The following is a 55,212-nucleotide window of genomic DNA, read 5'->3' as shown; positions in this document are numbered from 1 at the left end:
CGTCACCGCGCCGGCCCACGGCCTGCACTTCGTCGACTGCCTCTTCGACGAGAGCTGGGGGCTGCCCGCCGAGCCGCTGGGGCCGAACCTGCTGGCCTTCCTCGGCGAGTGGAGCGGCGAGCGGGCGGTGCCCGATTCGCCCATGGCGGCGTATCGGCGCGACCGCTCCCGGGCGGCCAACGCGGCGGCGCTGGCAGCGGAGGAAGGCGACGATGCTTGAGCATGGCGCGGCCCTCGGCCGCACCCGGGTCAAGTTCTGCGGCCTGACCCGTCCCGAGGACGTCGATGCCGCGGTGGCGGCCGGGGCCGATGCCCTGGGCTTCGTGCTGTGGCCCGGCAGCAAGCGGGCGGTGGATCTCGCGCGGCTGGCCGCGCTGGCCGCCCGGGTACCGGCCTTCGTCACCCGGGTCGGGCTGTTCGTCGACCCCGACGAGGCGCTGCTGACCCGGGCCGCCGAGCACCTTGACCTGCTTCAGTTCCATGGCGACGAGACGCCTGCGTTCTGCGAGGCCGCGCCCCGGCCCTGGATCAAGGCGCTGCGCATGCGCGACGGCCTCGACCTCGAGGCGGCGGCCCGCGAGTACGCCGGTGCCCGGGCGCTGCTGCTCGACGCCTACCGGCCCGGCGTGCCGGGTGGTACCGGCGAGACCTTCGACTGGTCGCGCATCCCCGCACGCCTGGCCAAACCTGTTATTCTCGCCGGAGGCCTGACGCCGGCCAACGTGGCCGAGGCCATCGCTTCGGTGCGCCCCCTGGCGGTGGATGTCTCCGGCGGTATCGAGACCGCCCCGGGTATCAAGGACGGCGCGGCCATGGCCGAGTTTCTCCGCGCGGTGCGCCGCGCCGATGCCTGAGCCCGCGGTCGACGCATTCCCGACCATTCCCTACTGGCGAATCTGTGAGGTGTCCCCGTGAGCAAGTTCAGCGATCTGACCCGACTGCCGGATGCCCGCGGCCACTTCGGCCCCTATGGCGGCCGGTTCGTCTCCGAGACCCTGAGCTTCGCCCTGGAGGAGCTGGAGAAGACCTACGCGCAGCTGCGCGACGATCCGGCGTTCCAGGCGGAATTCGACCATGACCTGGCCCACTATGTCGGTCGGCCGTCGCCGCTCTATCACGCCGAGCGCTGGTCCCAGCGGCTGGGTGGCGCCCAGATCTGGCTCAAGCGCGAGGACCTGAACCACACCGGCGCCCACAAGGTGAACAACACCATCGGTCAGGCGCTGCTGGCCAAGAAGAGCGGCAAGCCGCGGGTGATCGCCGAGACCGGCGCCGGTCAGCACGGCGTGGCCACCGCCACCGTGGCGGCGCGCCTGGGCCTCGAGTGCGAGGTCTACATGGGCGCCGAGGACGTCGAGCGCCAGAAGCTCAACGTCTATCGCATGCGCCTGCTGGGAGCCAGGGTGATTCCGGTGGAGTCCGGTACCCGCACCCTGAAGGACGCCATGAACGAGGCGTTGCGCGACTGGGTGACCAACGTCGACGACACCTTCTACATCATTGGCACCGTGGCCGGGCCGCATCCCTATCCGATGCTGGTGCGCGACTTCAACGCCGTGGTCGGCCGCGAGGCGCGCCGCCAGTCGCTGGAGGAGTTCGGTCGCCTGCCCGACGCGCTGATCGCCTGCGTGGGCGGCGGCTCCAACGCCATGGGACTGTTCTATCCCTTCGTCGAGGATGACGAGGTTGCCATGATCGGCGTCGAGGCCGGCGGCGACGGCGTGGCCACCGGTCGCCACGCCGCGCCCCTGGCCTCCGGCGCGCCGCGCGGCGTGCTGCATGGCAACCGCACCTACCTGATGTCAGACGAGGGCGGCCAGGTCAGCGACACCCACTCGATCTCCGCCGGGCTCGACTACCCGGGGGTGGGCCCGGAACACGCGCTGTGGAAGGACGTGGGCCGGGTCGAGTACGTGGCGGCGGACGATGACGCCGTGCTCGAGGCCTTCCGCGAGCTGACCCACGTCGAGGGCATCATGCCGGCGCTGGAGTCGGCCCATGCCCTGGCTCACGCCAGGGTGCTGGCGCCGACCATGCGCCCCGACCAGCACATCGTGGTCAACCTCTCCGGACGCGGCGACAAGGACATCCTGACGGTCGCCAAGCTCGACGGCATCGAACTCTAGGGGACACCGATGAATCGAATCGACCAACGCTTCGCCGCGCTCCGGGAGCAGGGCCGCCGCGCACTGATTCCCTACATCACCGCCGGCGATCCCGCGCCCGAGCACACCGTGGGCTATATGCACGCCCTGGTGCGCGCCGGCGCCGACGTGATCGAGCTGGGCGTGCCGTTCTCCGACCCGATGGCCGACGGTCCGGTGATCCAGAAGGCCTGCGAGCGGGCCCTCCGGCATGGCGTGCGGCTGAGTGATCTGATCGAGATGGTGCGCGAATTTCGCCGCGACGACGCCGAGACGCCGGTGGTGCTGATGGGCTATCTCAATCCCGTCGAGCGCATGGGCCTCGAGGCCTTCGCCGATGCGGCGCGCGATGCCGGCATCGACGGTGTGCTGCTCGTCGACATGCCGCCGGAGGAGGCCGACCTGATGGGTCCGGTGCTCAAGGAGCGCGGTCTGGCCTCGATCTTCCTGGTGGCCCCTACCACTTCCCGTGCCCGGGCCGCTACAATATGCGCCCATGGCGAGGGTTATCTGTACTACGTCTCGCTCAAGGGCGTCACGGGAGGCGCCGGCGTCGATGCCGCGGACGTCGCCCAGCATCTGGCACCGCTGCGCGAGATGACCGAGCTGCCGCTGTGCGTGGGCTTCGGCATCCGCGACGGGGCCTCGGCCGCCGAGGTCGGCCGCGTGGCCGACGGCGTGATCGTCGGCAGTGCGCTGGTCTCGCGCATCGCCGAGAATGCCGAGCACCCCGAGGCGGTGCCCGGCGAGCTGGAAGCCGTACTGGGCGAGATGCGCCAGGCCCTGGACGCCTGACGGACCCCGAATACCGATTCGACAGTCGCCCCGCTGGTTGGGGCGACCGCAAAAATGGAAGCGTTTCTGACATGAGCTGGCTAGACAAGATCGTGCCCTCGGTGGGCCGCATTCAGCGCAAGGACCGCCGTTCGAGCGTACCGGACGGCCTGTGGCGCAAGTGCCCCAAGTGCGACGGGGTGCTGTACCTGCCGGAACTCGAGAAGCACCACAACGTCTGTCCCAAGTGCGAGCATCACCTGCGTCTCACGGCACGCAAGCGCCTCGACTGGTTCCTCGACAAGGACGGCCGCGAGGAAATCGCCGCCGACCTCGAGCCGGTCGACCGCCTCAAGTTCCGTGATTCCAAGAAGTACAAGGACCGCCTGACCGCGGCCCAGAAGTCCACCGGCGAGAAGGACGCCCTGGTCGCCATGCGCGGCAGCCTGGACGGCCTGCCGGTGGTGGCGGTGGCCTTCGAGTTCACCTTCATGGGCGGCTCGATGGGCGCCGTGGTGGGCGAGAAGTTCGTGCGCGCCGCCGAGCAGGCCCTGGAGCAGGGCGTGCCGCTGGTGTGCTTCGGCGCCTCGGGCGGTGCGCGCATGCAGGAGGCGCTGTTCTCGCTGATGCAGATGGCCAAGACCTCCGCCGCCCTCGAGAAGCTCAAGCAGGCAGGCGTGCCCTACATCTCGGTGCTGACCGACCCGGTGTTCGGCGGCGTGTCCGCGTCGCTGGCGATGCTGGGCGATCTCAACGTCGCCGAGCCCAACGCTCTGATCGGCTTCGCCGGCCCGCGGGTCATCGAGCAGACCGTGCGCGAGAAACTGCCGGAAGGCTTCCAGCGCAGCGAGTTCCTGCTCGAGCACGGCACCGTGGACATGATCGTGCATCGCCACGAGATGCGTGAACGTCTCGGCGGCGTGCTGCGCAAGCTGACGCACCAGCCGGTCAACGGCCCGGCCGACGCGGCCGAGCCCGACCTGGTCGACGCCGCCCAGCAGCCCGAGGACGCCTCGGTCGAACCGGCCGGCGAGGCCGACGAGCCGCGCGCCGACGGTGAGCGCTGACGCCGTCATGGGCGACGCTCCGACGTCTACTCTCGAGGGCTGGCTGGCGCGGCTGGAAGCGGCGCATCCGGTGAGCATCGACCTCGGCCTCGAGCGGGTGGCCGAAGTCGCGCGGCGCATGGGCCTGCTCGACGGGCCCATCGCCAGGCGCGTGATCACCGTGGCCGGTACCAACGGCAAGGGCTCCACCGTGGCCATGCTCGAGGCCCTGGGGCGCGCGCATGGCATGACCACGGCGGCCTACACCTCTCCCCACCTGCTGCGCTACAACGAGCGTCTGCGTCTCGACGGCGCGGAGGCCGGCGATGCCGAGCTGATCGCCGGCTTCGAGGCCGTCGAGGCGGCACGTCTCGACGGCGAGCCGATCAGCCTGACCTACTTCGAGGCCGGCACCCTGGGCGCGCTGCACGCCATTCGCGAGCGTGCGCCCGAGCTCGCCGTCCTCGAGGTCGGTCTCGGCGGCCGGCTGGATGCGGTCAACGTGCTCGACGCCGACGTGGCGGTGGTGACCACCATCGCCCGCGATCATGCCGCCTTCCTGGGCGACGATCTCGAGGTCATCGGCCGCGAGAAGGCCGGCATCATGCGTGCCGGCCGCCCCGCGGTGCTGGGCAGCGAGCGGCTTCCGCAAAGCGTCGCCGCCACCGCCCAGGCGCTGGGCGCCGAGTGCCACGCCCTGGGTGTGACCTTCCAGCGCGAGACCGGCGAGGGCGGTTGGGCCTGGCAGGGGCTCGATGCCGAGGGCGCCGACGCGCGCCTCGAGGCGCTGCCCGATCCGGGCCTGCCGCTGGACAACGCCGCCACCGCGCTGCAGGCGTTCGCGCTGGCCGGCCGGACGCCGGAGGTCGAGGCCTGCCGCCGGGCGCTGGCCGGCGTCGAGCTGCCCGGGCGCATGCAGTGGCGCGGCCAGTGGTGCCTGGACGTGGGGCATAATCCCCACGCCGCGGCCTATCTGGCCGAGCGCCTGGCCGCGCGGCCCTGCCAGGGGCGCACCGTCGCCCTGCTGGGCATGCTCGCCGACAAGGACGCCGAGGGCGTGATCGGCGCCCTGGCGCCGGTCGTCGACGCCTGGCTGCCGGTGAGCCTGGAGGGCGATCGGGCGCGCAGCGCCGCGGCGCTGGCCGAGACCCTCGAGACGCTCGGCCAGCCGGTGTGGCACCGGGCGGACTCCCCGGCGGCGGGCGTGGCCTGGCTGACCGAGCGCCTGGCCCCGCAGGACCGGGTCCTGGTGTGTGGCTCCTTCTTTACCGTGGCCGACGTGCTGGCGGCCTGGGCCGAATCGGCGCAGGCGGCGGCAGAGGCCGGCAGCGAGGGAACGTGATGAAGTATGGATGGCGAGAGCGGATCAGCGGCGCGCTGATCCTGTTGGCCCTGGCGGTGATCTTCCTGCCGCTGCTGTTCGACGATCCGGCGCCTCGCGAGGAGCGGCCGCAGCCGACCATGAGCATCGAACAGCCGATCGAGGTGCCGCACCGCGAGCCCGAGGCGCCCGCCCCCCCTGAAGAGCTGGCCCCGAGCGATGCCGCCGCGGTAGACGACGGTACGGCGTCGAACGAAGACGTCGTCTCGGTCGAGACGGGGCAGGCCGCGATCGAGGCCTCGTCTTCCGACAGCGACGAGGCTCTGGCTGACCAGAACATGTCGGAAGAGCGTGCGACAGCGGCCGAATCGGCTTCTGGCGACGGTGCGGCAACGTCCGAGCCCGAGGCGGCGGCCGAGGATCCCATCGCCGATCTGGCACGCGCCGCCGACGAGCGCATGGCTGCGGCGGCCAAGCCAACCCACGAGGCGGTCTCCGGCGGCGAATGGGCGGTGCAGGTGGGCAGTTTCGGCGAGCCCGACAATGCCCAGCGCCTCGAGGCGCGCCTGGAAGAGAAGGGCTTTCCCGCTTACCGCCGCCCGCGCAATAACGACCTGACCACGGTCTACGTCGGGCCCTATGCCAGCAGTGAGGTGGCCGAGCAGGCGATGAGCGAGCTCAAGGCCGGCTTCAACCTCCAGGGCCTGCTGGTGGAGGCCGAGTGACGCTGACCTGGCTGGACTGGCTGTTCGTGGCGGTGCTCGCCGTCACCGGCATCGCCGGGCTGGTACGCGGCCTGGTACGCGAGGCCCTGGGCCTGGCGGCCTGGGTGGTGGCACTGCTGGCGGCGCGCTGGCTCGCCGAGCCTCTGGCCGCCCAGCTCGCCGGGCTGATCGATAGCGCCGACGGCCGGCTGGTGCTGGCCTTCGTGTTGGTGGTGTTGGGCGTGATCCTGGCCTGCGGTGTGATCATTCGCCTGATTCAGGCGGCGGTGGAGTGGGTCGGCATGGGCCTGCTCAACCGCGTTGCCGGTGCCGCCTTCGGCCTGGCCAAGGGCAGCGCCATCCTGGTGGTCGCCACCCTGCTGATCGGCTTGACCCCCTTGCAACAACTCGAGGCCTGGCAGCAGGCCAGCCTGCGGCCGCCCTTCCTGCAGCTGAAGGACTGGGCCGTCGGCCGCCTGGCTGCCTGGGAAGGGCAGCTGCCGGTGTCTCCCGAATCCTTCGGCGATCCCGCCTCGTTGATGCCGTCGCGGACGGCGGACGACGGGATCGCCACCCCCTGACATGATCGAAGCGGCGGCCGTGGCGCCGCCCACTCAAGGCAAGCGAGGTAAGGTGTAATGTGCGGTATCGTGGGCCTGATGGCCAAGCAGGCGGTGAACCAGGGGATCTACGATGCCCTGACGGTGTTGCAGCACCGCGGCCAGGATGCCGCAGGCATGATGACCTGGAACGACGGTCGCTTCCTGCTGCGCAAGAGCAACGGGCTGGTGCGCGACGTCTTCCATACCCGCCACATGGCGCGCCTTCAGGGCAACCTGGGCATCGGCCACGTGCGTTATCCCACCGCCGGCTCCTCCAGCGAGGCGGAATCCCAGCCGTTCTATGTCAACTCGCCGTACGGCATCTCGCTGGCGCATAACGGCAACCTGACCAACGCCGACCAGCTCAAGCAGGAGCTGTTCTCCTCCGACCTGCGCCACATCAACACCAGCTCCGACTCCGAGGTGCTGCTCAACGTCTTCGCCCACGAGCTGGGCAAGCAGGGGCCGCACCTGGCGCCGGGCGACATCTTCGACGCCGTGCGCCGCGTGCATCGCCGCTGCCTGGGCGGCTATGCCGCGGTGGCGATCATCAACGGCGTGGGCATGGTGGCCTTCCGTGATCCGCACGGCATTCGTCCGGTGGTGTTCGGCAGCCGCGACGAGGGCCAGGGCCAGGAGGTGATGATCGCCTCCGAATCGGTAGCGCTGGACGTGGGCGGCTTCGAGCTGCATCGCGACCTTGCCCCGGGCGAGGCGATCTTCGTCAGCATGGACGGCGAGATCCACACCCAGCAGTGTGCCGATGCGCCGCGCCTGGCCCCCTGCATCTTCGAGCACGTCTACCTGGCGCGCCCGGATACCCTGCTCGACGGCGCCTACGTCTACGGCACCCGCATGGCCATGGGCCGCAAGCTCGCCGATCGCATCAAGAACGAGTGGCCGGACCACGACATCGACGTGGTGATCCCGATCCCGGATACCTCGCGGACCTCGGCTCTGGAGCTGGCCCAGCACCTGGGCGTGACCTACCGCGAGGGCTTCATGAAGAACCGCTACATCGGGCGGACCTTCATCATGCCGGGGCAGACCCAGCGCAAGAAGTCGGTGCGCCAGAAGCTCAACGCCATCGATATCGAGTTCGAGGGCAAGAACGTGCTGCTGGTCGACGACTCCATCGTGCGCGGCACCACCTGCAACCAGATCATCCAGATGGCCCGCGAGGCCGGCGCCAGGAACGTCTACTTCGCTTCCGCGGCGCCGCCCGTGCGCTACCCCAACGTCTACGGCATCGACATGCCGGCGGCCAGCGAGCTGATCGCCCACGGCCGCAGCGAGGAAGAGGTGGGCGAGCTGATCGGCGCCGATCGCATGATCTACCAGGACCTCGAGGATCTGAAGGCGGCCTGCCGCGAGATCAATCCGGCCCTGGACGAGTTCGACTGTTCGGTGTTCGATGGCCGCTACATTACCGGCGACATCGACGACGCCTACCTGGCCGCCCTGGAGGCCAGCCGTAACGACGATGCCAAGTCGGAGCAGAGCGCCGGTGACCACGCGCTGGTGGGCATGCACAATCAGGAAGACGACACCGACTGACAGGGAGGCGCCATGCACGACGATATCAATCCGGAGGAATGCTGGGGGCTCGATACCCTGGCGATCCGTACCGGGCACCATCGCACCGCCGAACAGGAGCACGGCGAGCCGATCTTTCCGACCTCGAGCTTCGTCTACGGCAGCGCCGCCGAGGCGGCGCGCAAGTTCGGCGGCCAGGAGCCGGGCAACGTCTACTCGCGCTTCACCAATCCCTCGGTGCAGACCTTCGAGCGCCGCCTCGCCGCCCTGGAGGGCGGCGAGCGCTGCGTGGCGACCAGCTCCGGCATGTCGGCGATCCTCTCCACGGCGCTGGCGCTGCTGCAGGCCGGCGACGAGATCGTCGCCTCACGCTCGCTGTTCGGCTCCACGGTCAGCCTGTTCGACAAGTACCTGGGCAAGTTCGGCATCACCACCCGCTACGTCGAGCTTTCCGACCTGGCGGCCTGGGAGGCGGCGATCACGCCGGCGACCAAGCTGCTGTTCGCCGAGACGCCGTCCAATCCGCTGTCCGAGGTGGGCGACATCCCGGCGCTGGCCGAGATCGCCCATCGCCACGGCGCCTGGCTGGCGATCGACAACTGCTTCCTGACGCCGGCGCTGCAGACGCCCATCGCGCTGGGGGCGGATCTGGTGATCCACTCCGCCACCAAGTATCTGGACGGCCAGGGCCGCGCCATCGGCGGCGCGGTGGTCGGCCCCGACAAGCTGCTGGAAGAGGTCTTCGGCGTGGTGCGCACCTGCGGGCCTTGCATGAGCCCGTTCAACGCCTGGATCTTCACCAAGGGCCTGGAGACCCTGGGGCTGCGGATGAAGGCCCACTGCGCCAACGCGCTGCAGCTGGCCGAGTGGCTCGAGGCGCATCCGGCGGTGGAGCGCGTTCACTACAGCGGGCTGGCCAGCCACCCGCAGCGTGAGCTGGCCGCGCGTCAGCAGAAGGCATTCGGCGCTGTGCTGGGCGTCGAGGTCAAGGGCGGCCGCGAAGGTGCCTGGTCGGTGATCGACGCCACCCGGATGCTGTCGATTACCGGCAACCTGGGCGACGTCAAGACCACCATCACCCATCCCGGCACCACCACCCACGGCCGTCTCTCCGACGACCAGAAGGCCGCCGCCGGCATCCGCGAGGGCCTGATCCGCATTGCGGTCGGTCTCGAGGACATCGCCGACATCCAGGCCGACCTGGCCCGCGGCCTCGACGCCCTCGTCTAGGCCGACGCCAAGGCGTTCGCATGCCGTCCAAACGGGCGGCATGCGGAATTTCCGAACGAAGCATTCATCTTTTTTCAGCGGATTCCCCCGTCGCGCTCGGGTAGTCTGGCGCCTGTGAACCGTGTTCGGGAGCGCTCATGTGGCATAACACCTCTTCAGGCTGGGGACTGACCAGCATCCTGCTGCACTGGCTGAGTGCGCTGGCCTTCGTCGGGCTCTTCGTGCTGGGCTGGTGGATGACCGGCCTCGGCTATTACGACGACTGGTATCATCTGGCGCCCTGGTGGCATCGTTCGGTCGGCGTGCTGGTCTTCGCCGTGACCCTGGGGCGCCTGGTGTGGCGCGCGCTGCAGCCGACCCCGGCGCTGCCCGGTTCGCGCCTCGAGCGCCTGGCCGCTCACCTCGGCCACGTTGGGCTCTACGCGCTGATGCTGCTGGTGCTGGTCAGCGGCTATCTGATCTCCACCGCCGAGGGCGCCGGCATCGACGTCTTCGGCCTGTTCGAGGTGCCGGCGCTGGTCAGCGGGCTGCCCAACCAGGCCAGCGTCGCCGGCAGCGTTCACTGGTATGCGGCGCTGGCGCTGATGGTGCTGGCCGGCGGCCACGGCCTGGCCGCGCTCAAGCATCACTGGGTGGATCGTCACGACACCCTGGTGCGCATGCTCTCGCCCCGTTACACCCGGGCTCGCCGCCGTGGCGGGCCGGAATCCGACCCTCTGAGTCACGCAAGGAGTTAGCGATGTACAAGAAGACCGCACTGACCGCCGCCCTGGCCGCCGCGTCCCTGGTGCCGCTGGCCCAGGCCCAGGCCGCCGACTACGCCATCGATACCGAAGGCCAGCACGCCTTCATCCAGTTCAAGATCAGCCATCTGGGCTTCTCCTACATCCTGGGCAGCTTCGAGGACTTCGACGGCGGGTTCAGCTACGATCCCGAGAACCCGGCGGCGTCCACGGCCCACGTGGAGGTGCAGGTCGACAGCCTGACCTCCAACCACGCCGAGCGTGACAAGCATATCCTGAGCGACGACTTCCTCGACGCGGCCGAGTATCCGACCGCGAGCTTCGCCTCTACGGGCTTCGAGCCCACCGGGGAGGGCGAGGGCGTGTTGACCGGCGAGCTGACCCTGCACGGCGAGACTCGGACCATCGAGATGCCGGTGACCCTGCTGGGCGAGGGCGATGACCCCTGGGGCGGCTACCGCGCCGGCTTCGAGGGGACCACCACACTGACGCTGGCCGACTACGGCATCGACATGTCGCAGTTCCCCGAGCCGATGCGCGAGCTCGAGCTCTACGTGACCTTCGAAGGCCTTCGCCAGTAACGCCTGCTCTCTGGTCACATAAGGAAACAGCGCCCCCGGCCAGTGGCCGGGGGCGCTGCGTTTCGGGCGGGCGGGGAGCCAAGAGCCGCGTCATCCATGGTGCCCTCCTGGCTCCCCACTCCTTCCTGCTGACTCCTCTCTAATTCACGCTTCCCCCATTTCCCATAGCTTCGCCTGCGGGAAGTGGCGCCTCAGGATGCGGTTCTGGAAGGCGTCCACGAAGCGTGTGTTGATGATGATGATGAAGCGCTCGAACGGCTGGGCCGGGTCGCGCTGGCCGAGCGTATCGACGCCGTGGAACAGCCGGTCGTCGCGCAGGTGCAGGATCTCGCCGGGCCTCAGGGTGGCCGTCACCAGCTCGCGGGTGCCGGCCTTGTCGGCATAGAGGTGGCTGTCGGCGCCCAGCACGTTGTCCCGGCTCAGCACCAGGATGCTCAGCGCCTGGCAGCCGTCGGCGTGAATGCCCTGGCCCTGGAGCGGATCGATGTGGCCTTCACCTCGCACTCCGGTGATCTGCATCAGGATAGGCTCGTCGGGCTGGATGTCCCACAGCCGGGCCCAGGCGCGCACGAAGGCCTTGACGTCGGCGCGCGCCAGGAACTCGGGCGTCAGGGCATCGTAGTAGCGAAGCCGGTCGGCCATGCTGTCGGCGTCGTTGAAGGCGCCGCCCTGGGCCATGGGGCAGTGGCCCAGGTCCTGTACCTGGCCGGCGTCGTCGAGGGCCAGCCAAGACATGCGCTTCCAGCGCCGGTTGACGTAGGGGTCCCGCGGCAGGTCGGCGGTGAAGTCCTGCCAGGCCGCCAGATCGAGTCGCGAGTGCAGCTCGGTCAAGGCCCAGTCCTGGCGGGCCAGGTCTTCCTGCACGCCGGGCAGCCAGTAATCGGCGATGGGATCCGCTGGCATGGTGGTGGGATCGAAACCATATTTGAGGGTATCGAGTTTCATGGGACTTTCTCCTGATTGAACATCTGAGTGGGTGGGGCTTTCATTGACGAGAAAAATCGTCAACAGTAAGCAAATGAGTCGGAATGTTTCAGAATGTCAAAGCGGGAGCGGTCGCCATGCGGGGAGGCCGCCTCATCGGGACGCGTGGAGGTGCACTTGAGTGACCGCAGGCGTCGGTTCCTGCGCTGGCTGTTGAGGTGGCGTGGAGGGTCGGTCGCGCGTGATTCTGAGGAGGCGCCGGTCGATATCGCGCTCGTTCAACGTCGCTATCAGGAGAGCGAGCAGCGATTTCGTGCCCTGCTGGAGAGCCTGCCCCGGGTGGCGGTGCAGGGCTATGACCGTCAGCGCCGGGTCATCTACTGGAACGAGGCCAGCGTGCGGCTGTACGGCTATTCGGCCGAGGAGGCCATGGGGCGCCTGCTGGAGGATCTGATCATTCCCGGCCCCATGCGACAGCCGGTGATCGAGGCCCACCGGGCCTGGGTCGAGCAGGGCCGCGAGATTCCCGCCGACGAGCTCGAGCTTCGCCACCGCAGCGGAGAGCCGGTGCCGGTGTTCTCTCACCATGTGATGCTCGGCGAGCACACCGACAATCCGCTGATGTTCTGCGTCGACGTCGATCTGTCCGACCAGAAGCGGGCCCATCGTGATCTGGCTTTCGCCACCCACTTCGATCAGCTGACGCATCTGCCCAATCGCCAGTCGTTCGAAGCCGACCTGGACGAGCTGCTCGAGCGCTGCCGGCGTCGCGATGAGCCGCTGACCGTGCTCTATCTCGACATCGACCGCTTCGTCGAGATCAATGATGCCCTGGGCTATGCCCAGGGCGACCAGATCCTGATCGAGCTGACCCGCCGGCTGCGTCATCGTCAGCGGGCCGGCGACCTGATGTCACGGGTGTCCAGTGACGAGTTCGTGATGGCCTTTCCCGGCGTAAGCGAGGCCGAGGCGCGGCAATCGGTGGTCGAGCGGGTCCGCGGCGCCTTCGATCGCCCCTTCGTGGTGGACGGCATCGAACGTCCTCTGACCGCCAGCCTCGGGCTCAGCGCGTTTCCTGAGCACGGCATGGTGGCCTGGGAGCTGATCCGCAACGCCGACGTGGCCAAGAACCGGGCCAAGCTGGACGGGCAGGGCACCCTGCAGGGCTTCCAGCAGCACTTCCATGACGAGCTGGTGCGCCAGCATCGGCTCGCCGAGCGCCTGGAGCACGCCATCGCCAAGCATGAACTCAGTCTCCACTACCAGCCGCAGGTGTCGGCGGTGAGCGGGCGGATCGAGAACCTCGAGGCGCTGCTGCGCTGGCAGCCGACCGATGGCGAGGCGGTCTCGCCCGCCGAGTTCATCCCGCTGGCCGAGCGCTCGGGGCTGATCGAGCGGCTCGGCGACTGGGTGATGGAGGAAGCCTGTCGGCAGCAGGCCGCCTGGCGTGCGGCTGGCGTCGAGGCCTTGCGCATCGATATCAACCTGTCGGGGCGTCAGGTGCGCGCGCCCGAGACGCTGGAACGCCTGGAGTCCTGCGTGGCGCGGCATGGCCTGCGGCCCCAGGATATCGGCATCGAACTGACCGAGAACGTGCTGATCGAGGCCGAAGAGGGCGTGCTGGCGCGGCTGCGCCGCCTCTACCATCGCGGGGTGCGCATCGCCATCGACGACTTCGGCACCGGCTATTCGTCGCTCAGCTATCTGAAGCACTTTCCGGTCACCGCGCTCAAGATCGACCGTAGCTTCATCCGCGATGCGCCTCAGCAGCCGGAGGATCGCGCCATCATGGAAGCCGCGGTGTTCATCGGCCATCGCCTGGGGCTGGAGGTCGTGGCCGAGGGCGTCGAGACCGTCGAGCAGCTGGCGCTGGTGCGCGAGATGCGCTGCGATCTGGTGCAGGGCTACTATTTCCATCCGCCGCTGCCGGCCGCGGACGCGCAGCGGCTGCTGTTCGCCCAGCTCGCGCATGCCCCCTGAGTCGCGGCGCGACTTCGCGTAGAATGGGCCGCCCCCGAGAATCGCCGCGGAGTCCCTGTGTTGCGTAACGACGCTCCTTCTTCCTCGCTGGGTGTGACGCTGTGGCGTCAGACCTGGCCCATGGCCATCGGCGTGCTGTCCCTGCTGGGCTTCCAGCTGATCGACAGCGCCTTCGTCGCCCGGCTGGGTACCGCGCCGCTGGCCGCTCAGTCCTTCACCTTTCCGCTGTCCTTCCTGATCATCGGCGTTCAGGTCGGCATGGGCATCGCCATCGCCGCGCTGATCTCGCGCGCCCTCGGCGCCGGCGAGACCGACCGCGCCCGCCGTCTGGGCAGCCTGGTGCTGATCGTGGGAGCGCTGGTCATCGCCCTGCTGGCAGTGGGACTGTGGCTGGCCCAGGCGCCGATCTTCCGGCGGCTGGGCGCCGAACCGGAGTCGTTGACGCTGATTCGTGCCTACTGGGGGCCGCAGCTGTTCTCCGCCTGGGTCGGGGCGCTGCTCTACTTCGGCTACAGCCTGTTCCGCGCCCACGGCAACACGAGACTGCCCGGCTCGCTGATGGTCGTCACCAGCCTGGCCAACCTGGCCCTCGATCCGCTGCTGATCTTCGGGATCGGCGACTGGGCGGGCCTGGGGCTGCCCGGCGCGGCCTGGGCCACGGCGCTGGCCATGCTGATCGGCCTCGCCGTGATGGGCATGCGCCTGGCGGCCAGCGACTGGCTGGCCACCCGCGGCCTGTACGCGGAGGCCGGCCAGTCGCTACGCCCCTTCCTCGGCATCGCCGGGCCGGCCATGATCAGCCAGCTGATGCCGCCGCTGGCCGCCATGCTGGCGATCTCGGTAGTGGCGCGGCTCGGCGAGTCCCAGGTGGCGGCCTGGGGCCTGGCCAGCCGCCTCGAGACTCTGTCGCTGATGGCGGTGCTGGCGATGACCATGTCGCTGCCGCCCTGGCTCGGGCGCTGCTACGGCGCCGGCGACTGGCCGCAGGTGCATCGCCTGATGCGCCTGGCACTGAAGGTGGCCGTGATCTGGCAGCTGGCGCTGGGCCTGGCACTGGCACTGGCCGCGCCCTGGGTGGCCACGGCCCTGGCCGGCACCGCCGAGGTGGGCGCAGACCTGGCGGTGCTGCTGCGCTGCCTGCCGCCGAGCTATGCCGCGCTCGGCGTGTGCATGCTGGTGGTGTCCGCCGGCAATGCGCTGGGCTGGCCGTTGCGGGCGATGATGATGTCCGCCGCGCGACTGTTCGCCTTCTACCTGCCATGCCTGGGGCTGGGCGCCTGGCTGGGTGGCCTGCCGGGTCTGGCACTGGGGGCGGCGCTGGGCAATCTGCTGGCGGGGCTGGCGGCCTGGGCGCTGCTGCGGCGTACCCTCGCCAGCCCGCGGCGCCAGGCGGTCGGATAGGTGCAGAGGTATCTACTTTTTTATGTTCTTTTTTCATGTTTTTTATTCGACAACAGTCTTTAATTTGAATTTATGGTGGTATTTTTGACGTCATAATAGAATAATCCACTGAAATCCATCTCCTATACTCGTGTCATCGCATCGCCCGGGCCTGGCCCGGGTGATCTCGTTCCCGCACGCGGCACGGCGATCCAACAACACGATCAGGGGAGAGGAAAGCATGAAGGTATTGGTTCTCGGCAGTGGCGTGGTCGGCGTCACCAGCGCCTACTACCTGGCGCAACAGGGCTTCGAGGTCACCGTGGTGGATCGCCAGCCGGCGCCGGCCATGGAGACCAGCTACGGCAACGCCGGCCAGGTGTCCTTCGGCTTCTCCTCACCCTGGGCCGCGCCGGGCATTCCGCAGAAGGCGGTGAAGTGGATGTTCCAGGAGCATGCGCCGCTGAAGATCCAGCCGCGCATGGATCCGACCATGGCCCGCTTCATGATGAAGATGTTCGGCAACTGCAATCCCGAGCGCTACGCGGTGAACAAGGAGCGCATGGTGCGCATCGCCGAGCACAGCCGCGCCTGCATTGACGCCCTGCGCGCTGACACCGGCATCCGCTACGAGGATCGCCAGCGCGGGCTGCTGCAGCTGTTCCGCTATGACAGCCAGGTCGAGGCCGTGGCCAAGGACATGAAGGTGCTCGAGCAGTGCGGCGTGCGCCACCGGCTGCTCGGCGCCGACGAGATCGCCGCGGTCGAGCCGGCCCTGGCGCGGGTGCCGGGCAAGTTCGTCGGCGGTCTGCACCTGCCGGACGACCAGACCGGCGACTGTCACCTGTTCACCAATCGCCTGGCCGACTACTGCCGCGAGCAGCTGGGCGTCAGCTTCCGCTTCGGCGTCGACATTCAGCGCATTCGCCGCGGCAATGCCGGTATCGAGGGCGTGATCACCAGCGCCGGCGAATTGACCGCCGATGCCTACGTGGTCTGCCTGGGCAGCTACTCGCCGATGCTGGTCAAGGATCTGGACATTCGTCTGCCGATCTATCCGGTCAAGGGCTACAGCCTGACCGTGCCGGTGGTGGACGACGGCGGGGCGCCCCAGTCCACGGTCATGGACGAGACCTACAAGGTGGCGATATCGCGCTTCGATGACCGCATCCGCGTCGGTGGCACCGCCGAGCTGGCCGGGCACGACCTGAGCCTGCCGGAAAAGCGCCGGGCGACCATCGACATGGTGGTGCGCGACGTCTTCCCCGAGGGTGGCGATGTCGATCGCGCCGAGTTCTGGAGCGGCTTGCGTCCGATGACGCCGGATTCCACGCCGATCATCGGTGCCACCCGCTACGACAACCTGTGGCTCAACACCGGTCACGGCACCCTGGGCTGGACCATGAGCTGCGGCAGCGCCCAGCTGCTGGCGGACCTGATGACGGCCCGTGACCCGCGCATCGACCCGCAGGGGCTCGACGTATCCCGCTACGCCGCCTGAGGCGGCCCCTGGTCGGAAACCCCGGACGGCCCGCGCCATGGCGCGGGCCGTCTTCGTATGGCGACGAGCTAATGTGCTGTTTTAACGGGTGAAACCGGCAGCAGCGCTGGAGTGTCGGCGAGTGGCGACGGATCGCGGGGGCAGGGCGCGCATCCGGGGCCTGACGATCGCCACGCGGGTTGTTCAACTTGCTGATATAACAGGCATCCAGGCGTGGGTGGCATGTCGTTCGCTGTCGCTCAGAGTGGGGCGGGTCTCGACGGCTTGCCGCCGACATGTTCACCGGGCGTGGCGCGCTGCCACCGTGCCGCCACGACGCCGGTCTCGCCAAGGAGGCAATATGACGTTCAAGACACTCGCCATCGGCATGACCCTGGCCTGCACGACTCTGAGCGCCGGCGCTCTGCTGGCCGATGCCACCGCCCAGGCCAACGGTGCCGCCGAGCTGTCCGCCGCGGGCCAGGACGTTCACGTGGGCGCCGGCGCCGACAGCGGCACTGAGCTCGGCATCGGCCAGGCCTCGGCCACCGTGCATGACGCCACGGATCGGGCGGAACGCCAGCTGGAGCAGCGCCGCGGTCAGGCCGCGAGCACCGTGGAAGGCGCCACCGACCGTGCCGGTCAGGCTCTCGATGATGCGGCCGGGGCCGCCGGTCGTGGGAGTGGCGGCGGGGGCGTTTCCGGCTCGGCATCGGGTGGGGTGGGCGTTGCCGGCGAGGCAGGTCGACGCTGAACCGCTGCGCGCGTATCGCACCCCGGAATGCACGACGCCCGGGTCGTGAGGCCCGGGCGTCGCGTGTCCGAACGGCCTAGGCCGATCAGTCGTTGACCGCGGCGATCGCCTTGGCCAGGTAGGGCAGGTTCTCGTGGGAGAAGCCGGCCACGTTGGCGCGGCCGGAGCGCACCATGTAGATGCTGAACTCGTCGCGCAGGCGGTCCACCTGTTCCGGCGTCAGGCCGGTGTAGGAGAACATGCCGCGCTGCTCGGCCACGTGGGCGTACTTCTCGTCCAGGCCGTAGGGCTTGAGAGCCTCGACGAAGTCGCGACGCAGGGTGTTGATGCGGTCGCGCATCTCGGTGAGCTCCTCGCGCCAGACGGCGGTCAGCTCGTCGGAGTGCAGGATCTCGGAGACGATGGCGCCGCCGTGAGCCGGCGGGTTGGAGTAGTTCTCGCGGGCGACGATAGCCACCTGGGAGCGCACGTTTTCCTTCTGCTCGGCGTCCTTGGCAACCATGATCAGGCAGCCGGTCCGCTCGCAGTAGATGCCGAAGTTCTTGGAGCAGGAGCTGGTGATGATCACCTCGTCGAGGTTTTCGGCCAGCAGGCGCGGCGCGAAGGCATCCTCGTCCAGGCCTTCACCGAAGCCCTGGTAGGCGAAGTCGACCAGCGGCAGCAGCTTGCGCTCCTTGAGCACCTCCAGTACCTGCTTCCACTGATCCTGGGACAGGTCGAAGCCGGTCGGGTTGTGGCAGCAGGCGTGCAGCAGCACCACGTCGCCCTCGGGGATCTGCTTCAGGGCACCGAGCATGCCGTCGAAGTCGAGGCGGTTGTCGGCGTCGACGTAGGGGTACTTGTGCAGGGTGAGCCCGGCCGCCGGGAAGATGCCGAGGTGGTTCGGCCAGGTCGGGTCGCTGACCCAGATGTCCTTGCCGGGCAGCTGGGTGGCGATGAAGTCCGCCGCCAGGCGCAGCGCGCCGGTGCCGCCGGGGGACTGGGTGGCGCTGGCGCGGCCTGCCTCGAGCACCGGGGAGCCCTGGCCGAACACCATCGGCAGCACCACGTCGCCGTAGGCCGGGGCACCGTGAGAACCGATGTAGGTCTTGGTGGTCTCGTTGTTGAGCAGCAGGGCCTCGGCCTTCTTGACCGCGCGCATCACCGGGGTGTTGCCCTGGGCGTCGCGATAGACGCCGACACCGAGATCGACCTTCTGGGGATTGGGGTCCTTCTTGAAGGCCTCGATGAGCCCGAGGATGGCATCCCCGGGAACCCGCTCAATCTGTTCGAACATTTACTTCGCTACCTCGTCGGTTCTGGCGGCTAGGATGAAATCGTTCCGATGCAGACCCTTCATCTCGTGGGACCACCAGGTCACGGTGACCTTGCCCCATTCGGTCAGCAGGGCGGGGTGGTGACCGGCTTCCTCGGCGATCTCGCCGACCCGGTTGGTGAACGCCAGGGCCTGCCGGAAGTTGCGGAACGTGAAGACCCGCTCCAGCTGCATGATGCCATCGCGCTCGACGATCTGCCACTCGGGGATATCGCGGCGATACTGCTCGATCTCGCTCTCGGTGACGTGGGGGGCGTCCCAGCTGCAGGCTTCGCACTGCTGTTCGGAAAGCTCGCTCATGATGACTCCTCGTTGGCTAGATGCAGGGGTGTTGGAATTGTCGTGGTGACGATCGGCCGCCGATGCAAGGGGCTTATGCCAAAGGACATGGGCAAGGGGGCCGATTCAGGACGCTGTCTTCAGGCGCTGGCCGCTTCGGCCGGCGCGGGCTTGGGTTTGGGTGGAAAGCGCGGCTCGAACAGCCCGAGTTCCATGGCCTCGTGGACCATGGCCATGATGTCGCGGCCGGCCAGCTCGTGCAGCGTCTCCAGGCTATCCAGTACATAGTAGAGCGGCTGCAGGATGTCGATCCGGTAGGGCGTGCGCAGCGCATCCAGCGGATCGAAGGGCGCGTGCACGGGCGCATCGGACAGGGCGTGCAGCGTCTCCTTCGGCGAGGAGATGATGCCGCCGCCGTAGAGGCGCCGGCCCTCGGTGGTGTCGACCAGGCCGAATTCCACGGTCATCCAGTACAGCCGGGCCAGGTAGACGCGCTCCTTGGGCGTGGCCTCGAGGCCCAGGCGGCCGTAGGTGGCGGTGAATTCGGCGAACGCCGGATTGGTCAGCATCGGGCAGTGGCCGAAGATCTCGTGGAAGATGTCCGGCTCTTGCAGGTAGTCCAGCTCCTCCGGCGTGCGGATGAAGGTGGCCACCGGGAAACGGCGATTGGCCAGCAGCTCGAAGAAGGTGTCGAACGGAATCAGCGCCGGCACCTGGGCGGTTTCCCAGCCGGTGGCCTCGCGCAGCACGGCGTCGACCTCGGCCAGCTGGGGAATGCGATCCACCGGCAGCGCCAGGCGCTCCATGCCGTCAAGGTATTCCTGACAGACGCGGCCCGGCAGCAGCTCGACCTGGCGCTCCATCAGCGTGCGCCAGATGGCGTTTTCCTGCTCGCTCCAGGCGATGTGGCCGCTGGCGTCCGGCTTCCTGGCCTGGTAGGCGGTCTTCTTGGGGGCGCTTTGAGCCTTCATGGTTGCTCCCGTCACGGTATTGGAATTGTCGTGGCCTCAAGGGGATGGCTGCAGTCTAGGCGCGGCGTCGGGGCAGGTGGGGCCTTCAGGATGCGCGTGTGGGCGTCGGAAGGCGCTCGGTCGTAAAGAATACGTTACGGTTCGCCGTTTTCGTGGGGCCGATGCGCCCAAAGGCGCATGGTATCGGCGTCGCGGCGCCCTTATCGTCACGTTATCTTTACAGATGAGTCACGCCGGGCTGACGCTCTTGTGGCGGTCCGGTCCATTTTTTCGACCTGCGAGCCTTTCATGCGCCTGAGATTCCACTGCCAGAACCGCATCGGCATCCTGCGCGATATCGTGGCCCACTTCGCCGATTACGGGCTCAACGTGGCCCACGGCGAGGTCGGCGGCGAGCACGGCAACGCCATCTACCTGCACGTGCCCAACCTCTTGAATGCCCAGCTGGCCACGCTCAAGCCCGAGCTCGAGCAGGTACCGGGGGTGTTCGGCGTGCGTCGGGTCAGCCTGATGCCCAGCGAGCGCCGCCACCTCGAGCTCGACGCGCTGCTGTCGTCGCTCTCCGACCCGGTGATGTCGATCGACATGGAGGGCCATCTGGTGGCCGCCAATCGCGCCGCCGGCCAGCTCCTGGGCGTACGGGTCGACGAGGTGCCGGGGCTGTCGCTGGATCGCTACCTGCCCGACCTGGACCTGCCGGAGCTGATCCGCCGCAACAACGCCCGGGTCAACGGCCTGCGGGTCAAGCTGCGCGACACCGTGTTCCTGGCCGACATCTCGCCGCTGCACCGCGAGCAGCAGTCGGACGTGGCCTCGCTGGCCGGAGCGGTGGTCACCCTGCACCGCGCCGACCGCATCGGCGAGCGCATCTATCAGGTGCAGCGCCAGGAGCTGCGCGGCTTCGAGTCGCTGTTCCAGGCCAGCCCGCGGTTGGAGGCGCTGATCGGCGAGGCCCGGCGCATGGCGCCGCTGGACGCCCCGCTGCTGATCCAGGGCGAGACCGGCACCGGCAAGGAGCTGCTGGCCCGGGCCTGTCACCTGGCGAGCCCGCGGGGCCAGGCGCCGTTCATGGCGCTCAACTGTGCGGGACTGCCGGAATCCATGGCCGAGACCGAGCTGTTCGGCTATGCGCCGGGGGCCTTCGAGGGCGCGCGCCCCGAGGGCAAGCTGGGGCTTTTGGAGCTGACCGCCGGCGGCACCATCTTCCTCGACGAGGTGGGCGAGACCAGTCCGCGGATGCAGGTCAAGCTGCTGCGCTTCCTGCAGGACGGCGGCTTCCGCCGGGTGGGCAGCGACGACGAGACCTACCTGGACGTGCGGGTGATCTGCGCTACCCAGCAGGACCTGCCGAGCCTGTGCGCCGAGGGGCGCTTTCGCCAGGATCTCTATCACCGCCTCAACGTGCTGACCCTGGAGGTGCCGCCGCTGCGCGACTGTCTGGACGGCATCGAGGCGCTGGCGGCGCATTTCATCGATCGCGCCGCCACCCAGATCGGCTGCCCGATGCCGCGTCTGTCGCCGGCCGCGGTGGCGCGGCTGTCGGCCTACCACTGGCCGGGCAACGTGCGCCAGCTGGAGAACGTGCTGTTCCAGGCGGTGTCGCTGTGCGAGGGCGGCATCGTCGAGCCGGCGCATCTGCGCCTGCCCGAGGTGGGCCGTGCGCCGGGGCTCGCCGGCATCGACCTCGACGGCTCGCTGGCTGACATTCTCGGCGAGGTGGAGCGCCGGGTGCTGTCGAGCCTCTATCCGCAGCACCCGTCCAGCCGCCAGCTGGCCAGGCGGCTGGGTGTCTCGCACACCACCATCGCCAACAAGCTCAAGCGCCACGGCATCGGGGCGGAAGACGAATGAAGGCGGCGCTTCAGGCGGCGCGGGCCAGCCAGTCGCGCACCTCGCCGAAGGGGTAGGTCTCCAGCGCGGCGAAGCCGTCGAGCTGGCGCGCCTTGTGGCGGGTCAGCCGCGGCGAGGTCAGCCCGCACAGGAAGCGGGCCAGCAGCGTCGGCGTGGCGGCCTCGCCTTCGCCGGCGGCAGCGAGTCGTTCGCGCAGCGGCGCGGTCAGGGCGCCGGCGTCCTTCGCCGCGAGCGGCGCCGGGGGCGGCGGAGACGGCAGCGACGAGATCTGGCCGCGGCAGCCCGAACAGTGCCCGCAGCGCTCGGGGGCGGCGGCATCGCCGAACCAGTCCGCCAGCCGCCGGGTCAGGCAGCCGTCGCCCTCGAACAGGGCCAGCATGGCGTGCAGCCGGTCGATCTCGGCCTGCTCCTTGTCGACGAAGGCCTGGTGCAGTCGCGTGATCAGGGGCTCGTCGACGGCCCGCAGGACCTCGTAGACCTCGGTCATCTGCTTGCTTTCCAGCGTGATCAGGTCCTTGTCGGCGAAGTAGTCCAGGGCGGTGATCACCCGTTGGCGCGAGGCGTCGAGGCCGCGCTCGGCGCCGAGCCGGGCCAGGGCCTCGAGGTCCAGCCGGTACCAGGTGCGCGCCTTCGACGACGCCTCGAGGATCGCCTCGACGAAGGCTCGGCGCTCGCCCTGGAAGCGGGCCACCAGCGACTCCGCGGGCTCCTCCAGGCGGAAGCGGTATTCGGCGAAGTAGCTGAAGCGCGGCCGGATCACGCCTTCGAGCTCGAGATGCACCAGCAGCGTCTTGAGCGGCAGCGGGCGGATGTCGCTGTCCCGCGAGAGGGTGTTGAGGGTGAAGGCCCAGTCGTCGCCGGGGGCAGGCAGCGTCGCCGTCACCCGGGCGATGGCGTCGCGTTCCGGGGTGTCGCCGTAGGTGAAGTTCTCCAGCACGCTGAGATGATCGCGGCCGGCCAGCATCAGGCACTCGGCCGGGGCGCCGTCGCGCCCGGCGCGGCCGATCTCCTGGCTGTAGTTCTCCACCGACTTGGGCAGGTCGAAGTGCACCACGGCGCGGATGTCGCTCTTGTCGATGCCCATGCCGAAGGCGATGGTGGCAACGATCACCGGCGTGCGACCGGCCATGAAGTCGTCCTGGCGGCGGGCGCGTGTCTCGGCGTCGAGGCCGGCATGATAGGCCGCGGCGGGCAGGCCGGCGGTGCCGAGATAGGCGGCCATGCGTTCGGCGGTCTGCTGCAGGGTGACGTAGACCACGGTGGCGCCGGAGATCTGCCCCTCGACGCGCGGGCGCAGCCACTCGACCAGCCGCCGGGGCCGTTCGTCGGCCGCTACCGGGGCTACCTGCAGGTCCAGGTTGGGGCGATAGAAGCCGGTGGCGGTGACGTCCCCGGCCTCGATGGCGAAGTGACGGCGCATGTCCTCGATCACCTTCGGGGTGGCGGTGGCCGTCAGCAGCAGCGCCTGGGGAATGCCGAGCTCGTGGCGCGTCGTGGGCAGGGTCAGGTAGTCCGGGCGGAAGTTGTGGCCCCACTCGGAGATACAGTGCGCCTCGTCGACCACCAGCAGCGAGATCGGCACGCGACGGATGAAGGCGCGGAAGCGCTCGTTCTTGAGCCGCTCCACCGAGACCATCAGGATGCGGATCTGGCCGCGGGCCACGCCGTCCATTACCGCCCGGGCTTCGTCCTTGCTCTGGGAGGAATCGAGGCTGGCGGCGGCGATGCCGTGGCGCTGCAGGAAGGCCAGCTGATCCTGCATCAGCGCCAGCAGCGGCGAGACCACCAGCGTCAGGTCGGGCAGGTGCAGGGCGGAGAGCTGATAGCACAGCGACTTGCCCGAGCCGGTGGGAAAGATGGCGGCCGCCGAGCGGCCGGCGACCACGGCCTCGATGACCGGGCGCTGGCCGGGGCGGAAGTCGGGGTAGCCGAAGACGCGGGCGAGGGTCTGGTCGATGGCGGTCATGGCGGCTCCGAGCGGCGTCGATAAAGCGACAAGGATACACGCCATGGACGGCGATCTCGCCCAGTAAGCCTGCGTCAGTCGTCGGCCACGACGCGATTGCGGCCTCGGTGCTTGGCCCGATAGAGGCTGGCGTCGGCGCGCTGCAGCAGGTTGTCGCGGGCGTCGCCGACCCGGTGCTCGGTGATGCCGAGGCTGACGGTGATCCGGCCGCTGCCGACCCCTTCGAAATGGTGGTCGGCGATGACCCGGCGCAGGCGTTCGGCCAGCTGGGCAGCGTTGCCCTGGGAGGTCAGCGGTAACAGCAGGGCGAATTCCTCGCCGCCGAGTCGGGCCAGCAGGTCCTCCTCGCGCAGCAGCATGCGGCAGCAGTCGGCCAGCTCTCGCAGCACGGCATCGCCCTGCAGATGCCCCCAGGTATCGTTGATCGCCTTGAAGTGGTCGAGGTCGATCATCACCAGCGACAGCGGCGTGGCGTGACGGTTGCTCAGCGAGATCTCTTCATCCAGCCGCGCGAGCAGCTTGCGGCGATTGGCGAGCCCGGTGAGGGCATCGCTGTCCGACAGTTGCCGCAGGCGCTCCTCTTCGGCGACCTGCTCGCTGATGTCGAGCATCATGCCGTGCCAGAGCACGCCGGTCTCGGTGCGTTGGGGCTGGGCGCGCACGGCGATCCAGCGGCATCGACTCGCCTTGAGATGGAAGCGGAACTTGAGGATGATCGGCGTGCACTCACGCTCGGAACGCTCGATGGCCGCCATCAGGGCGGGGTAGTCGTCCTCGTGGATCTGCTCCAGGGCCGGCTTGGCGTTCTCCGCCAGGCGTTCCGGTTCCAGGTCCAGCAGCTGGATACCGCTGCCCATCAGCAAGGGGAAATGGAGATGGCCGTCAGCGCTGCGATGCAGCTGAAAGATCAGTCCGGGCAGCTGATCGGCCAACTCCAGGACCCTCACCGGCTCGAGCCGTTCCCTGCACGGCATGACGTCGATGGGAGACATGGGTGTTCTCTGATGAGTTCCTGCTGCGTACAGGAGTGTCGTTGAGTTCGCGCGGTCTGCGGAGCGCGTCGCGCGATCTTTATTTTTTATTAAGTAAATTATAATACATGCGTGGCCAGGAGCCGGTATTGACCATCGGGCGTAGGTGATTAGCGTCATCGATTGTAGGAAATTGACGACAGAATGTCTCAGGCCGGCCAAATAAGTCGCTCATTGTTGGCCGTTCGAGGCAGTCACGCAAGTAGGGCGGCAGCGAATCGGGCGCCGTCGACGGCGCCCGAAGAGAACGGGGCGGGAGGTTCAGCGCGGGGCGTCGTAGCGTCCTTCGCGTCCCTTCGAGAACACCACCTGCCACAGCTGCAGGTTACGAGCCCGGAAGGCGCCGGCGCAGATGCCCAGGTAGTACCGGAACATCCGCCGTGTACGCTCGTTGTAGCGGTCGGCGATCTCGTCCCAGTGGGCGTCGAAGTTCTCGAGCCAGGCCATCAGGGTGCGATCGTAGTCGGCGCCGAAGTTCTGCCAGTCTTCCATCAGCAGGTGCTGCTCGCTGCTCCTGGCGATGTGCTTGACGGAGGGCAGCACGCCGTTGGGGAAAATGTAGCGATTGATCCAGGGGTCGGCGCTGATCTCCGAGGTGTTGGAACCGATGGTATGCAGCACGAACAGACCGTCCGCGGGCAGCAGGCGTTTCACGGTCTCGAAGTAGGTGTCGTAGTTGCGGTGACCGACGTGCTCGAACATGCCGATGGACACCACGCGGTCGAACTGGCCGTCGAGCTCGCGGTAGTCCTCGAGCAGGATCTCGACCGGCAGCCCCTCGCAGCGCTGGCGGGCCAGCTCTGCCTGCTCCCTGGAAATGGTGATGCCGGTGACCTCGACGCCGTGATGCCGCGCGGCGTGCTCGGCGAAGCTGCCCCAGCCGCAGCCGATGTCGAGCACCCGCATGCCGGGCTCGAGTCGCAGCTTGCGGCAGGCGAGTTCGAGCTTGGCGCGCTGGGCCTCGAGCAGGCTGTCGGCGTCCTTCCAGTAGCCGCAGGAGTAGCACATGGTGTCATCGAGCATGCGCTCGAAGAGGTCGTTGCCGAAGTCGTAGTGGGCCTCGCCGACGATGTGCGCGCGCGCCCGGCTCTGCAGGTTGAAGAAGCCGGACTGTAGGCGATACATCAGCCGCTCGGACTTGGACTGGGCATGTTCGCCCAGGCCATGGCGCAGCAGCCGGTGGGCCAGTTCGTCGATGTGCTCGCATTCCCACCAGCCGTCCATGTAGGCCTCGCCGAGCCCCAGGGTGCCCTGGTGCAGAACGCGGGAGAAGAAGTCGGGATGGTAGACGCGGATGTCCGCGGGGGCCGAGCCGTTGAGGGTGATGCCGGAGCCGTCGAGCAGTTTCTCGAAGACGCGTCGGGCTCTGGTGTCGGGCAGGGCGATGGGGCCGAGACGTGGGTCGCTGGTCATGGTTCCTCCTGGTCCTTCAGAGTCGGGGCAGCCGGTGTGTGAAAGCGGGAGGTGGCGTGATTCCGATTGTTCTATTACAAGGCGTTAGCATAGATCAGGCGTGGGCGTTTCTGACAACTCACGTTACTTTTTTATAACAAGCTAATATTTAAGAGGGCAATATCATGCACGTCATCGTGGATCTGTGTGTCGTGCCGATGGGTGTCGGCGTGTCGGTCTCGCCCCAGGTCGCGGCCTGCCAGCGGGTGATCGAGGCCTCCGGGCTGGATTATCGGATGCATGCCTACGGCACCAACATCGAAGGGGACTGGGACGCGGTCATGGCGGTGGTCAAGCGCTGCCACGAGACGGTGCACGAGATGGGGGCGCCACGTATCACCTCGACCCTCAAGCTGGGCACGCGGACCGACCGCGAGCAGCATATGGATGACAAGGTCGAGAGCGTTGAGCGCCTGCTGGCCGATCCGGAGGTCGGCAAGGTGTAAAGCCAAGTTGACGCCGTGTCAGCGAGACTTGCCGCCTCGGCCGGGCGAACGCGGGCATGATCGGTGCTGTCATGAAAACTTTACACCGCGAGGCGAAAAACGCCGCCCGGCGGCGTCATGCCGGGCCCCGCAGCGGATTCCGGCCTGCCGCGGGGCGCACTACTCTGGGGGCACTTCGAGGGCCAAGGCCCGGAGACCACAATCACAAGCACCCCGGAGGTTCTGCATGAACGCCCCCGTCCAAGGCACTCCCGCTCAGGCGACCCAGGCCGACACCACCAATCCGCTCGGCACCGACGGCTTTGCCTTCGTCGAGTACAGCGCGCCCACCGCCGAGGGCATTGAGGCGCTGCGTCGCCTGTTCCTGCAGCTCGGCTTCACCGAGACGCGCAAGCACCGTTCCAAGAACGTCTTCCTGTTCCAGCAGGCGCAGATCAACTTCGTGCTCAACGCCGAGCCGGGCAGCCACGCCGCCGAGTTCGCTCGCGTTCATGGCCCCTCCGCCTGTGCCATGGCCTGGAAGGTGGACGACGCCCGCCAGGCCTTCGAGCGCGCCGTTGCGTGCGGTGCCAAGCCGGTAGAGGTGCCGGTGGGCGAGGGTGAGGTCGGCATTCCGGCGGTCGAAGGCATCGGCGGCTCGCTGCTGTATTTCGTCGACGACCGGCTCGACGCCGACGGCCGCAGCATCTATGACATCGACTTCGCGCCGATCGAGGGCCGCGCGGCCGGTGACAACAGCGTCGGCCTGCAGGTGCTCGATCATCTGACGCACAACGTCGACCGCGGCCAGATGGACGTCTGGGCCGGCTTCTACACGCGCCTGGCCAACTTCCGCGAGCTGCGCTACTTCGACATCGCCGGCAAGAAGACCGGGCTCTTCTCCCGCGCCATGACCGCGCCCTGCGGCAAGATGCACATCCCGATCAACGAGTCCGCCGACGACAACTCCCAGATCGCCGAATTCCTGCGCGAGTACAACGGCGAGGGCATCCAGCACCTGGCCATGGCCACCGATGACATCTACGCCACGGTGCGGGCGCTGAAGGCCAACGGCATCCAGTTCCTGACCACCCCGGACACCTACTACGAAAAGGTCGACCAGCGCGTGCCCAACCACGAGGAGAACCTCGAGGAGCTGCGCGAGCTGAACCTGCTGGTGGACGGCGCGCCGGAGCAGGGCGTGCTGCTGCAGATCTTCACCGAGACCGTGATCGGCCCGATCTTCTTCGAGATCATTCAGCGCAAGGGCAATGACGGCTTCGGTGAAGGCAACTTCAAGGCCCTGTTCGAATCCATCGAGGAGGACCAGATCCGTCGGGGCGTGCTCAAGGACGACTGATAGCGTCCAGATACGGCCGGAGAACCGGTCAGGGCGGGAGGCGGAAACCAGAACAATCCGCCGTCTCCCTGCCCAACCACGATAAAATCCGTCACAATGGCCGCCCTGCGGTGGCCCCATGCTGCGTGGCGGCGACAACAACAGTTCCGTGATCCCTGGTGTGACATGACTAACGACTCACAACCCCGTACTCAGTGGCTGGGCCGCTGGGGCTTCGTCCTGGCGGCGACCGGCTCCGCGGTCGGCCTGGGCAACGTCTGGAAGTTCCCCTACATGACCGGCGAATACGGCGGCGGGGCCTTCGTGCTGGTCTATCTGGCCTGCATCCTGGCCATCGGCGTGCCGGTGATGATGACCGAGATCGCCCTGGGCCGCCGCGGCCGCGGCAGCCCCATCGACGCCATCCGCCGGGTGAGTGCCGAATCGAAGGGCGCCTCGGCCTGGTCGCTGCTCGGCTGGATGGCCATGCTGTGCGGCTTCATGATCCTGTGCTTCTACGTGGTGGTGGCCGGCTGGTCCTTCTCCTACCTGTGGAAGATGCTGACCGGCGGCCTGGCCGGCTCCAGCGTGGACGACATGGCGGCCATCTTCGGCGCCAACAACGCCAATCCGCTCAATCTGGGCTTCTGGAGCACCCTGGTCACGCTCGCCACCATGGTGATCGTCGGCAAGGGCGTGCAGGCCGGCATCGAGAAGAGCGTCGGCTGGATGATGCCGGGCATGGTCGTGATGCTGGTGATCATGATCGTCTATGGCGCCTTTTCCGGCGGCTTCGGCGAGGCGGTCCACTTCCTGTTCGCCTTCAACGCCGGCAGCCTCTCCAGCGAAGGCATGCTGGCGGCCATGGGTCATGCCTTCTTCACCCTGTCGCTGGCCTCCGGCGCGATCCTGACCTACGGCAGCTACCTGCCGCGCAATGCCTCCATCGGCCGTACCACCCTGAGCGTGGCGGCAGCCGACACCCTGGTGGCACTGATGGCCGGCCTGGCGATCTTCCCGGTGATCTTCGCCAACGGCATGGAGCCGGGCAGCGGCCCGGGGCTGATCTTCATGAGCCTGCCGCTGGCCTTCCAGGCCATGCCGCTGGGCACCCTGTTCGGCGCGCTGTTCTTCGTCATGCTGTCCATGGCCGCGCTGACCTCGTCGATCTCCATGGTCGAGGCCACCGTGTCCTGGCTGACCGACAACAAGGGCATCTCGCGTCGCACGGCGGCCTGGGGTGTCGGCATCGTGCTGTGGATCATCAGCACCCTGGCCATGCTGTCGTTCAACGTCGGCGCCGAGTGGACCCTGGGCGGCAAGAACTTCTTCGGCTGGCTGGACTACCTGACCTCGCGCTGGATGATGCCGCTCGGCGGCCTGGGCGTGGCCCTGCTGGCGGGCTTCGTGCTCAACGGCGAGGCCATGCGCGAGGAGCTCGGTCTGCCGCCGGCGGTGCATGCCCTGTGGCTGTTCATGGTGCGTTACGTTAGCCCCCTGGGCATCGTGGTGGTGTTCCTCGACGCCCTGGGCATCGCCACCCTGGAGTTCGGCGTGCAGTGGCCCTGGCTGCTGCTGGCGCTGGCGGTGATCACGCTGATCGGCGAGTTCGCCAGCCCCCGGCTGAAGCAGACGCTGTCTGCCTGACATCGCCGTCGCCTGATGCGTTCGCGGCCCCCGCTTCGGCGGGGGCCGCGTCGTTTCGGGTATCGGTCGGGTGGCGATATCGGACGCCAGGGGCGAGGCGGGAGTGGCATTTTGTCGGCAAATTAATTACTTTATCGCATATAAAATATTTTCTACCCGAGATATTGGAATATGTGTGCCGCGACTTCCCCGTCCGCCTCGCCGGAACTCCGACTTCCCCCCGCGGCATCCGAGCTGGCCCCCGGGCGCGTTAGCCTGATCGGGGCCGGCCCGGGCGACCCGGAGCTGCTGACCATCAAGGCGCTGCGGCGCCTGCAGGCCGCCGACGTCATCCTCCACGACCGGCTGGTCAGCGACGAGATCCTGGCCCTGGCCAATCCCGAGGCGCAGCGGCTCTACGTCGGCAAGGCGCGCTCCGATCACAGCGTGCCCCAGGAGGGCATCAACCAGGCGCTGGTCGACTGGGCGCTGGCCGGAAAGCGCGTGGTACGGCTGAAGGGCGGCGACCCCTTCATCTTCGGCCGCGGTGGCGAGGAGCTGGAAACCCTGGTCGCCGCCGGCGTCGAGGTCGAGGTGGTGCCGGGTATCACCGCGGCTTCGGGCTGCGCCGCCTACGCCGGCATTCCGCTGACCCATCGCGACCACGCCCAGTCGGTGCGCTTCATCACCGGTCACCTGCGCAACGGCAGCTGCGATCTGGACTGGCCGGCGCTGGCCAGCCCCGGCCAGACCCTGGTGTTCTACATGGGCCTGGGCAGTCTGACGATCATCAGCGAGCAGCTTCGCGCGCATGGCCTGGCGGGTGACACGCCGCTGGCGCTGATCGAGCAGGGCACCACGGCGCGCCAGCGGGTCCATGTGGCGAGCCTGGCGAAGTTGCCGTCGGCCGATGAGTTGGCTACCATCCGACCTCCGACACTCATCATCGTCGGCACGGTGGTGACATTGCACGACGCGCTGGCCTGGTTCGATAGCGAACGAGCCGCCAGTCACGGTTGGCTGCAGGGAAAGCACCCGACACCGACCGATACGTCTGACGGCGCCTGATCGCGGGAGGTCGATTGGTGCCCACGTCATTTCGAGGTGACACATGGGAATTTCCGGCAGGGCGGGCAGCGCCCGCTCCGACTGGCGTCGACGCGCGCTGAGCGCGGCGCTCCTGGCCATGACCCTGGGGGCGCTGATCGGCACCGGCCCGGCTCTGGCCCACGAGGACGACGCCGAAGCGCCGATTCAGAAGGGCGTCGCGTCCTACTACAGCGACCGCTTCCAGGGCCGCACCACGGCCAGCGGCGAAGCCTTCGACCAGCGCCAGCTCACCGCCGCCCACCGCACCCTGCCGCTCGGCACCAAGGTGCTGGTGACCCGGCCCGACAACGGCCGCCAGGTCGAGGTGCTGATCAACGACCGCGGCCCCTATATCGCCGGCCGCGTGATCGATCTCTCCAAGAGTGCCGCCCGCGCGCTCGGCATGCTCCATCGGGGCACCGCACCGGTCCAGCTCAGCCTGGCCAACTGATTCGCGTCATCTCCGACACCGGAGGCCGCGTCGCCCTTCAGGGTGACGCGGCCTCCGCGCGCGTGAACTCCCTCTTCCAGCGCGTCAGCAGCGCCTGGCGCTTGAGATCGTCCAGCGTCGCCAGCAGCCCGGGCCCCAGCGACACCGGCCTCAGCGCCTCGCCGTGGGTCTCGCGCAGGGCCGCGGCCGTGCCAGGGCCCGCCAGAGTCGGATGCACGGCGCCCAGCGGTGTGTCCTCGGCGATCACCCGCTGGCCCGCCTCGCCGAGCAGGAAGTCCATGAAGCGCCGGGCGTTCTCCGGGTGTGGTGCCTGGCGCGGCATCAAGGCGAGGCGCTGGGTCACCAGGGCGTAGTCGTCGGGCACCACGATCTCTAGCGCCGGATTGGCGTCGGCGACCGCCCTGGCGTAGCTGCCTAGCAGGTTGTAGCCCAGCCAGTAGCGGCCGCTGTCGAGGCCGTCCAGCATCTCGCCGGTGGTGGTGGCCAGCGCCGTGTCCGTGTCACCGAAGGCGGTGACCAGGTCCCAGTATCGCGGCGTCAGGCGTGATTCCTGAATGGCGTAGCCGTAGCCTGCGCCGCTCGCCTCCGGGTCGTAGGTCACGACCCGGCCGCGCAGCGCCTCGGGATGCTGCTCGAGCAGCGTGAGCAGCTCGGCGTGACTGTCGGGGCGGCCGAAGCGCTCGATCAGCTCGCGGCGCACCACCATCACGATCGGCTCGAAGGTGAAGGCGAACAGCTCGTGGCGCCAGCGCGCCCAGGCCGGCCAGGCCATGGCCTGGGGCGAGGTCAGTGGGCGGGCGTGGCCGTCGTTGGCCAGTCGGTATTGCCAGGGCATGGCCGAGGACATCAGCACGTCGACCTCGTCGGGATGGGCGAGAAAGCGGCGATGCAGGGTGAGGGTGTCGAGATTGCGATAGGTCAGCGCGATGCCCGGATGGCGGGCATGGAAGGCCTCGAACAGCGGGCGGGCGTAGACCAGGTCCAGGGCGCCGTGGACGACCAGCTCGCCCGATGCCTCGTCGTCTGCCGGCTCGGCCGGGTAGCGCAGCCGCTCGTCGGCGCCGGCGAGCGGGGCCAGGCACAGCCATGACCCTATGCATAGCCACAGCCACGTCAGTATCAGCCAGCGATGGTGTCTCATGCGGATTCCTCCGGAAAGTGCAGGCCGACCCTGAGCCCGTGGCCGTCCCGGCCGGCGTCGAGACGCAGCCGGGCGCCGTGGCTGCGGGCGATGCCGTCGACGATGGCGAGCCCCAGTCCCGAGCCGTCCGGGTCGTCGCTGCCGCGATGGAAGGGGCGCAGCATCAGCAGGCGCTGGTCTTCGGCGATGCCGGGTCCGTCGTCCTCGACCTCGAGGGCGGGCGGATGCGCGATGACCCGCACGGTGATGCGTGAGGCGCCGTAGCGCCGCGCGTTGTCGATCAGATTGGCCAGCGCCTCCTCGAGCTGCCAGTCGAGCCCGGCCACGATCACCGGCGCGTCCGGCGCCTCCAGCCCCAGGTCGATGCCGGCACGATGGCAGGCGCTCCAGTGGCGGCGAACGGCGCCTCGGGCCAGGTCGTCGAGGGCCAGCGCCGTGAGTTCGGGGCGGTATTCGGGGTTGTCGAGCCGTGTCAGCGACAGCAGCTGAACGGCCAGGTGCGAGGCTCGGGTGCTGGTGGTCTGCATCGCCTCCAGGGCCTCCCGCCAGCGCTGCGGGTCGTCCTGGCGCAGGGCCAGCTCGGCGCGGGTCGAGAGCCCGGCCAGCGGCGTGCGCAGCTGATGGGAGGCATCGCCGATGAAGCGCTCCTGGTTGGCCTTGACCCGGCGCATCCGCGCCAGCAGTTCGTTGAGCGTCTCGCGCAGCTCGGCCAGTTCCCGTGGCAGCGGCAGCTCCAGCGGGGCCAGGGTGCGAGGGTCGCGGGCACGGATGGCGTGGCGCAGGCGGCTCAACGGGGTCAGGGCGCCGCGGATGGCCAACACCACGACGGCGGCGGCGAGCCCGGCCATGCCCAGGATGTAGGCCAGGTTGGCGCGCAGCAGCTCGCCGGTGAGGCGCTCGCGCCCTTCGCGGGTATGGGCGACGCGTACCTCGAAGCGTTCGCGCGAGCGCCAGTCCTCGAGGCTGGCGCGGCGGATGCCCTGGCGCAGTTCGAGGCCGTGCCACACCAGGTCGCGGAAGTGCAGCTGGCCGCCGGTCGCATCGTCATCGCGAGGCAGGCCGGGCAGATCGGCGTTGCCGGTGACGAAACGCCCGCGAGCGTCGTAGAGCGCATAGAAAACACGCTCCTCGGCATCGGTGGCGAGCATTTCCAGGGCGGCGGGTGGCAGGTCGAGCCACAGGCGGTCGTCCTGCCACTGCACCTGCTCGGCGATGGCCAGGGTGGCAGCCTCTAGCAGGCGGTCGAAGGCCCGGTCGGCGGTGTGGCGCGCCTCGATCCAGGCCTGGAGCACCATCAGTGCGCCCAGCGCCATCAGCGGCAGCAGCAGCCAGGTCAGCAGCCGGCGATACAGGCTGTCGCGCCGGGTCACGTGGCCTCCAGCAGATACCCCAGGCCGCGTACGGTGCGCAGGGCGACGGCGCTGCCGGCCAGGCGCTTGCGCAGGCGGTGGACGTAGACCTCGATGGCGTTGTCGCCCATGGCTTCGCCCTGGAAGGCTTCCTCGGCGAGCCGTGCCTTGTCGACTGGCTCGCCGCCGTGGCGCATCAGGCAGGCCAGCAGACGCTGTTCCCGCGGCGGCAGGGCCAGGGCCTCGCCGTCGAGGGTGAAGCGCTGGGCCGGGGCGTCGAAGGCCAGCGGGCCGACCTGCAGCGCCTGGCCGCGCTCGCGGCGGCGCAGCAGGGCACGCACCCGGGCCTCGAGCTCGTCCAGGGCGAAGGGCTTGGCCAGGTAGTCGTCGGCGCCGAGATCGAGTCCGCGCACGCGGTCCTCCACCGCGCCGCGGGCGGTGAGGATCAGCACCGGGGTGTCGGCGTCGTGGCGGCGCAGGGTCTCGAGCACCTCGAGCCCGCCGCAGCCGGGCAGGTTGAGGTCGAGCAGCACCAGCGTCAGGCCGTGGTCGGGGTCGTCGAGCCGCGCCCGGGCGGCCTCGCCGTCGGCCAGGTGCTCGACGCCGTGCCCCTCCAGCGACAGGGCGTCCACCAGCGTCTCCGCCAGCAGCCGATCGTCTTCCACCAGCAGCATCATCGTGGCTCCTCCTTCTCGCCGGCGAGCGCCGCGGTCAGGGCGTCGCGCGCCCGGATCAGGGCCTCATGTGCGGCCTCCGGGGCCAGGCGGCCGGCGGGGCCGGACAGCGACAGCCACAGCGGCGCCCCTTCGGCGGCGGGCAGGGCCAGGCAGGTCATGGCGCCGCCGGGCAGGCCCGGGCGCGGGTCCGCGTCGCGTTCGGCCGGCCAGCGGCTGCCGGGGTGCAGATCGTGGCGCAGCGGCGTCGCGGGCAGGGCGGCCAGCCGGCACTCCACCTCGCCGGGATGCATCGCCAGCAGGGCGGCGGTCTCGCCGGTCTCGGCGGCCAGGCGGTCGAGCCAGGGCTGGACGTGATCGGCCAGCTGCCGCGTCGGGGCGTGGCGCCGCGCCAGCCGCGCGGGGCTGCCGCCGAGCCGCCAGCGGCCGTCGTCGCCGCGCTGCACGTAGTCGTAGCGCGCCAGCGAGCCCAGCAGCCGCAGCAGGGTGCTCTTGTAGAAGCCGGTCGCCGCGGCCAGCTCGGCCAGGGCGAACGCTTCCTGGGAAGAATCGAAGACCTCGAGCACGGTCAGCGCGCGCTCCACGGCCTCGACGCGGTCCTGCGCCATCGTGGCTCCTTTCGTTGTGCATGTCGGGTGCTCATGCTCGAGTGGGCGGTCGCCCGGCGCCTTGCAACTTTGGTCGCAATTCGCTCGAACGGCATTGACCCCCATGGCACGGGCGGCCTAATTTTCCGCTCAAGGGAACGTTGTTCTGCCTTACAGAATTGTAAGGGAGTCGTCAGCGTCCGACAAGCCCGACCCGATCTGCCAATGAAAACATCAGAGGGGACCACAACAATGTCCATCAAAACGCCGCTCAAGCTCGTCGCCGTTGCCGCCTTCACCGTCAGCGCCGGTTCCGTCATGGCCTTCGAGCCGGAAGGCAAGGTCGAATGCATCGCGCCCGCCGACCCGGGCGGCGGCTGGGACTTCACCTGCCGCAGCGTGGGCAATGTGATGGAAGAGCTGGGCCTCGTGCCGGCCAGCGTTCAGACCATCAACATGGCCGGTGCCGGCGGCGGCGTGGCCTATGCCCACACCGTCAGCAAGCGCGCCGGCGACGACCAGCTGCTGGTCGCGGCCTCCACCGCCACCACCACCCGCCTGGCCCAGGGCCAGTTCCCGGGCATGAACGCCGACATGGTCAACTGGGTGGGCGCACTGGGCGCCGACTACGGCGTGATCGCCGTGGCCGACGACTCCGAGTACGACGATCTGCCCGAGCTGATGGACGCGCTCAAGGATGACCCGCGCAGCGTCAAGTTCGCCGGCGGCAGCGCCAAGGGCGGCTGGGACCATCTCAAGGTGCTGATCGCCGCCAAGGCGGCTGGCGTCGACAACCTGCCGCGCATTCCCTATCTGTCGTACAACAACGGTGGCGAGGCCATGACCCAGGTGGTCGGCGGCCACGTCGACGCCTTCACCGGTGACATCACCGAGGCTCAGGGCTTCCTGGAATCCGGCGACCTGCGGGTGCTGGCGGTGCTCTCCGACGAGCGCCTGCCGGGCGAGTTCAGCGACATCCCCACCGCCAAGGAGCAGGGCATCGACGCGGTCGGCCCGAACTGGCGCGGCTTCTACATGCCGGCCGACGTCTCCGACGATGCCAAGCAGTACTGGATGGACGCCATGGACACCATCTACGAGAGCCAGGAGTGGAAGGACGTCATGGCCAGCAACGGCCTGATGCCGTTCCACATGAGCGCCGATGAGTTCCACCAGTTCGTCACCGACCAGATCGCCGACATCAACCAACTCTCCAAAGATATCGGGCTGATCCAGTAATGACCTTCAACGACCGCATCTTCGGGGTCCTGTTGATCGCCCTGGCCGTCGCGTACGGCTGGGGCGCCACCCAGTTTCCCGAGCCGTTCGGCGGGGCCGAGGGCGTCGGCCCCGAGACTTTCCCCTATCTGCTGGCCGCGGTGCTGGCGCTGTCCAGCCTCTACCTGATCGTGCGCCCGGACCCGGATAACGCCTGGCCGTGGAGCCGCACCGGCGTCGAGCTGGTGATCGCGGTGGCGGTGCTGATCGCCTACACCGCGCTGCTGCAGCCACTGGGCTTCATCCTCAGCACCCTGCTGGCGGTGGGCACGCTGTGCTGGCGCATGGGCGCCACCCCGCTCAGGGCCTACGTGGTCGGCGGCATCGCCGGGGTGGTGGTGTTCCTGATCTTCAACTTCGCCCTCGATCTGGCGCTGCCGCTGGGGCCGCTGTCCTTCCTGGAGGTGAGCTGATGGAAACCCTGGGTTACCTGATCGACGGCTTCGGCGTCGCCCTGGCGCCGCACAACCTGATGTTCGCCCTGCTGGGCGCCTTTCTCGGCACCCTGATCGGTGCGCTGCCGGGTCTGGGGCCGGCCAACGGCGTGGCGATCCTGATCCCGCTGGCCTTCTCGCTGGGCCTGCCGCCGGAGACCGCGCTGATCATGCTGACCTCGGTCTATGCCGGGGCCATGTACGGCGGGCGCATCTCCTCGATCCTGCTCAACATCCCCGGCGACGAGCCGGCGATGATGACCTGCCTCGACGGCTATCCCATGGCCAGGAAGGGCAAGGCCGCCGAGGCCCTGGCGATCTCCGCCGTGGCCTCGTTCATCGGCAGCCTGATCGCCACCGTGGGCCTGATCCTGCTGGCGCCGGTGCTGGCCGACTTCGCGCTGACCTTCGGCCCGGCCGAGTATTTCGCACTGTTCCTGCTGGCCTTCGCCACGCTCGGCGGCATCACCGGCAAGAACCCGATGAAGACCGTGGTGGCGGCCTGTCTGGGCCTGATGATCTCGACCATGGGCATCGACAACACCGGCGTGCAGCGCTACACCTTCGGCGTGCTGGAGCTCTATGAGGGCGTCGATTTCATCATCGCCATCGTCGGCCTGTTTGCCATTTCCGAGCTGCTGTTCTTCATCGAGGACCGCGCCGGCGGCGGCAAGGAGACGATGACGGTCAACAAGCTGTCGCTGAAGTGGGCCGATATCCGCGGCATCCTGCCATCGAGCATCCGTGGCGGCGTGCTGGGCTTCATCGCCGGCGTGCTGCCGGGGGCCGGCGCCTCGCTGGGCAGCTTCATCGGCTACACCCTCGAGAAGAAGGTGGTCGGCAGCAAGGGCCACTTCGGCGAGGGCGACCCGCGCGGCGTGGCCGCGCCCGAGGCCGGCAACAACGGCGCCTCCAGCGGTGCCCTGGTGCCGATGCTGACCCTCGGCGTACCGGGCAGCGGCACCACCGCGGTGCTGCTCGCGCTGCTGATCTCGCTGAACATCACCCCGGGGCCGCTGATGTTCACCCAGAACGCCGACATTGTCTGGGGCGTCATCGCCGCGCTCTTGATCGGCAACTTCCTGCTGCTGCTGCTGAACATTCCGCTGGTGGGGATCTTCGTCAAGCTGCTGTTGGTGCCGCCCAAGTACCTGCTGCCGATCGTCACCATGGTGGCCTTCGTCGGCATCTACTCGATCAGCAACTCCGCCTTCGATCTCTACTTCATGGTCGCCTTCGGCGTGGCCGGCTATGTCTTCCGCAAGCTGGAGATCCCGCTGGTGCCGATCATCCTCGGCCTGCTGCTGGGGCCGGAGATGGAGAAGAACCTGCGCCATGCCCTGGATATCGCCGACGGCGACTGGACCATCCTGTGGGACAGCGGCCTGGCCATCGGCCTGTGGGTGTTCGCCGGTCTGGGGCTGATCCTGCCCTATATCGTCGGCCCGCTGCTGCGCCGCCGCATGAGGGTGGCCGGAGGGCCGGAAGGCGACTGATGGTCTGAGCCAGTTCGTTCGCCACCTGACGGGGGCGTCGGCATCGTGCCGGCGCCCCCGTTGCGTTGTCGCTCCTCGGGCAGGTGCGGTATGCAAGGCACCATCTTGGTACAAGAGCGAGCGTCAGCTTGCACCAGAAGGGCACTTTCGATACCCGCGGGGATACGGAGGTAGCTTCCAACTCATTGAAAGAAAAGGCAGCAGTGGAATGATCCAGAATGTGGCGCGCCTCTTGCTTTAGAGAACGGGACGAGGTGCATCGTCGTGCATCATCGCTACCGATAACAACGTCACAACAACTTCATAAAAAAACGTCCGGATCGACAAGGAGATCACCATGAGTTCCCATTCGCCCGCCGTGCCCAAGCGCCTGTTCGCCGCCTCGCTGCTGAGCCTGGCCGTCTCGGCTCCCGCGCTGGCCCAGGAGGACCCGATCAAGGTCGGCATCCTGCACTCGCTGACCGGCACCATGGCCATCAGCGAGTCGACCCTCAAGGACACCATGCTGATGCTCATCGAGCAGCAGAACGAGCAGGGTGGCCTGCTGGGCCGCGAGCTCGAGCCGGTGGTGGTCGATCCGGCCTCCGACTGGCCGCTGTTCGCCGAGAAGGCGCGCCAGCTGCTGGCCCAGGATGAGGTCGACGTGATCTTCGGCAACTGGACCTCGGTGTCGCGCAAGTCGGTGCTGCCCGTGGTCGAAGAACTCGACGGTCTGCTGTTCTACCCGGTCCAGTACGAGGGCGAGGAATCCTCCGAAAACGTCTTCTACACCGGGGCGGCGCCCAATCAGCAGGCGATTCCGGCCGTCAACTATCTGATGAACGAGGTCGGCGTGGAGCGCTGGGTGCTGGCCGGCACCGACTATGTCTATCCGCGCACCACCAACAAGATCCTCGAGGCCTACCTCAAGGACCATGGCGTCGCCGACGACGACATCATGGTCAATTACACCCCCTTCGGGCATTCCGACTGGCAGAACATCGTCTCAGAGATCAAGGACTTCGGCAGCCAGGGCAAGAAGACCGCGGTGGTCTCGACCATCAATGGCGACGCCAACGTGCCGTTCTACCGCGAGCTCGGCAACCAGGGCATCGACGCTGCGGACATTCCGGTGGTGGCCTTCTCGGTGGGCGAGCAGGAGCTCTCCGGCATCGACACCGCGCCGCTGGTCGGCCACCTGGCGGCCTGGAACTACTTCATGAGCGTCGACACCGATGCCAACTACGACTTCATCGACGACTGGATCGACTACACCGGCGACGAGATGGCGGTCACCAACGATCCGATGGAGGCCCACTACATCGGCTTCAACATGTGGGCCGAGGCGGTGCGCAAGGCCGGCACCACCGACGTCGACGCGGTCAAGGACGCCATCATCGGCGTGTCCGTGCCCAACCTGACCGGCGGCTATGCCACCATGATGCCCAACCACCACATCACCAAGCCGGTGCTGATCGGCGAGATCCAGGACAACGGCCAGTTCTCCGTGGTCTGGGAGACGCCTTCCACCGTGGCCGGCGATGCCTGGTCCGACTACCTGCCGGGCTCGCGTGACCTGATCAGCGACTGGCGCGCCCCGATGCGATGCGGCAACTACAACGTCGTCGAGGGACGCTGCGGCGGCGGCGCCGAGGTGGCCTCGGCCGAATGAGCCGTTCCCCGGGTCGCGCTCGCGGCCCGGGGCCTTCCTTCGATTCTTTCTCCCTACTGACAGGACATGGTCATGAGGACGATTCGCTCCCTCGTGCAGGGGCTGCTGTGCCTGATCGTCGTCTCGCTCGCCGCGCCGGCCGCCCTGGCCGCGCCCGACGACGATGGCCGGGCGCTGCTCGAGGCCCTCGACGTCGATTCCTACGCCGCCAAGGGCGAGGCCGTGACGGCCATCGCCGACAGCGGCCATCCGCAGAGCCGCGCCTGGCTCGAGGCGCTGCTCGACGGCAAGCTGCAGCGCCAGGACGACGGCGGCCGCTTCGTGGTGGTGCTCGCCAATCGCGGCCGCCACTGGCCGGTGCGCGATGCGCTCACCGACGAGGATCTCGGCGAGATGTCGCGCCGCGATCTCGATCGCATCGGCATCAACAATGCGCTGCGCGGCCAGCTGCAGAACACCCTGGCGCTGCTCGACCTCCACGCCCCGGCGGTCTCGGCGCGCCGCGAGGCGGCCCGGGACCTGCTCGGCGAGGTGAGTCCGTCGATGGTCGAGCCGCTGAATGGCCTGGTGGAGAACGAGGCCGACGACGAGGTGCGCCGGCTGCTGACCCAGGCCATCGCCATCCAGCGCCTGGAGCAGGGCGACGTCGGAGCGGTGGAGGCGCTGTCCGGCAGCCTGAATACGTCCGTGCGCTCGGCGCTCAGCGCCGCCGCCCGCAGCGACGACGCGGCCCTGGCCAAGGCCGCCACCGAGGCCCTGGCCGGCATCGAACAGAAGCAGAAGCTGAATGACGGCATCCAGACGCTGTATTTCGGCCTGTCGCTCGGCTCGGTGCTGGTGCTGGCGGCGATCGGCCTGGCCATCACCTTCGGCGTGATGGGCGTGATCAACATGGCCCACGGCGAGCTGATCATGCTCGGCGCCTACACCACCTGGGGCATGCAGCAGCTGCTGCCGGGCCAGCCGGGGCTGGCGCTGGTGCTGTCGATTCCCGCGGGCTTCCTGGTCGCGGCGCTGGCCGGCATCGTCATCGAGCGCAGCGTCATCCAGTTCCTCAAGGGCCGCCCGCTGGAGACCTTGCTGGCCACCTTCGGCGTCAGCCTGATCCTCCAGCAGCTGGTGCGTACCCTGATCTCGCCGCTCAACCGCACGGTGGTCTCGCCGGAGTGGATGAGCGGCTCGCTGATGATCAACGAGGGCCTGTCGCTGACCCTCAACCGCTTGTTCGTGCTGGGCTTCGCGCTGCTGGTGTTCGCCGGCCTGATGCTGGTGATGCGCCGTACCCGGCTGGGCCTGGAAGTGCGCGCCGTGACCCAGAACCGTGCCATGGCGCGCTCGATGGGCATCCGCGCGACCCGGGTCGATATCCTGACCTTCGCGCTGGGCTCCGGCGTGGCCGGCCTCGCCGGCGTGGCGCTGTCGCAGCTGACCAACGTGGGCCCCAACCTCGGTCAGAACTACATCATCGATTCGTTCATGGTGGTGGTGTTCGGCGGCGTGGGGAACCTGTGGGGCACTCTGGTGGCCGGGCTGTCGCTGGGCGTCATCAACCAGGTGCTCGAGCCCTGGGCCGGCGCGGTGCTGGCCAAGATCCTGGTGCTCGTGTTCATCATCCTGTTCATTCAGAAACGCCCCCGCGGACTCTTTCCGCAGAAGGGCCGTGCGGCGGAGGGCTGATCCATGCTGGCTTCGAGATCCTGGCTGTCGCGGCCGTTCCGCGAGCGCTCGACGCAGATATTCCTCGGCGTGCTGCTGGCCGCACTGGCGGTCGTCACGCTGCTCAACCTGATTGTGCCGGCGGGGCATCCGCTGCACGTCTCGACCTATACCGTGACCCTGCTCGGCAAGTACCTGAGCTTCGCGCTGCTGGCGGTGGCGCTGGACCTGGTGTGGGGCTATCTCGGCATCCTCAGCCTCGGCCACGGCGCCTTCTTCGCCCTGGGCGGCTATGCCATGGGCATGTACCTGATGCGCCAGATCGGCGACCGGGGCGTCTATGGCGACCCGGTGCTGCCGGACTTTATGGTGTTTCTCGACTGGGACAGCCTGCCCTGGTACTGGCACGGCTTCGACATGGCGTGGTTCGCCTTCCTGATGGTGCTGCTGGCGCCGGGGCTGCTGGCGCTGGTATTCGGCTTCCTGGCGTTCCGCTCGCGGGTCACCGGGGTCTATCTGTCGATCATCACCCAGGCGCTGACCTTCGCCCTGATGCTGGCCTTCTTCCGCAACGAGATGGGCTTCGGCGGCAACAACGGCCTGACCGACTTCAAGGAGCTGCTGGGCTTCGACCTGCGCAGCGACGCCACGCGGCTGGGGCTGTTCCTGGCCTCTGGGGTGGCGCTGGCGCTGGGCTACGTGCTGTGCCGGGCCATCGTCGCCAGCAAACTGGGGCGGGTCAGCGTGGCCTGTCGCGACGCCGAGGCGCGGACGCGCTTTATCGGCTATCGCGTCGAGCGGGTGCAGCTGTTCGTGTTCGTGGTCTCGGCGATGCTCGCCGGCGTGGCCGGGGCGCTCTACGTGCCCCAGGTCGGCATCATCAATCCCGGCGAGTTCTCGCCGATCTTCTCCATCGAGGTGGTGCTGTGGGTGGCCCTGGGGGGCCGCGGCACGCTCTACGGCGCGGTGATCGGGGCGCTGGTGGTCAACTATGCCAAGACGGTGTTCACCGGGGTGATGCCGGAGGCCTGGCTGTTCGCCCTCGGCGGGCTATTTGTGGTGGTCACGGTGCTGCTGCCGAAGGGCGTGGCCGGCCTGCTGGCGTCGCTGCGCCGCCGGCGCGATGACGGCGCCGTCGAGACACCCGCGCAAGGAGCGAGCTCATGAACCTGCTCAAGGAGATGGCCAGCCGCGATCGCGTCTTCGACTTCATGGCGCCGGCGCGCTCGCCGGTGGACGTGCGCCACGGCCCCATCCTGTATCTGGAGGACGTCAGCGTCAGCTTCGACGGCTTCCGCGCCATCAATGACCTGAACCTGACCATCGATGACGGCGAGCTGCGCTGCATCATAGGCCCCAACGGCGCCGGCAAGACCACCATGATGGACATCATCACCGGCAAGACGCGGCCCGATCACGGCTCGGTGTGGTTCGGCAGCCGCCACGACCTGCTGACCATGAGCGAGCCGCAGATCGCGAGCCTCGGCATCGGCCGCAAGTTCCAGAAGCCGACCGTCTTCGAGGCGCTGACGGTGTTCGAGAACCTGGAGCTCGCCATGGCCGCCGACAAGCGCATCTGGCCAACGCTGACCGCCCGGCTCTCCGGCGAGGCGCGGGACCGCATCGACGAGGTGCTGGTCACCATCGGCCTGACCGCGCACCGCGATCGGCCGGCCGGCATTCTCTCCCACGGCCAGAAGCAGTGGCTGGAGATCGGCATGCTGCTGATGCAGCGGCCGCGGCTGCTGCTGGTCGACGAGCCGGTGGCGGGGATGACCGAACAGGAAATGGAGCGCACCGCCGAACTGCTCACCGGCCTGGCCGGAAAGCAGTCGGTGGTGGTGGTCGAGCACGACATGGGCTTCGTGCGCTCGATCGCGCGCACCGTGACGGTGCTGCACCAGGGCAGCGTGCTGGCCGAGGGCAGCATGGATCAGGTGTCGAGCGACCCCAAGGTGGTCGAGGTCTATCTGGGCACCGAGTCGGACAACACGGAGGACGCCCGATGCTGAGCATTCGCAAACTCGATCAGTACTACGGCGAGAGCCACACTCTGTGGGGCGTCGACCTCGAGATTCCGGCCGGGCAGTGCACCTGCGTGATGGGCCGCAACGGGGTGGGCAAGACCACCCTCATGAAGGCGGTGATGGGCGAGGTCGCGGTGGCCTCGGGCAGCCTGCGCTACGCCGACGACGTGGAGCTGACGAAGAGACGCGTGGAGGATCGCTCGCGGCTCGGCATCGGCTATGTGCCCCAGGGCCGCCAGATCTTCCCGCTGCTGACCGTGGAGGAGAATCTGCGCACCGGCCTGGCGGCCCGCGGCGACGGCGCCAGGCGCATTCCCGAGCGCGTCTACGAGCTGTTTCCGGTGCTCGCCGAGATGCGCCATCGGCGCGGCGGCGATCTCTCCGGCGGCCAGCAGCAGCAGCTGGCCATCGGCCGCGCCCTGGTGCTGGAGCCGAAGCTCCTGATCCTCGACGAGCCGGGGGAGGGCATCCAGCCCAACATCGTCGCTCAGATCGGCGAGGTGATCCGCCGGCTGATCCGCGAGGACGGCCTGACCGTGCTGCTGGTCGAGCAGAAGCTGCCCTTCGCCCGCAAGTATGCCGACCGCTTCGCGATCATGGATCGCGGCCGGCCGGTGGCCGAGGGGGCGATCGACGAGCTCGACGACGAGCTGATCAAGACCCACCTGACCGTCTGACGCCCGCCGCCGGTGTCCGTTGAGGCATCACGCCCGGTTCGACGCTTCGCTCGAACCGGGCCTTTTTGTGCCACATTAGTGCAAGTGAATCTTTCTTGATCGATGACGGTGCGCACCAGGGCCCTGAAACGACTCGCCATGGTGCAGGAAAGCGACTGGATACCGTTTTGTGTACAAAATAAGTCATTGTTTATAAATGACATTTTGGCACATTCACCAGTTTGGTACGTCACTTGCTGCAGGTCTGCCAACAGCCACCTGACCGACAGGACCCGTCGATGACCGCCATTCCGCGTGCCCTCCCGTCGCCCGCCGAGTCGGGCCACCGCTTCGACGGCGAGCGACGCTGGGCGGCGTCGCTGTCGCTGGCCTTCGATGCCCGCGACGATGGCCATACCCGCATGCTCAAGGCCCGCCATCAGGGCCCGCTGCGCGTGCAGCGTCCCTTCTATCCGGAGGCCCCCGACGAGGCGGGCCGCCCCGGCGCCTGCCACGTCTATCTGCTGCATCCGCCCGGCGGGCTGGTCAGCGGCGACGAGCTCGCCATCGAGGCCCGACTTGCGCCCGGAGCCCAGGCGCTGCTCACCACGCCGGCGGCCAACAAGCTCTATCGTGCCGACAGCCAGGGCGTGCGCTGGCATCAGCACACCCGGCTCGGCGTGGCCGAGGACGCGCTGCTGGAGTGGCTGCCCCAGGAGACCATCGCCTTCGATGGCTCGAAGGGCCGCCAGGTGACCGACATCGAGCTGGCCGCCGGGGCGCGCTGCCTGGGCTGGGAGGTGCTGGCGCTGGGGCGGCCGGCGAGCGAGCTGCCCTACGTCTCCGGCGCCATCGAGCAGCGCTTTCGCCTGACCCGCGAGGGGTGCCCGCTGTGGCTGGAGCGCCAGGTGCTGGATCCGACCCATCGCCGTTTCCGCGGCGCCTGGGGGCAGGGCGGCGCCGGCGTCCAGGCGACGCTGTGGGCGGTGGGCCTCGACGACGAGGCTGGCGCGATCGACGCGCTGCGCGAGGCGCTGCCGGCGAGTCGGGAATGGGCGGTGACCGTGCGCCAGGGTGTGCTGCTGCTGCGCTACCTGGGCAATGAACGCAACGTCGCCTGGTCGCTGTGCCGGCGGGCCTGGGAAGTGCTGCGCCCGCGGCTGGCGGGGCGGCCGGCCTGTGAGCCGCGCATCTGGCTGACCTGACGAGGAGCTGGAAGCTCGAAGCGGGAAGCTTGAAGTCTCCTGCCTTCAGATATCGGGGGTCTTCCGGCTTCTCGCTTCCAGGCGCGAAGCGCCGCTCTGCCAGCTGGCAGGCGGGAGTCTGAACACTGAAGGTAAACGACATGCTTTGGGAGCTATCTCGATGGAACTGACCCCGAGAGACAAGGACAAGCTGCTGCTGTTCACCGCCGGCCTGCTGGCCGAGCGGCGCCGCGACCGCGGCCTGAAGCTCAACTATCCGGAGGCCGTGGCGCTGATCAGCTGCGAGATCATGGAGGGCGCCCGCGACGGCCGGAGCGTCGCCGAGCTGATGGGCGCGGGCCGCGAGATCCTCGGCCGCGACGACGTCATGGAGGGCGTGGCCGAGATGGTCGACGAGGTGCAGGTGGAGGCGACGTTCCCCGACGGGACCAAGCTTGTCACCATCCATCATCCCATTGTGTGAGGTGTGGGAGGTGAGGAGTGAGGCGTGAGAAGCCAGATCTCCTTACTCCTTACCCCTCGCCCCCTCACGGCGACTGAAAGGAGCCACGACATGATTCCCGGTGAGTATCGGCTTCAGGACGGTGAGATCGCGCTCTGCGAGGGGCGTGAACGGATCACCCTCGAGGTGGCCAATACCGGCGACCGCCCGGTGCAGATCGGTTCCCACTATCACTTCGCCGAGGCCAACCCGGCGCTGGTCTTCGATCGCGACCGGGCGCGCGGACGGCGCCTGGACGTGGCCGCGGGCACGGCGATCCGCTTCGAGCCCGGCCAGTCCCGGGAGGTGACGCTGATCCCGTTCGTCGGCCATCGGCGCATCTACGGTTTTCGCGGCGACGTCATGGGTGAGCTCTCCATCGCTCCCGAAGCCGAGCGTAATGCCTCTACCGCGCCCGACGACGCGCGAACCCCGTCATCCCGCGATGCCGATCAAGGAGAGTCGTCATGACTGATAACGCGCCCAACACCACTCCCAGCAAGATCAGTCGCCGGGCCTACGCCGACATGTACGGCCCCACGGTGGGCGACCGCGTGCGCCTGGGCGACACCGAGCTGTGGATCGAGGTCGAGCGCGACGCCACCCACTACGGCGACGAGGTGAAGTTCGGCGGCGGCAAGGTGATCCGCGACGGCATGGGCCAGAGCCAGCGCGTGGACGGCGCGGTCATGGACACCGTCATCACCAACGCTCTGATTCTCGACTGGTGGGGCATCGTCAAGGCTGACGTGGGCCTCCAGGGCGGGCGCATCGCGGCCATCGGCAAGGCCGGCAACCCGGACACCCAGCCCGACGTGGAGATCGTCGTCGGCCCCGGTACCGAGGTGATCGCGGGCGAGGGCAAGATCCTCACCGCCGGCAGCATCGACGCCCACATCCACTTCATCTGCCCGCAGCAGGTGGAGGAGGCGCTGGCCAGCGGCGTGACCACCATGCTCGGCGGCGGCACCGGCCCCGCCACCGGCTCGAACGCCACCACCTGCACCCCGGGCGCCTGGCACCTGGGCAAGATGCTGCAGGCGATCGACACCCTGCCGATGAACATCGGCCTGCTCGGCAAGGGCAACGCCAGCCTGCCCGAGGCGCTGGAGGCCCAGCTCGAGGCCGGCGCCATGGGCCTCAAGCTGCACGAGGACTGGGGCACCACGCCGGCCTCGATCGACACCTGCCTGTCGGTGGCCGAGCGCTATGACGTGCAGATCGCCATCCATACCGACACCCTCAACGAGTCGGGCTTCGTCGAGGACACCCTGGGGGCGTTCAAGGAACGCGCCATCCACACCTATCACACCGAGGGCGCCGGGGGCGGCCACGCGCCGGACATCCTGACCGCCTGCGCCAGGCCCTACGTGCTGCCGTCGTCGACCAACCCGACCCGGCCTTATACCGTTAACACCATCGACGAGCATCTCGACATGCTGATGGTGTGCCACCACCTCGACCCGAACATCCCCGAGGACGTGGCCTTCGCCGACTCGCGCATTCGCCGCGAGACCATCGCCGCCGAGGACATCCTCCACGACCTGGGGGTGATCTCGATGATCGCCTCGGACTCCCAGGCGATGGGGCGGGTCGGCGAGGTGATCTGCCGCACCTGGCAGACCGCCCACAAGATGAAGATCCAGCGCGGCCTGCTGCCCGAGGACGAGGCGCTCGGCGCCGACAACTTCCGCGCCAAACGCTATATCGCCAAGACCACCATCAATCCGGCCATCACCCACGGCATCGGCCACGAGGTGGGCTCCGTGGAGGTCGGCAAGCTGGCCGACCTGGTGCTGTGGGACCCGGCCTTCTTCGGCGTCAAGCCGGCGCTGATCCTCAAGGGCGGCATGATCGCCGCCGCGCCGATGGGCGATCCCAACGCCTCGATCCCGACCCCGCAGCCGGTGCACTACCGGCCGATGTTCGGCGCCTTCGGCCGTGCGGCGAGCGCTACCCGGGTGACCTTCGTCAGCCAGGCGGCGCTGGATGCGGGTATCAAGGAGCGGCTGGGGCTCGACAGCGAGCTGGTGGCCTGCAAGAACGTGCGCGAGGTGCGCAAGGGCGACATGAAGCTCAACGACGCCTGCCCCGAGCTCAGCGTCGACCCGCAGACCTACGAGGTGCGCTGCGACGGCGAACTGCTGACCTGCGAGCCGCTGGCCGAGCTGCCGCTGGCCCAGCGCTATCACCTGTTTTGAGCGGAGCGGTGAGGAGTGAGGGGCAATGAGTGAGGGGCAAGGGGCAAGGGGCAAGGGGCAAGGGGTGAGGAGTGAGGAGAACACCTCGCTCCTTACACCTCACTCCTTACACCGACAACCAAGGACATCGTCATGTGGACACTGAACCAACGCCTGGGGCCGGTCGCGGCGAGCGCCGCCGTCGATACCCTGACCCTCGACTACGCGACCCGCACCCGCGGGCGCTTCAAGGCCGTCTCCGACGCCGGCCGGGAGGTCGGGATCTTCCTCGACCGCGGGCCGGTGCTGCGCCACGGCGACGGGCTGAGCGGCGAGGACGGCCAGACGATCCGCGTCCAGGCCGCCGTGGAGCCGGTGGTCACCGCGCGCCTCGAGGCCGGCCTGCCGCTGGCGCGGTTGAGCTATCACCTGGGCAACCGCCACGTGCAGCTCGCCATCGGCGCCGACGCCGATGCGGACTCTACCGGTCTGGGCTGGGTGCGCTTCCCGCCGGATCACGTGCTGGAAGCGCTGGCCGAGCGCCTGGGCGCGCGGCTCGAGCACCACGCCGCGCCCTTCGATCCCGAGCCCGGCGCCTATGCCCGCGCCGGGGAGGGCGGCCATCACCATCATCACGGCCACCACCATGGGCATGACCATGCCCACTGAGTCGAGCGACGATCTGGCGCTGCTGGGGCTGATGCAGCTGGTCAGCCCGGCGCTGCCGATCGGCGCCTTCGCCTGGTCCCAGGGCCTGGAAAGCGCCTTCGAACTCGACTGGGTGCGCGGCGAGGACGATCTCGGCGAGTGGCTGGAAGGCGTGCTCGACGACGGCCTCGCGCGCTGCGAGCTGCCGGCCCTGGCGCGCTTCATGGCGGCCTGGGCCGAGGACGACGTCGAGGCGCTCGAGCACTGGAACGGCTGGCTCGCCGCCACCCGCGAGACCGCCGAACTGGCCGCCGAGGAGGCGCGCCTCGGCAGTGCCCTGACGCGGCTGGTCACGAGCCTCGGGCTGACGCCGCCCGAGCCGTCGCGCCTCAACGGCATGGGCTATGTCGGCGTCTTCGCCTGGCTGGCGCTGGCCCGGGGCGTGACGCCGCGTCAGGCGCTGCTCGGCTTTGCCTGGGCCTGGCTCGAGAACCAGCTCGCCGTGGCCTGCAAGGCGCTGCCGCTCGGCCACACCGCCGCCCAGCGGCTGATCGAGCGCCTGCGTCCGGCGCTGGTGGCGGCGACGGACGCGGCTCTCGAATGCGACGACGACGAACTCGGGCCGATGCTGCCCGGCCTGGCCCTGGCCAGCGCCCAGCATGAGACCCAGTACTCGCGCCTGTTCCGCAGCTAGTGCAACGAAGAAAAGAACCCGAATCCCGACGAGGAGACAACGAGATGACCCATTGCCTGCGTATCGGCGTCGGCGGCCCGGTGGGCTCCGGCAAGACGGCGCTGCTCAAGCAGCTGTGCCGGGCCCTGCGCGATCACTACGATATCGCCGTGGTCACCAATGATATCTACACCCGCGAGGATGCCGACTTCCTGACCCGCCACGAGGCGCTGCCGGCGGATCGCATCCTCGGCGTCGAGACCGGCGGCTGCCCGCATACCGCCATCCGCGAGGACGCCTCGATGAACCTCGCCGCCATCGACGACCTCCAGGCGCGCCACCCCAGGCTCGAGCTGGTGCTGGTCGAGTCCGGCGGCGACAACCTCTCGGCGACCTTCAGCCCCGAGCTCTCGGACCTCACGCTCTACGTGATCGATGTCTCTGCCGGCGACAAGATCCCGCGCAAGGGTGGGCCGGGCATCACCAAGTCGGATCTCTTGATCATCAACAAGATCGACATCGCCGAGCAGGTCCACGCCTCGCTCGCGGTGATGGAGCGCGACTCGAAGATGATGCGCGGCGAGCGGCCCTTCGTGTTCACCAACCTGCACGACGGGGTCGGCCTCGAGGAGATCATCGCCTTCATCCTCGACCGCGGCATGCTGCCGGAGCGCCGGCCCCAGCACGCCGGCGCCGACTGAATCCCTCTACTCATCACGGCAAGGAGATCGCCATGACATTGTCTTCCCTCTTTCACTCGCGCGCCCTGGGCGCCGCCGCCCTGATGCTGGTGGCCGGCAGCGCCTGGGCCCATCCCGGCCACGGAGTCGCCGGCGGTGGCTTTGTGGCGGGCCTCGGCCACCCGCTGTTCGGCCTCGACCATCTGCTGGCGATGCTGGCCATCGGCCTGTTCAGCATGCGTCAGTCGGCCGCGATGGGCCGCGTCGTGCCGCTGCTGGCGGTGGGCGGCATGCTGCTCGGCGCCGGCCTGGCCTGGGCCGGCGTGGCGCTGCCGGGCGTGGAGTTCGGCATCGCCATGAGCGTGCTGCTGGCCGGCGTGCTGGTCGCGGCCCTGGCCCGGGTGCCCGCGGCGCTGGGCAGCGTCGCCGTGGTCGCCTTCATGGTCTTCCACGGCCATGCCCACGCCGCCGAGATGCCTCACGGGGCCAGCACCCTGCTGTACCTGGCCGGCTTCAGCCTGGCGACCCTGGCCCTGACCGTTGCCGGCCGCCGCATCGCCGGCTGGCTGATGACCCGCGAGCAGCGGGTGCTGCGTGGCCTGGGCGCGGCCATCGCCGCCATGGGCGCGCTGTTCGCCGTCGGCTGATCGCCTGTCCCAGGATGTCTTCGCGCCCGGCCTCGTGCCGGGCGCGCTGCGTTTGGGCTGCTGCGTAAGAGGCGCTGTACTAGGGCGCGGTGCTCGGCGCGCTGTAGTGAGGAGCGCGGTGTCCGGTGCGCTGTATCAGGGGCGCGCTGCGTCGAAGCCGGTCCCACGCTATGCTGGCGGCGATAGGCGAGGGCGATGGTGACCTCGATGGCTGCCAGGGAGGCACGACATGAGAAGCGGGACGAGGAGACGACGGATGTGGCCATGGTGGCTAGGGTGGCTGCTGCTGGCGTGGCTGGCCATGGGCGTCTGGCAGCGCTACAAGCCGCTGCCGGAGGGCGTCGGCCAGGCCCATCCGCTGCGCGTGGCCGAATCGCCGCGGCTGCTGACCGACGAGACCTGGTACGACGCCGCGGGTGAGCGCCATCGCCGCCAGGCGATCTTCGACGAGGCGCTGGCGATGATCGGCCAGGCTCGGCGCCTGGTGGTGGTCGACATGTTCCTGTTCAACGACTTCGCCGGGGCGGCCGACGGGGTCGACTTCCGCCCGCTGTCGGAGGAGCTCACCGAGGCGCTGGTCCGCCAGCGGCGCCGTCATCCCGAGTTGCGTGCCATCCTGATCACCGATCCGCTGAACACCCTCTACGGCGGCCTCGAGCTCGACCACCTCGAGCGCCTGCGCCAAGCCGGCGTGGAGGTGGCGATCACCGAGCTGAATCGACTGCGGGCCTCCAATCCGCTGTGGACGGGGCTGTGGCAGCTGGGGCCGCGCTGGCTGGGCAATCAGGCCTCCGCCGGCTGGCTGCCCAATGTCCTGGGGCCGGGGGAAGTCACCCTACGCAGCTATCTGGCGCTGGCCAACGTCAAGGCCAACCACCGCAAGACGCTGGTGGTGGACCGGGGCGACGGCTGGGCGGGGCTGGTGACCTCGGCCAACCCCCACGATGCCAGCAGTCTGCACGGCAACGTGGCGCTGCGCGTCGAGGGCGCGGTGGCCCTCGATCTGCTGGCCTCGGAGCGGGCGGTGGCGGGCTGGTCCGGCGTCACCGTGCCCGGGCCCGCGCCGCCGCCCGCCGAGGACGACCTGCCCGGCGCTCGCCTGCAGCTGCTGACCGAGGGCGCGATCCGCGATGCGCTGGTCACCGCCGTGGAGCGGGCCGGGGAGGGCGATCGCCTCGACGTGGCGGTGTTCTATCTGGCCCACCGCGAGCTGATCGAGGCGCTGATCGCGGCGCGTCGGCGCGGCGCCGAGGTGCGGGTGCTGCTCGATCCCAATCGCGAGGCCTTCGGCATCGACAAGGGCGGTATTCCCAATCGGCCGGTGGCCGACGAGCTGGTCGCGGCCGGCATCCCGGTGCGCTGGTGCGCCACCCGCGGCGAGCAGTGCCACACCAAGCTGTTGATGCGATGCCGCGCCGACGGCGGCGAGGTCGAGCTGATCCTGGGGTCGGCCAACTTCACCCGCCGCAACCTCGACGATCTGAACCTGGAAACCAGCGTGCGGCTGCTGGGCCCGCCGAGCCTGCCGGCGCTGGCCGACGCCGAGGCGTTCTTCGCCCGCCGCTGGCGCTCCACGCCGGAACGCACCACCAGTAGGCCCTATGACGAATCCGACGCCGCCGGGACGGTCGATGTCTGGCGCTACCGGCTGATGGAGGCCTCGGGGCTCTCGACGTTCTGAACGTTGGCCATTCGGCTTTGACAGCCTCGCCGCCGCCGACCAGCTTTAAGCTGCCTGCGGGCGATCCGAGATCACAAGGGAGAAAGGGCATGGAACGGTTCTGGCTAGGCGTGAAACTGGTGCTGCTGGCGCTGGTGGTGATACTGATCGTGCAGAATCTGAACCTGGTCCAGGTGCGCCTGCTGACCTGGAGCTTCTCGATGCCGCTGGCGTTGCTGATCGCGGCCCTCTACCTGCTGGGCATGGTCAGCGGCCGCAGCCTGATGGGGCTGGTGCGGCGTCTGCGTGGCCAGCAGGGGCACGCCAAGCATCGCTGAGGCGCCGAAGACTGGGGCGGTCATCGGCTACTCGACGCGGGTGATCGCCTGATGCCGTGAGTCCAGATGCCACGGCAGGCCCAGGCGGGCGTTGCGCTCCAGCTCGGCGATCACCTGGGCGCCGAGCAGCAGGATGATGGCGCCGACTTCCAGGGTCAGCAGCACCACGATCAGCGTCGCCAGCGAGCCGTAGACGGCGTTGACGAACGACAGATGGGCGAAGTAGTAGACCAGCAGCAGGCGGGCACCCTCCCACAGCAGGGCGGCAACGAAGCCGCCCACCAGGGCGCGCCTGAGCGCCACCTTGACCACCGGCATCACCTTGTAGATGGCGCTGAACAGCAGGAACACGCCGGCGAAGCTGGTCAGGTTCAGCGCCGTGTTCGAGAGCCCCGCCAGCGGCAGCTCCCTGCCCAGCAGCGCCATCCACAGCGTATTGACCGCATCCGCCAGGCTGACCAGCAGCGTCAGGCCCATCAGCCCCGCGCCCAGCACCACCATGAAGGCGTAGGGCATCAGCACCGAGACCCAGGCCGAGCGCCCGACGTGAGCGTCAGGGGCGTGGAAGATGATCGCCAGGGCGTCCTCCAGCATGCGAAAGGCGAAGGAGCTGAACACCAGCAGCACCGGCAGGCCCAGAATGCCGATCGCCTCGCGCGAGTCGAGCAGCGAGCGCACGGCGTCGAGCAGCACTTCGGCGTGGGCAGGCGCCAGATGCCGCGCCTGGATGGACAGCAGGGTGAGCAGCTGTTGTTCGTCGACCACCCGCGCGAGCAGGACCACCATCACCGCGAACAGCGGTACCACCGACAGCAGGATGTTGTAGCCCACGCCGCCGGCCAGCAGGATGCCGCGATTGCGCAGGAAGGCGCCGAGCACGCGCCATACGAAGCTCAGTACCCGCCGGGTGTGGCGGAAATGGCGGGACGATGAAGTGGCGCTGGCGGGAGGCGGTGTCATGGCGGGGCCGGGTCGAGGAAGTCTGACGGCATGATAGGCCGCTCGACGGCGTTGGCGTCAATCCCGTGCCGCCTTCGCTCGATGTCGTCCTGAAGCAGCGGGATGGCATTCACCGGCCGCCGGGACGGCGGGTATACTGACGGCCTGAGCCGCCCGGGCGGCCATCCCAACCGAGGTAAGGAGCAAGTCGTGATCGAAGGGGTCAAGCACATCGTCGCCGTGGCGTCCGGCAAGGGCGGAGTGGGCAAGTCCACCGTCACCGCCAACCTGGCGCTGGCCATGGCCGCCGAGGGCTATCGCGTGGGCGTTCTGGACGCCGATATCCACGGCCCCAGCCAGGCCAAGATGCTCGGCGTGGCCGAGGGCGCACGCCCCGAGGCGGCGGGCGAGAAGACCATGAAGCCGCTGCGGGCCCACGGTCTGCAGGTCATGTCCATGGCGTTCCTGATCGATACCCGCGAGCCCACCGTGTGGCGCGGCCCGATGGTCGCCGGCGCCTTCCAGCAGCTGCTGACCCAGACCGTGTGGGACGATCTGGACGTGCTGTTCGTCGACATGCCCCCGGGCACCGGCGACATCCAGCTGACGCTGGCCCAGAAGGTGCCGGTGGACGGCGCGGTGATCGTCACCACACCCCAGGACATCGCGCTGCTGGACGCGCGCAAGGGCATCGAGATGTTCCGCAAGGTCAACGTGCCGGTGTTCGGCGTGGTGGAGAACATGAGCCTGCACGTGTGCTCGAACTGTGGTCACAGCGAGCCGATCTTCGGCGAGGGCGGCGGCGAGCGCATTGCCGGGGAATACGACACCCGCGTGCTGGGCCAGCTGCCACTGACGCTGACGATCCGCGAGCAGGCCGACGGCGGCGAGCCCACCGTGGTTGCCGAGCCGGACGGCGAGATCACCGCCAGCTTCCGTGCCATGGCCCGTCAGGTGGCCGAGCAGCTCGAGGGCGCCTCGCCCGACGCGGGGCCGGCGATCTCGTTCAGCGACTGAGGCCGCCGGCGGGGAGAACCGTGACGCCTGCCCCCGGGGCCGCTATCATGGCGGCCCCTATTCGTTTCGATTCCACCCAGCAGGACGACCCATGAGCATCAAATCCGACCACTGGATCCGCCGCATGGCCGAGCGGGAAGGCATGATCGAGCCCTTCGAGGCCGACCAGGTGCGCTATGTGAACGATCGGCGGGTGATCTCCTACGGGACGTCCAGCTACGGCTACGACGTACGCTGCGCCGACGAGTTCAAGGTGTTCACCAACATCCACTCGGCGGTGGTCGACCCCAAGGGCTTCGACGACAACAGCTTCGTCGACGTCAAGGGCGACGTCTGCGTGATCCCGCCCAACTCCTTCGCCCTGGCGCGCACCGTGGAGTACTTCCGCATTCCGCGCAGCGTGCTGACCATCTGCCTCGGCAAGTCGACCTATGCCCGCTGCGGCATCATCGTCAACGTCACGCCGCTGGAGCCGGAGTGGGAAGGGCACGTGACCCTGGAGTTCTCCAACACCACCAACCTGCCGGCCAAGATCTACGCCAACGAGGGCGTGGCCCAGATGCTGTTCCTGGAGTCCGACGAGGTCTGCGCGACTTCCTACAAGGACCGCGGCGGCAAGTACATGGGGCAGAGAGGCGTGACCCTGCCCCGAACCTGAGCACCGGTTAGACGGAAAGCGCCGAGCTACAAGCGCCGAGCTACAAGCGCCGAGCTACAAGCGCCGAGCTACAAGCGCCGAGCTACAAGCGCCGAGCTACAAGCGCCGAGCTACAAGCGCCGAGCTACAAGCGCCGAGCTACA

The 55,212-nt window shown here is 68.6% G+C and carries 54 protein-coding genes (1 of these 54 only partly in view); 42 read left to right on the top strand and 12 right to left on the bottom strand.

From position 1 onward, the window contains the following. The 12 genes from truA to MYL53_RS05120 all read left to right on the top strand — a co-directional run. Positions 1 to 220, top strand: the 3' portion of a protein-coding gene (gene truA / locus MYL53_RS05175) for a tRNA pseudouridine(38-40) synthase TruA (protein WP_247852490.1). It extends 725 nt beyond the left edge of the window; 220 of the gene's 945 nt are visible here — the last part of the coding sequence; its start codon lies beyond the left edge, outside the window; the stop codon is at positions 218 to 220. Continuing rightward, complete coding sequence (locus MYL53_RS05170) at positions 213 to 854, top strand: phosphoribosylanthranilate isomerase (protein WP_247852488.1); 642 nt, start codon at positions 213 to 215, stop codon at positions 852 to 854. Before truA ends, MYL53_RS05170 begins: the two co-directional genes overlap by 8 nt. Before the next feature lie 57 nt (positions 855 to 911). Next, positions 912 to 2,126: a tryptophan synthase subunit beta gene (gene trpB / locus MYL53_RS05165; protein WP_247852487.1), complete on the top strand. Its 1,215-nt coding sequence runs from the start codon at positions 912 to 914 to the stop codon at positions 2,124 to 2,126. Between the two features lie 9 nt (positions 2,127 to 2,135). Next, a complete protein-coding gene (trpA, locus tag MYL53_RS05160; RefSeq protein WP_247852485.1) occupies positions 2,136 to 2,939 on the top strand; it encodes a tryptophan synthase subunit alpha in 804 nt (267 codons plus the stop codon). Positions 2,940 to 3,010: 71 nt separating this feature from the next. Then, the gene (gene accD / locus MYL53_RS05155) at positions 3,011 to 3,985 is read left to right on the top strand and encodes an acetyl-CoA carboxylase, carboxyltransferase subunit beta (RefSeq protein ID WP_247852483.1); all 975 of its coding nucleotides are present in this window, start codon (positions 3,011 to 3,013) and stop codon (positions 3,983 to 3,985) included. A 7-nt stretch (positions 3,986 to 3,992) separates the two neighbouring features. Beyond that, positions 3,993 to 5,306 carry a bifunctional tetrahydrofolate synthase/dihydrofolate synthase gene (gene folC / locus MYL53_RS05150; RefSeq protein ID WP_247852990.1) on the top strand — a complete coding sequence of 438 codons (1,314 nt, stop codon included), beginning with the start codon at positions 3,993 to 3,995 and terminating at the stop codon, positions 5,304 to 5,306. Continuing rightward, positions 5,306 to 6,010: an SPOR domain-containing protein gene (locus MYL53_RS05145; RefSeq protein WP_247852481.1), complete on the top strand. Its 705-nt coding sequence runs from the start codon at positions 5,306 to 5,308 to the stop codon at positions 6,008 to 6,010. The genes folC and MYL53_RS05145 overlap by 1 nt, the downstream gene beginning before the upstream one ends. Continuing rightward, positions 6,007 to 6,570 carry a CvpA family protein gene (locus MYL53_RS05140; RefSeq protein WP_247852479.1) on the top strand — a complete coding sequence of 188 codons (564 nt, stop codon included), beginning with the start codon at positions 6,007 to 6,009 and terminating at the stop codon, positions 6,568 to 6,570. Before MYL53_RS05145 ends, MYL53_RS05140 begins: the two co-directional genes overlap by 4 nt. A 57-nt stretch (positions 6,571 to 6,627) precedes the next feature. Further along, entirely contained in the window at positions 6,628 to 8,148 is a 1,521-nt protein-coding gene (gene purF / locus MYL53_RS05135; protein WP_247852478.1) for an amidophosphoribosyltransferase, read from the top strand. A 12-nt stretch (positions 8,149 to 8,160) separates the two neighbouring features. Then, a complete protein-coding gene (locus MYL53_RS05130) occupies positions 8,161 to 9,357 on the top strand; it encodes an O-succinylhomoserine sulfhydrylase (RefSeq protein WP_247852476.1) in 1,197 nt (398 codons plus the stop codon). Between the two features lie 137 nt (positions 9,358 to 9,494). Continuing rightward, positions 9,495 to 10,094 (top strand): cytochrome b, encoded by a 600-nt coding sequence (locus MYL53_RS05125; RefSeq protein ID WP_247852474.1) that lies wholly within the window; start codon positions 9,495 to 9,497, stop codon positions 10,092 to 10,094. A 2-nt stretch (positions 10,095 to 10,096) separates the two neighbouring features. Continuing rightward, complete coding sequence (locus tag MYL53_RS05120) at positions 10,097 to 10,681, top strand: YceI family protein (protein ID WP_247852472.1); 585 nt, start codon at positions 10,097 to 10,099, stop codon at positions 10,679 to 10,681. 144 nt (positions 10,682 to 10,825) lie between these two features. Here MYL53_RS05120 and MYL53_RS05115 read toward each other — a convergent pair whose 3' ends face one another. Next, a complete protein-coding gene (locus tag MYL53_RS05115; RefSeq protein WP_247852470.1) occupies positions 10,826 to 11,626 on the bottom strand; it encodes a 2OG-Fe dioxygenase family protein in 801 nt (266 codons plus the stop codon). A gap of 156 nt (positions 11,627 to 11,782) precedes the next feature. On the opposite strand from MYL53_RS05115, the gene MYL53_RS05110 reads away from it, so the two are divergent. The 4 genes from MYL53_RS05110 to MYL53_RS05095 all read left to right on the top strand — a co-directional run bounded on the left by MYL53_RS05110 (position 11,783) and on the right by MYL53_RS05095 (position 17,199). Beyond that, the gene (locus MYL53_RS05110) at positions 11,783 to 13,585 is read left to right on the top strand and encodes a putative bifunctional diguanylate cyclase/phosphodiesterase (RefSeq protein WP_345740355.1); all 1,803 of its coding nucleotides are present in this window, start codon (positions 11,783 to 11,785) and stop codon (positions 13,583 to 13,585) included. 120 nt (positions 13,586 to 13,705) lie between these two features. Beyond that, positions 13,706 to 14,986, top strand: coding sequence for an MATE family efflux transporter (locus tag MYL53_RS05105; protein WP_247852988.1), 1,281 nt, complete (start codon positions 13,706 to 13,708; stop codon positions 14,984 to 14,986). A 220-nt stretch (positions 14,987 to 15,206) separates the two neighbouring features. Next, positions 15,207 to 16,466, top strand: a complete 1,260-nt coding sequence (locus MYL53_RS05100) for a D-amino acid dehydrogenase (RefSeq protein WP_247852468.1) — start codon at positions 15,207 to 15,209, stop codon at positions 16,464 to 16,466. A gap of 340 nt (positions 16,467 to 16,806) precedes the next feature. Continuing rightward, positions 16,807 to 17,199, top strand: coding sequence for a hypothetical protein (locus MYL53_RS05095; protein ID WP_247852466.1), 393 nt, complete (start codon positions 16,807 to 16,809; stop codon positions 17,197 to 17,199). An 85-nt stretch (positions 17,200 to 17,284) separates the two neighbouring features. On the opposite strand, the gene MYL53_RS05090 is transcribed toward MYL53_RS05095, so the two are convergent. The 3 genes from MYL53_RS05090 to phhA all read right to left on the bottom strand — a co-directional run bounded on the left by MYL53_RS05090 (position 17,285) and on the right by phhA (position 19,764). Continuing rightward, a complete protein-coding gene (locus tag MYL53_RS05090; RefSeq protein WP_247852464.1) occupies positions 17,285 to 18,475 on the bottom strand; it encodes an amino acid aminotransferase in 1,191 nt (396 codons plus the stop codon). Continuing rightward, entirely contained in the window at positions 18,476 to 18,814 is a 339-nt protein-coding gene (locus MYL53_RS05085) for a 4a-hydroxytetrahydrobiopterin dehydratase (RefSeq protein WP_035596035.1), read from the bottom strand. It abuts the gene before it with no gap. A gap of 119 nt (positions 18,815 to 18,933) precedes the next feature. Then, complete coding sequence (gene phhA, locus MYL53_RS05080) at positions 18,934 to 19,764, bottom strand: phenylalanine 4-monooxygenase (protein ID WP_247852462.1); 831 nt, start codon at positions 19,762 to 19,764, stop codon at positions 18,934 to 18,936. Between the two features lie 288 nt (positions 19,765 to 20,052). Between phhA and MYL53_RS05075 the strand changes: the two genes are divergently transcribed. Then, the gene (locus MYL53_RS05075) at positions 20,053 to 21,615 is read left to right on the top strand and encodes a sigma-54-dependent transcriptional regulator (RefSeq protein ID WP_247852459.1); all 1,563 of its coding nucleotides are present in this window, start codon (positions 20,053 to 20,055) and stop codon (positions 21,613 to 21,615) included. A 10-nt stretch (positions 21,616 to 21,625) separates the two neighbouring features. Here the strand turns inward: MYL53_RS05075 and MYL53_RS05070 are convergent, their stop codons facing one another. The 3 genes from MYL53_RS05070 to cfa all read right to left on the bottom strand — a co-directional run bounded on the left by MYL53_RS05070 (position 21,626) and on the right by cfa (position 26,025). Continuing rightward, positions 21,626 to 23,581 carry a RecQ family ATP-dependent DNA helicase gene (locus MYL53_RS05070; protein ID WP_247852458.1) on the bottom strand — a complete coding sequence of 652 codons (1,956 nt, stop codon included), beginning with the start codon at positions 23,579 to 23,581 and terminating at the stop codon, positions 21,626 to 21,628. A gap of 74 nt (positions 23,582 to 23,655) precedes the next feature. Further along, positions 23,656 to 24,573, bottom strand: coding sequence for a sensor domain-containing diguanylate cyclase (locus MYL53_RS05065; protein ID WP_247852456.1), 918 nt, complete (start codon positions 24,571 to 24,573; stop codon positions 23,656 to 23,658). 300 nt (positions 24,574 to 24,873) lie between these two features. Next, positions 24,874 to 26,025, bottom strand: coding sequence for a cyclopropane fatty acyl phospholipid synthase (gene cfa / locus MYL53_RS05060; protein WP_247852455.1), 1,152 nt, complete (start codon positions 26,023 to 26,025; stop codon positions 24,874 to 24,876). 164 nt (positions 26,026 to 26,189) lie between these two features. Here cfa and MYL53_RS05055 point away from each other — a divergent pair, with 164 nt between their 5' ends. The 5 genes from MYL53_RS05055 (at position 26,190) to MYL53_RS05035 (ending at position 30,994) form a co-directional block, all read left to right on the top strand. Then, entirely contained in the window at positions 26,190 to 26,510 is a 321-nt protein-coding gene (locus MYL53_RS05055) for an MTH1187 family thiamine-binding protein (protein ID WP_247852454.1), read from the top strand. A gap of 226 nt (positions 26,511 to 26,736) precedes the next feature. Further along, positions 26,737 to 27,849 (top strand): 4-hydroxyphenylpyruvate dioxygenase, encoded by a 1,113-nt coding sequence (gene hppD / locus MYL53_RS05050; protein ID WP_247852452.1) that lies wholly within the window; start codon positions 26,737 to 26,739, stop codon positions 27,847 to 27,849. A gap of 165 nt (positions 27,850 to 28,014) precedes the next feature. Further along, entirely contained in the window at positions 28,015 to 29,475 is a 1,461-nt protein-coding gene (locus tag MYL53_RS05045) for a sodium-dependent transporter (RefSeq protein WP_247852450.1), read from the top strand. A gap of 171 nt (positions 29,476 to 29,646) precedes the next feature. Beyond that, a complete protein-coding gene (gene cobA / locus MYL53_RS05040) occupies positions 29,647 to 30,522 on the top strand; it encodes a uroporphyrinogen-III C-methyltransferase (protein WP_247852449.1) in 876 nt (291 codons plus the stop codon). A 43-nt stretch (positions 30,523 to 30,565) separates the two neighbouring features. Next, positions 30,566 to 30,994, top strand: coding sequence for a septal ring lytic transglycosylase RlpA family protein (locus MYL53_RS05035; RefSeq protein WP_425591736.1), 429 nt, complete (start codon positions 30,566 to 30,568; stop codon positions 30,992 to 30,994). A 37-nt stretch (positions 30,995 to 31,031) separates the two neighbouring features. Here MYL53_RS05035 and MYL53_RS05030 read toward each other — a convergent pair whose 3' ends face one another. Genes MYL53_RS05030 through MYL53_RS05015 form a run of 4 tightly spaced genes read right to left on the bottom strand, consistent with a single transcriptional unit; the run spans position 31,032 to position 34,766 of the window. After that, a complete protein-coding gene (locus MYL53_RS05030; RefSeq protein ID WP_247852447.1) occupies positions 31,032 to 32,135 on the bottom strand; it encodes an ABC transporter substrate-binding protein in 1,104 nt (367 codons plus the stop codon). Next, positions 32,132 to 33,505 carry a sensor histidine kinase gene (locus MYL53_RS05025; RefSeq protein WP_247852446.1) on the bottom strand — a complete coding sequence of 458 codons (1,374 nt, stop codon included), beginning with the start codon at positions 33,503 to 33,505 and terminating at the stop codon, positions 32,132 to 32,134. The genes MYL53_RS05030 and MYL53_RS05025 overlap by 4 nt, the downstream gene beginning before the upstream one ends. Beyond that, positions 33,502 to 34,161, bottom strand: coding sequence for a response regulator transcription factor (locus tag MYL53_RS05020; protein ID WP_247852444.1), 660 nt, complete (start codon positions 34,159 to 34,161; stop codon positions 33,502 to 33,504). The genes MYL53_RS05025 and MYL53_RS05020 overlap by 4 nt, the downstream gene beginning before the upstream one ends. Beyond that, positions 34,158 to 34,766 carry a helix-turn-helix domain-containing protein gene (locus MYL53_RS05015; protein ID WP_247852442.1) on the bottom strand — a complete coding sequence of 203 codons (609 nt, stop codon included), beginning with the start codon at positions 34,764 to 34,766 and terminating at the stop codon, positions 34,158 to 34,160. Before MYL53_RS05015 ends, MYL53_RS05020 begins: the two co-directional genes overlap by 4 nt. Positions 34,767 to 34,997: 231 nt before the next feature. On the opposite strand from MYL53_RS05015, the gene MYL53_RS05010 reads away from it, so the two are divergent. The 18 genes from MYL53_RS05010 (at position 34,998) to MYL53_RS04925 (ending at position 52,455) form a co-directional block, all read left to right on the top strand. Next, positions 34,998 to 35,984 (top strand): Bug family tripartite tricarboxylate transporter substrate binding protein, encoded by a 987-nt coding sequence (locus MYL53_RS05010; RefSeq protein WP_247852440.1) that lies wholly within the window; start codon positions 34,998 to 35,000, stop codon positions 35,982 to 35,984. Next, positions 35,984 to 36,436: a tripartite tricarboxylate transporter TctB family protein gene (locus MYL53_RS05005; RefSeq protein ID WP_247852438.1), complete on the top strand. Its 453-nt coding sequence runs from the start codon at positions 35,984 to 35,986 to the stop codon at positions 36,434 to 36,436. The genes MYL53_RS05010 and MYL53_RS05005 overlap by 1 nt, the downstream gene beginning before the upstream one ends. Next, on the top strand, positions 36,436 to 37,953 hold the full coding sequence (locus tag MYL53_RS05000) for a tripartite tricarboxylate transporter permease (RefSeq protein ID WP_247852436.1): 1,518 nt from the start codon (positions 36,436 to 36,438) through the stop codon (positions 37,951 to 37,953). Before MYL53_RS05005 ends, MYL53_RS05000 begins: the two co-directional genes overlap by 1 nt. A 337-nt stretch (positions 37,954 to 38,290) precedes the next feature. Further along, positions 38,291 to 39,604 carry an urea ABC transporter substrate-binding protein gene (gene urtA / locus MYL53_RS04995; RefSeq protein ID WP_247852434.1) on the top strand — a complete coding sequence of 438 codons (1,314 nt, stop codon included), beginning with the start codon at positions 38,291 to 38,293 and terminating at the stop codon, positions 39,602 to 39,604. Between the two features lie 72 nt (positions 39,605 to 39,676). Further along, positions 39,677 to 41,281 carry an urea ABC transporter permease subunit UrtB gene (gene urtB / locus MYL53_RS04990; RefSeq protein WP_247852432.1) on the top strand — a complete coding sequence of 535 codons (1,605 nt, stop codon included), beginning with the start codon at positions 39,677 to 39,679 and terminating at the stop codon, positions 41,279 to 41,281. 3 nt (positions 41,282 to 41,284) lie between these two features. Beyond that, the gene (gene urtC / locus MYL53_RS04985) at positions 41,285 to 42,427 is read left to right on the top strand and encodes an urea ABC transporter permease subunit UrtC (RefSeq protein ID WP_247852429.1); all 1,143 of its coding nucleotides are present in this window, start codon (positions 41,285 to 41,287) and stop codon (positions 42,425 to 42,427) included. After that, on the top strand, positions 42,424 to 43,272 hold the full coding sequence (gene urtD / locus MYL53_RS04980) for an urea ABC transporter ATP-binding protein UrtD (RefSeq protein ID WP_247852427.1): 849 nt from the start codon (positions 42,424 to 42,426) through the stop codon (positions 43,270 to 43,272). The genes urtC and urtD overlap by 4 nt, the downstream gene beginning before the upstream one ends. Next, positions 43,266 to 43,964 (top strand): urea ABC transporter ATP-binding subunit UrtE, encoded by a 699-nt coding sequence (gene urtE / locus MYL53_RS04975; protein WP_247852425.1) that lies wholly within the window; start codon positions 43,266 to 43,268, stop codon positions 43,962 to 43,964. The genes urtD and urtE overlap by 7 nt, the downstream gene beginning before the upstream one ends. Before the next feature lie 278 nt (positions 43,965 to 44,242). Beyond that, a complete protein-coding gene (locus MYL53_RS04970; protein WP_247852423.1) occupies positions 44,243 to 45,148 on the top strand; it encodes an urease accessory protein UreD in 906 nt (301 codons plus the stop codon). A 160-nt stretch (positions 45,149 to 45,308) separates the two neighbouring features. Then, positions 45,309 to 45,611 (top strand): urease subunit gamma, encoded by a 303-nt coding sequence (gene ureA / locus MYL53_RS04965; RefSeq protein WP_016854658.1) that lies wholly within the window; start codon positions 45,309 to 45,311, stop codon positions 45,609 to 45,611. Positions 45,612 to 45,701: 90 nt separating this feature from the next. Further along, positions 45,702 to 46,100 (top strand): urease subunit beta, encoded by a 399-nt coding sequence (locus tag MYL53_RS04960; protein ID WP_247852421.1) that lies wholly within the window; start codon positions 45,702 to 45,704, stop codon positions 46,098 to 46,100. Beyond that, positions 46,097 to 47,830, top strand: coding sequence for an urease subunit alpha (gene ureC / locus MYL53_RS04955; protein ID WP_247852419.1), 1,734 nt, complete (start codon positions 46,097 to 46,099; stop codon positions 47,828 to 47,830). Before MYL53_RS04960 ends, ureC begins: the two co-directional genes overlap by 4 nt. 132 nt (positions 47,831 to 47,962) lie before the next feature. Beyond that, a complete protein-coding gene (ureE, locus tag MYL53_RS04950; RefSeq protein WP_247852417.1) occupies positions 47,963 to 48,478 on the top strand; it encodes an urease accessory protein UreE in 516 nt (171 codons plus the stop codon). Further along, the gene (locus tag MYL53_RS04945; RefSeq protein ID WP_247852415.1) at positions 48,468 to 49,151 is read left to right on the top strand and encodes an urease accessory protein UreF; all 684 of its coding nucleotides are present in this window, start codon (positions 48,468 to 48,470) and stop codon (positions 49,149 to 49,151) included. The genes ureE and MYL53_RS04945 overlap by 11 nt, the downstream gene beginning before the upstream one ends. A 44-nt stretch (positions 49,152 to 49,195) precedes the next feature. Next, positions 49,196 to 49,831 carry an urease accessory protein UreG gene (gene ureG, locus MYL53_RS04940; RefSeq protein ID WP_247852414.1) on the top strand — a complete coding sequence of 212 codons (636 nt, stop codon included), beginning with the start codon at positions 49,196 to 49,198 and terminating at the stop codon, positions 49,829 to 49,831. 32 nt (positions 49,832 to 49,863) lie between these two features. After that, positions 49,864 to 50,457: a HupE/UreJ family protein gene (locus MYL53_RS04935; protein WP_247852412.1), complete on the top strand. Its 594-nt coding sequence runs from the start codon at positions 49,864 to 49,866 to the stop codon at positions 50,455 to 50,457. Between the two features lie 256 nt (positions 50,458 to 50,713). Then, complete coding sequence (locus MYL53_RS04930; RefSeq protein WP_247852411.1) at positions 50,714 to 52,138, top strand: phospholipase D family protein; 1,425 nt, start codon at positions 50,714 to 50,716, stop codon at positions 52,136 to 52,138. An 89-nt stretch (positions 52,139 to 52,227) separates the two neighbouring features. Next, the gene (locus MYL53_RS04925) at positions 52,228 to 52,455 is read left to right on the top strand and encodes a lipopolysaccharide assembly protein LapA domain-containing protein (protein ID WP_247852409.1); all 228 of its coding nucleotides are present in this window, start codon (positions 52,228 to 52,230) and stop codon (positions 52,453 to 52,455) included. Between the two features lie 27 nt (positions 52,456 to 52,482). On the opposite strand, the gene MYL53_RS04920 is transcribed toward MYL53_RS04925, so the two are convergent. Further along, positions 52,483 to 53,415: a YihY/virulence factor BrkB family protein gene (locus tag MYL53_RS04920; protein WP_247852408.1), complete on the bottom strand. Its 933-nt coding sequence runs from the start codon at positions 53,413 to 53,415 to the stop codon at positions 52,483 to 52,485. Between the two features lie 192 nt (positions 53,416 to 53,607). On the opposite strand from MYL53_RS04920, the gene apbC reads away from it, so the two are divergent. Beyond that, positions 53,608 to 54,411: an iron-sulfur cluster carrier protein ApbC gene (apbC, locus tag MYL53_RS04915; protein WP_247852986.1), complete on the top strand. Its 804-nt coding sequence runs from the start codon at positions 53,608 to 53,610 to the stop codon at positions 54,409 to 54,411. 91 nt (positions 54,412 to 54,502) lie between these two features. Next, the gene (gene dcd / locus MYL53_RS04910) at positions 54,503 to 55,069 is read left to right on the top strand and encodes a dCTP deaminase (RefSeq protein WP_016854669.1); all 567 of its coding nucleotides are present in this window, start codon (positions 54,503 to 54,505) and stop codon (positions 55,067 to 55,069) included. Positions 55,070 to 55,212: the final 143 nt, after the last annotated feature.

Origin of the sequence: Halomonas getboli, from assembly GCF_023094245.1 — a bacterium.
In the GTDB taxonomy this organism is placed as follows: domain Bacteria; phylum Pseudomonadota; class Gammaproteobacteria; order Pseudomonadales; family Halomonadaceae; genus Halomonas; species Halomonas getboli.
The sequence above is the reverse complement of the archived record's forward strand: the minus strand, read 5'-3'. Positions and strand labels throughout refer to the sequence as shown.

Excerpts from the sequence above, each read along its gene's own strand:
- MYL53_RS05170 (WP_247852488.1), top strand. The coding sequence starts at position 213 with ATGCTTGAGCATGGCGCGGCCCTCGGCCGCACCCGGGTCAAGTTCTGC.
- trpA (WP_247852485.1), top strand. The coding sequence starts at position 2,136 with ATGAATCGAATCGACCAACGCTTCGCCGCGCTCCGGGAGCAGGGCCGC.
- accD (WP_247852483.1), top strand. The coding sequence starts at position 3,011 with ATGAGCTGGCTAGACAAGATCGTGCCCTCGGTGGGCCGCATTCAGCGC.
- folC (WP_247852990.1), top strand. The coding sequence starts at position 3,993 with ATGGGCGACGCTCCGACGTCTACTCTCGAGGGCTGGCTGGCGCGGCTG.
- MYL53_RS05145 (WP_247852481.1), top strand. The coding sequence starts at position 5,306 with ATGAAGTATGGATGGCGAGAGCGGATCAGCGGCGCGCTGATCCTGTTG.
- purF (WP_247852478.1), top strand. The coding sequence starts at position 6,628 with ATGTGCGGTATCGTGGGCCTGATGGCCAAGCAGGCGGTGAACCAGGGG.
- MYL53_RS05130 (WP_247852476.1), top strand. The coding sequence starts at position 8,161 with ATGCACGACGATATCAATCCGGAGGAATGCTGGGGGCTCGATACCCTG.
- MYL53_RS05125 (WP_247852474.1), top strand. The coding sequence starts at position 9,495 with ATGTGGCATAACACCTCTTCAGGCTGGGGACTGACCAGCATCCTGCTG.
- MYL53_RS05120 (WP_247852472.1), top strand. The coding sequence starts at position 10,097 with ATGTACAAGAAGACCGCACTGACCGCCGCCCTGGCCGCCGCGTCCCTG.
- MYL53_RS05115 (WP_247852470.1), bottom strand. The coding sequence starts at position 11,626 with ATGAAACTCGATACCCTCAAATATGGTTTCGATCCCACCACCATGCCA.
- MYL53_RS05105 (WP_247852988.1), top strand. The coding sequence starts at position 13,706 with ATGGCCATCGGCGTGCTGTCCCTGCTGGGCTTCCAGCTGATCGACAGC.
- MYL53_RS05100 (WP_247852468.1), top strand. The coding sequence starts at position 15,207 with ATGAAGGTATTGGTTCTCGGCAGTGGCGTGGTCGGCGTCACCAGCGCC.
- MYL53_RS05095 (WP_247852466.1), top strand. The coding sequence starts at position 16,807 with ATGACGTTCAAGACACTCGCCATCGGCATGACCCTGGCCTGCACGACT.
- MYL53_RS05090 (WP_247852464.1), bottom strand. The coding sequence starts at position 18,475 with ATGTTCGAACAGATTGAGCGGGTTCCCGGGGATGCCATCCTCGGGCTC.
- MYL53_RS05085 (WP_035596035.1), bottom strand. The coding sequence starts at position 18,814 with ATGAGCGAGCTTTCCGAACAGCAGTGCGAAGCCTGCAGCTGGGACGCC.
- phhA (WP_247852462.1), bottom strand. The coding sequence starts at position 19,764 with ATGAAGGCTCAAAGCGCCCCCAAGAAGACCGCCTACCAGGCCAGGAAG.
- MYL53_RS05075 (WP_247852459.1), top strand. The coding sequence starts at position 20,053 with ATGCGCCTGAGATTCCACTGCCAGAACCGCATCGGCATCCTGCGCGAT.
- MYL53_RS05070 (WP_247852458.1), bottom strand. The coding sequence starts at position 23,581 with ATGACCGCCATCGACCAGACCCTCGCCCGCGTCTTCGGCTACCCCGAC.
- MYL53_RS05065 (WP_247852456.1), bottom strand. The coding sequence starts at position 24,573 with ATGTCTCCCATCGACGTCATGCCGTGCAGGGAACGGCTCGAGCCGGTG.
- cfa (WP_247852455.1), bottom strand. The coding sequence starts at position 26,025 with ATGACCAGCGACCCACGTCTCGGCCCCATCGCCCTGCCCGACACCAGA.
- MYL53_RS05055 (WP_247852454.1), top strand. The coding sequence starts at position 26,190 with ATGCACGTCATCGTGGATCTGTGTGTCGTGCCGATGGGTGTCGGCGTG.
- hppD (WP_247852452.1), top strand. The coding sequence starts at position 26,737 with ATGAACGCCCCCGTCCAAGGCACTCCCGCTCAGGCGACCCAGGCCGAC.
- MYL53_RS05045 (WP_247852450.1), top strand. The coding sequence starts at position 28,015 with ATGACTAACGACTCACAACCCCGTACTCAGTGGCTGGGCCGCTGGGGC.
- cobA (WP_247852449.1), top strand. The coding sequence starts at position 29,647 with ATGTGTGCCGCGACTTCCCCGTCCGCCTCGCCGGAACTCCGACTTCCC.
- MYL53_RS05035 (WP_425591736.1), top strand. The coding sequence starts at position 30,566 with ATGGGAATTTCCGGCAGGGCGGGCAGCGCCCGCTCCGACTGGCGTCGA.
- MYL53_RS05030 (WP_247852447.1), bottom strand. The coding sequence starts at position 32,135 with ATGAGACACCATCGCTGGCTGATACTGACGTGGCTGTGGCTATGCATA.
- MYL53_RS05020 (WP_247852444.1), bottom strand. The coding sequence starts at position 34,161 with ATGATGCTGCTGGTGGAAGACGATCGGCTGCTGGCGGAGACGCTGGTG.
- MYL53_RS05015 (WP_247852442.1), bottom strand. The coding sequence starts at position 34,766 with ATGGCGCAGGACCGCGTCGAGGCCGTGGAGCGCGCGCTGACCGTGCTC.
- MYL53_RS05010 (WP_247852440.1), top strand. The coding sequence starts at position 34,998 with ATGTCCATCAAAACGCCGCTCAAGCTCGTCGCCGTTGCCGCCTTCACC.
- MYL53_RS05005 (WP_247852438.1), top strand. The coding sequence starts at position 35,984 with ATGACCTTCAACGACCGCATCTTCGGGGTCCTGTTGATCGCCCTGGCC.
- MYL53_RS05000 (WP_247852436.1), top strand. The coding sequence starts at position 36,436 with ATGGAAACCCTGGGTTACCTGATCGACGGCTTCGGCGTCGCCCTGGCG.
- urtA (WP_247852434.1), top strand. The coding sequence starts at position 38,291 with ATGAGTTCCCATTCGCCCGCCGTGCCCAAGCGCCTGTTCGCCGCCTCG.
- urtB (WP_247852432.1), top strand. The coding sequence starts at position 39,677 with ATGAGGACGATTCGCTCCCTCGTGCAGGGGCTGCTGTGCCTGATCGTC.
- urtC (WP_247852429.1), top strand. The coding sequence starts at position 41,285 with ATGCTGGCTTCGAGATCCTGGCTGTCGCGGCCGTTCCGCGAGCGCTCG.
- urtD (WP_247852427.1), top strand. The coding sequence starts at position 42,424 with ATGAACCTGCTCAAGGAGATGGCCAGCCGCGATCGCGTCTTCGACTTC.
- urtE (WP_247852425.1), top strand. The coding sequence starts at position 43,266 with ATGCTGAGCATTCGCAAACTCGATCAGTACTACGGCGAGAGCCACACT.
- MYL53_RS04970 (WP_247852423.1), top strand. The coding sequence starts at position 44,243 with ATGACCGCCATTCCGCGTGCCCTCCCGTCGCCCGCCGAGTCGGGCCAC.
- ureA (WP_016854658.1), top strand. The coding sequence starts at position 45,309 with ATGGAACTGACCCCGAGAGACAAGGACAAGCTGCTGCTGTTCACCGCC.
- MYL53_RS04960 (WP_247852421.1), top strand. The coding sequence starts at position 45,702 with ATGATTCCCGGTGAGTATCGGCTTCAGGACGGTGAGATCGCGCTCTGC.
- ureC (WP_247852419.1), top strand. The coding sequence starts at position 46,097 with ATGACTGATAACGCGCCCAACACCACTCCCAGCAAGATCAGTCGCCGG.
- ureE (WP_247852417.1), top strand. The coding sequence starts at position 47,963 with ATGTGGACACTGAACCAACGCCTGGGGCCGGTCGCGGCGAGCGCCGCC.
- MYL53_RS04945 (WP_247852415.1), top strand. The coding sequence starts at position 48,468 with ATGCCCACTGAGTCGAGCGACGATCTGGCGCTGCTGGGGCTGATGCAG.
- ureG (WP_247852414.1), top strand. The coding sequence starts at position 49,196 with ATGACCCATTGCCTGCGTATCGGCGTCGGCGGCCCGGTGGGCTCCGGC.
- MYL53_RS04935 (WP_247852412.1), top strand. The coding sequence starts at position 49,864 with ATGACATTGTCTTCCCTCTTTCACTCGCGCGCCCTGGGCGCCGCCGCC.
- MYL53_RS04930 (WP_247852411.1), top strand. The coding sequence starts at position 50,714 with ATGTGGCCATGGTGGCTAGGGTGGCTGCTGCTGGCGTGGCTGGCCATG.
- MYL53_RS04925 (WP_247852409.1), top strand. The coding sequence starts at position 52,228 with ATGGAACGGTTCTGGCTAGGCGTGAAACTGGTGCTGCTGGCGCTGGTG.
- MYL53_RS04920 (WP_247852408.1), bottom strand. The coding sequence starts at position 53,415 with ATGACACCGCCTCCCGCCAGCGCCACTTCATCGTCCCGCCATTTCCGC.
- dcd (WP_016854669.1), top strand. The coding sequence starts at position 54,503 with ATGAGCATCAAATCCGACCACTGGATCCGCCGCATGGCCGAGCGGGAA.